The sequence below is a fragment of the Pseudomonas sp. WT-JTC genome (genome assembly GCF_056711565.1).
Genome location: NZ_CM160042.1, coordinates 5,856,854 through 5,913,053, shown reverse-complemented (window position 1 = coordinate 5,913,053; position 56,200 = coordinate 5,856,854). Strand labels below are relative to the sequence as shown.

The following is a 56,200-nucleotide window of genomic DNA, read 5'->3' as shown; positions in this document are numbered from 1 at the left end:
CGTCGTCGCGGAGGACGTCGCAAAGGTTCCAGAGTTTTTGGACGATATCGCTATTGGTCATGGGGCTCTCGTAGAAATTGAATGTGCTGGTGTAGGAGCGAATTCATTCGCGATGGGGGCGACGTAATGTGGCCGTTGATCGTGGCTAAATCTGCTCGTGCAAAGACGTGTGCTGGGAGTGCGGTAGTAACTGCCGCGGAAGTCGAGGATGCTCAACCCGTCTGCGGCCAAAGGTTGTCGTTCAGCGCTTCTATGACGTGATCGAGGTGGCCAGCGAGTAGCTTGTCCAGCCGCTTGGCGCCGCCATCTTGGGCAAAGTTTCGGTTGAGCACTTCATGGTCGAGTACCACTTCGTGAGTCAGTTGCTTGGCCAGGCGATCCAGCCATTTGCGCTGCACTGGCGTCCAGGAATGCAGGCCGTAGATCTTCTGCATGGCGTTGTTTACACGCTGCTCGAAGGGCAGGAGTGCTTCGCCGATGGCGGCCTGGCGAATGTAGCCAACGATGCTTGCGGCGATTTCCTGGTTGGTCTGATTACGCCAGGCGCTGCTCAGGTTCGCCTCGCTGTAGCCGTTCTTGTCCAGCAGTAGGCGGACCTCGCGAAGCTGTTCACGGGTGAGATCTTTGGGGCGATTGACTACCACGCCGAGCGCGACGGACTGGTTGAGTTGGTTGTGAATGAACTGGTGGAAGCTCTCCAGGTAATCCTGCGGTTTCTGGTTACTGCCATAGTTTTGCTCGCGCAACATCAGCTCGTCGCTGTGAGTGGCAATCACCGGATAGTTTTCCGAGCCCAGCAGGGCGCTGACCTCGGCCAGTTGGCCAAGCAGGTGGCTGTGCTGGCGTACGAAGTTGGCGGCCTGCTGCGGGCCGAGGTCTTGCAGGTGCCTGTGCAATTGCGCCGGTGCAACACCCCAGGCGTCCTCCAGTTCATTGAGTTTCTTCTGCAACGTTGGCTTGGTTTCGGCCTTGTGGCCGGCCTTGCGCAGGATACGCATCACGCGTTGGCTCAGTTGGTCGAGGACGTCATGGGCGTGACTACTGCCTTCTACGTTGCCGGGAGCGTCGAAACTGCCGCCATGGGTCAGCTCGCTGACCAACTGCTCCAGCGTTACGTTGGGGTTCTTCACCAGCGGCTTCATGGTGTCGACTTCTTCCAGGCTGGCGTAGAGGTCGACGGGGTCGTAGATGCGGAACACGGTCTTGCCGATGTCGTCACAGCGGCGGGTCGCGCGGCCTTTCATCTGCTCGTAGAGGATGCGCGAGCGCACGCGACGCATGAACACCAGGTTGCAGATCGCCGGCACGTCGATGCCGGTGGTGAGCAGGTCGACGGTGATGGCAATGTTGGGGGTGCGCTCGTTTTTGTAGCGGCGGATAAGTTGTTCGACCTTATCGCTCTGGCCGGTGATGATCTCCACGCTGGCCTGGTTATATTGATCTCCGTGCAGGTCCTTGAAGGCGTCGTCCAGCAGGTTTTTGATTCGTTCGGCATGGGCTTGATTGACGCAAAAGATCATGGTCTTCTCTTCGCCCTGTGGGTCCAGCTCCTGAGCCAGCTGCTCACAGATCACCTTGTCGAAACCGGGAGTGATGACCCGTCGGTTGAAGGACTCGATGTTGAAGTCTAGTTCGTCTTCCAGTTCGGCTACATCGACTTCCCCGGTCTGGGTGTTGATTACGCTGACACTATCGCCCTTGGCGAAATGAATGCCGTTCTGGCTCAGTAAGGTTTCATAGCGGATTGGCGGTTCGTGGTCGATCAGCCAGTCTTCAGCCACGGCCTCACGGTAGCTGTAGGTGAATACCGGTTTGCCGAAGATTTCGCTGGTGTGTTTGGCTGGAGTGGCGGTGAGACCGACCTTGCAGGCGTCGAAGTAATCGAGCACGCGGCGGTACTGCGAGAGGTACTGGCCATGATCCCGCACTGCCAGTTCACCTTCAGTCATTTCCTGGTCGAGGGTGTAACCGCGGTGGGCTTCGTCGACGATTATGCAGTCGAACTCATCGATGGGTGGAGATGTGTCGGACTGAAAGATGCGCCGCACCATGGCTTGTACTGTGGCTACTTGAATGCGGGTTTCCGCTTCGGCGGCCATATCGCCGAGCTCCTTGACGTCGTAGATCTGCGCTAGGGTGTGGTTCTGCTCCAGCGGTGCTTCATTGAAGGCGTCGATAGCCTGTTGGCCAAGAGCGCTACGGTCGACCAGAAACAGAATGCGCTTGAAGCGTTCGGCTTTGAGGAAACGGTACATCAGACCGATGATTGTGCGTGTCTTACCGGTGCCGGTGGCCATGGCGAGCAGACAGTCACGCTGGTTTTCAGCTAGCGCATGCTCCACTGCACGGATGGCATTTTCCTGATAGTCACGTAGCTTGAGATAGGCGAAACCTTCCTGTTGCAGCTGCGCCTCAGCTTCTTCGCGGCTGCGCTTGAGCAAGTCGAGCAGGCCGGCCGGAGTATGGAAGTCCTGCAGGGGTCGGCGCAGGTACGCCGGGCTGCGCAGATCGCGAAACCAGATGCCCGACTGTTCCGCCAATTGTTTGATATAGGGCCGGCCGTTGCAGGCGAAGGCGAAGGGTATGTGGAAGCTACCGCCTTGACCGTCGAGCCATGGTTGACTCAATCCGGAAAGCTGCCAGCCGTTGTGATGTTCGCCCGCGAGGACAAATTGGCGGGAGTAGCGTTCTGCTTGGGGTATGCGGTTGGCAATGTTGATGCGTTTGCGTTTTGCTTCGACCACGGCAATGGGTGTGAGCCCGGCGAACAGCACATAATCGGCATCCTCCCCTGGCTTACTGGTAGGCCATTCGGCGATGGCCTTGTTCTTTCCCTTCTCTGGACGTGCACCCTTGCTGTACTTGAGATCCAGCGAATCTGCTTCCCAACCGGCTTCAATCAGTTGCTGATCGATCAGGATGCGGGTGAGGTCCTCGTTGAGGTCAAAGCTGCTGCTAGCCTGCTGAGTCTTGTGCATAACCAGCTGCGTAGTCTGCGGTTTGGCTGCAAGCTCCTGCTGTAGTGCTTTGACGCGCTGCTCGAACTCATCGCGCAAGCTGGTTAGTTCGGCTTCGTGTGCCTCGGCGACCTGCTTGTGGCCGCGTGACTCTGCATCCATCTGCTCGGCAAGAACGGCATATTCCTCGGCCTCGCGCTTTTTCAGCTCGACGAGTTGCTGGTTCGATTCTAGTTGCTGATTGGATTCAGTGAGTTGGGCTTTGAGCAGTTCGATCTGGGTTTGTAGATCGCGCAGCGGAACACTAGGGTCGGTCGGTATAGCGAAGGGGCCTGGTTTGAAGGCGCTGCCTGATTTGCCCAGCGCTTTGTGGAACCACACGCTCAGCTCACGTGCCACCTTGAGGCCGTCCAGGGCGTCGCGGTGAAGTGTGTGGAAACCGTGGGTGGCCTTGTTGCCTTCGATGCGTAGGGTGTGGAACAGGCTGACGATGTTGCGATCGAGCTGGATTTCGCGGCCGAGCTTGTAGAGCAAGTCAGCCTGCGTAGTGTTGGAGTCGAATTCGATGCCGGCGCGGCTGGCCAGATCCTGTGCCAACGCTTCTCCCAGTTGCCGAAGCTTTATCAGCGTGGTGTTGGGGTCGCTGGAGAACACGTGCTCGGCCGTATTGGCGAGCTGAAACAATATAGGGTCGTGTTCTTGGAGGAAGGTGAAGTTACTGCTTGTGGTCATCGTCGATCCTTCGCAAAAGCCTTATGCCGCTGGCCATGAATGAAATTGCGCCAAGCTTTACGAAAGTTACCGTAATAATGGGCGCATGGCCATTTGCACAACCGTGCTTCGCTTCGGATGAGCAAAGACGTCTAGGCATTGTCACCAGGAGCAAATCGGAAATCTAGCTGGCGTTTTGATGGGGAATAGGGATGGAAGTGCGGCACAGTTGCTGTTTAAGGTCGAGGTGATTGACGGCTGGGCTTTTGAGAAAGGGGCTGCGCTCGCAACCCCTTGATTTTATTGGTGGGCCCAACATGATTCGAACCTGCGACCAAGGGACAATGAGTGTCCCTGTGAGACCAACTTAACGGCCTCGGCAGGCGGAGATTGGCTGCGGAATCTGAGGAGTCTGAGAGAACATACGGTTTACGTGGTTTTCACTCCTGTGGAGAGCTTGAGGAGTATCGCGGAAAGTGGCGATACCTGTGCGGCTTCCGCGTCTTCCCGCAGACGCCGCTTAGCAGCGAAGTCGCGTGATTGTTGCATTCCCGCACAATCCTCAGATCTCGCAAGGGGATTCATCTGGAAGTTTTTGTTGTCGGAGGTTAGTAAGTAGTTATGAGCGACCAAAATCTCCAGCAGTTTGTCACGCACTTTTGCAGGGCGCATGGGCGGTGGCCCTGATTTGCTGAGTTTGTCGCGGTGAAATTCGGTCCAATGGAATGCGCGGGATGGGGCAAGTAGCCAATTCACGAGATCGTTGGCATGCGTTAGCGTCGATTTAGGCTTTTCACCCGCGCCATACCGAAGCCATTCAGACAGTGAGTAGTCGACAAGCGTGCAGCCCCTGCGCATGCATTCGACATCAATTAGATCTGCGCCTTCTGCGCAGGCCAACACTGCACCTAAACGTCGGGCGATTTCGGCAGCACGCCCAGCAAAGGGGCGCATGTCACCGTACTTCCCTAGCGGGTGTTGCTCGCGCTCAACTTCGTTATAGAAGTCCAGCCAAGTCTGAGTTGCCCCTGCACTCAGTTCCAGCACCGGTGGGTGTACTTCACTGGTTTCGGGGTCAATGTACTCGGGACTGGCCATAATAGCCTTACAAGTGTTCCAGAAGCGCTGTAGACGCGGATCGTCGTAGCTGTTCCGCGCAAGCTGTTCAACGCTTAGGAAGCGGGTACCCGCAATGGTGTCGGGGTATGCAAATAGGAATCTCGGTAAAAAACCTTGGCCCTTCATCAGTGGATCATCTAGAGCATCTTTCACCGCCACTGGTTGAGCCATAAGATGGATGCTTAGGCGTCGATGTTCAGCAGTGCCAGAACCCTCCAAGTTCCCTGCGGATCTGTGGCGTGAAAAATAACCTTTGTCAAACGCTTTGCACAGCCCGCCTAGCGTTGAGACTCTGGTATCAGCCTTAAGTGAGGACCCACCAAAAAGTTGTCCTCCTTCATCGCTGTCCCAGGACGCTGCGGGCTTTCCTCGGATGAAGTCTCCAGCGATTGGTTCGAATGTCGCATCTGTATATTGACTGCGGGGGTCTGCTGGCAGCGGGTTAGCAATCAGAAACTCATCTCGTGCTTTGCCTTTGAGCAAATTGGCCGATTTGAGAGTTTCCCTGAGTGATTGCTTATATGTTTGATATGCGGTGAGTTCCGCTTTGTCGATAACGGCGAATGCTAAATCTCGACAGGCGCTTTTGCGATCACCAGACATCCCCAAGGTGAGCATGTTCAGTGAGCACGGCATGCCAGAAGGATTATGCAGATGGGGGGCATTTCTGCGTGTCTGGGCTATATGAGCTAAGGCACCAAGTACGCATTGCCCGGCTAAAGCAAGAGGGGCTTGAACGTGCTCTGCAATGGCTAGCGTAGCGTCGCGCAAAGTTTGTGGTAACGAGTCCACAGGGTAAGGCATTGCCTCCCTTGTATCTGACATTAGTGGTAGTGGAGCTATGGGGGAGAGCGACTCTTTGTCTGGCGCGGATGTCATGAGTTTAGTTCCCATTCAGCCGCTCGTTTACCCAGGCTTCAATTTCCAGGCTATCCCAGCCAACAGCTCGAACTCCAATAGGTTTGGATTGTGGGAATTTCCCCATTTTCATCTGTTCGTAAATGTAAGTGCGGCCTAGCCCGGTAAGGGACAGCACAGCGGGCAAACGCAGAATGCGGCGGGGTAGAGAGGAGGGATGCTTAGCGGCCATCGTCGAGTCCTAACAAGGCGCAGCGGAGTGCTGCGGACGATCCTTAATTTACGCATTTTTCTTTCTGGAACCATCGAATCGGGTGTCAAAACCACGTAGCAAGAAGCAAGGCTAGGAAGCTGCACTGCTGTACGTTGAACATTGGTTTAGGCAGGCTGACTTGTGCTTTCGGAGTCAGAGGTGAGCTAGTGGAGTCGTCACCAATTTTTCCTTTAGCAGCATGTTGCCGTTTTGGGTTGATAGAGTTGGGGGAATAAATGGGGGAACAAATAGATATCTAGATCGAAGAACCCCGTAGTTCTTGATTTTCGGGCATTAAAAAGCCGGCTTGTGGCCGGCTTCTCGGGGACTGGCTTGGATCATTTTTGGTAAACCGCGCCAGCCTTCAAAACGTACACCCGGATCTTGCGTCCGGCTGTGGGACCTGGTGAGAAAGTCATCTGCCAGGTCAGTGCATCCGAGCCGCAAGGCGGGTCGATGCGCAAATGTGGGGCGCAGCATACGCAGGTTTGATGGAAATTCCCAGCGGGAAGTGCGAGGCAGAGCCGCCGGGCCACTCGGGTGGGGCGGCAATGGGTGGTCTGGAGCGCTTAAAGAAACGGTACCGCCGGCCGCCGTTTGTTCAGGGTCGACCACCAGAATACCCAACCCAGCACCCTGATGTTCTGCTCTTCGATCTGTGCGGCCCTGAAGATTTCATCCGGGTATTCGGCGCGGTTGTGGCTGCGCAGTCGCAGGGAGTTGCCCGGCAATCGGTGCAGGTACTTGATGCGTAGCATGCCGTCATGTTCGATGGCGTAGATCTCGCCATCGATGATCTGGGTCAGGCCTCGGTCAATCGCCAGGGTCGAACCGTCTTCAATTTTCTCTCCCATGCTGTTACCGCTCATGAAGGCACAAATGGCGTCGGCGTGGTTGATTTCCAGGGAGTCAAGGTGGCTGCGGGGCAGGCGGATCGATTGCTTGGGGTCTTCTATGACGTGGGTTTTGTTGGAGCCCGGGGCGATAAAAGCTTCTGTATAGAAAGGCAGTTCGACGTCGGCAGGCTCGATGACCGTGTAGACACCGCGAATGGTCTGGGCATCGAAGGTGTTGCCGGATTCGTCGAGCAGGCGCAGGTGTTGGGCGTCTTTCAGGCCTTCGCCGGTTTTCAGCCAATCGCTGCTGACGGAGAGTTTTCTGGCGACTTCTTCCATGCAGTGGGCGGGCACGCCACGGGTGTACCAGTTATGTACATTTTGCGGAGCCGTATCCAGAAAGTCGGCAAATCCGGTGGTTGTGATGTTCGCTGCTTCGAGGAGCGCTTTAAAGCGTGGGCCGCTTGTGTTCTTTTTCATGAACACGAGTCTACTGGCGGCTGGTAGGGGTTTGAATAAACGCCTCGTTCAAATTTCGCGGGAAATTTACGACCGGATGTAAGATGCTCTTGGGGAATTTTAAACATGCAAAAACCAAGAGCTGCCACGGTTAAACGGGCCGTTTGGCGTGCTTATCAAGCACCCACAAAAAACCCCGGATCACCCGGGGTTTTTCTTGAAGCCTGGAGCTTGAAGCTCGCGGCTGCTTTTAGCCCTTATAGGCAGCAACCGACTTGGTGATCGCGTCGCGGGCGGCGTCTGCGCCAGCCCAGCCTTCGATCTTCACCCATTTGCCTTTTTCGAGATCTTTGTAGTTCGCGAAGAAGTGCTCGATCTGCTGGATCAGCAGCGCTGGCAGGTCGGTGTATTCCTTCACGTCCACGTACAGCTGGGACAGCTTGTCGTGTGGGACTGCGATCACTTTGGCATCGCCGCCACCGTCGTCGGTCATGTTCAGGATGCCGACCGGACGAGCGCGGATCACCGAACCTGGAGCAACCGGGTAAGGGGTTACAACCAGCACGTCGAGGGGATCACCGTCGTCAGCCAGGGTGTTCGGGATGTAACCGTAGTTGGCCGGGTAGAACATTGGGGTGGCCATGAAACGGTCAACGAACAGGCAATCGCTGTCTTTGTCGATTTCGTATTTGATCGGCGCGTGGTTGGCCGGAATCTCGATCGCGACGTAGATGTCGTTCGGCAGGTCTTTGCCAGCCGGAATCTTGCTGTAGCTCATTGGGCGTTGCCCCCGTTAGTTGACCAGAAATACTTGGCCGGATTGACCAAAAAGTGGCGGCGATTATAGGCATATTCCTGGGTCGACGCCATGTACCAGAAGTCGTATGGCGCTTACTGGTCTGCCTGATAGACAGGGTCATGCGCCTTTAGTTGCTTCAACCTCGCCAGCGGGTCCTGGCGATAGAACAACTTCAGCTGCTGGTACACCTGTGGATAACCCTCGTGCAGCAAATCCGGAGCGCTGAAGAAGTATTCGCTGGTGACGGCGAAGAACTCGGCAGGGTTTTCGGCGGCATACGGGTCGATGGCCGTTTCGGCGTCGGGATTGCGCTCCAGTTGCCGGTCGAGGTCGTCGTAGGCCTTTTGCATGACGTTGGCCCAGTCGCTGACCCGCATGTCGGGATGCAACGGCGGCAGGCCGTTGGCGACGCCGTTGAGCATGTCGAGTTTGTGCGCCAGTTCGTGGATCACCAGGTTGTAGCCTTCCCAGCCACCACTGGCCATCACACCCGGCCAGGCGAGGATGATCGGGCCTTGCTGCCAGGCTTCACCGCTGTGCTCACCGTCCCATTCGTGCTCGACGCCGCTGGCATCGCGATGGCGCTGAGGGCTGAGGAAGTCGTCGGGGTAGAGAATGATTTCGTGGAAGCCCTGATACCAGTTCAGGTCGCCGAGGTGCAGCAGCGGCAGTTGCGCCTGGGCAGCGAGCAGCAAGCGTTGCTCCTGATGCAATTCGACGCCGGGCAGGGCGGTCAGGTGCTTGTCTTCGAGGAACAGCACGCAAGCTTCGCGTAGCCATTGGTCTTCGGCGGCACTGATGCCATCGAGAAAACTCAGGTGCTGGCGCACCCGTTGCCACATGTCATCGGCAATCGGGTGCTTTGCCAGGGTGCGCCGGCGACGCCAGGCGCTCAGGGACCACATCGTGTCAGCGCGATTCGGCTTTGGAGCTCGAAGCCGCAAGGCGGTTACGTACCATGCCAATGATCATCGGCACCAGCGAGAGCAGGATGATGCCAACCACCAGCAGCGACAGGTTCTTCTTGATGAACGGCACATTGCCGAAGAAGTAACCGAGCGTCACCAGCCCGCCGACCCACAGGACAGTGCCGAAGACGCTGAAGGCGAAGAAACGCGGATAAGGCATTTTCCCCACACCGGCGACGAAGGGTGCAAAGGTGCGGATGATGGGCAGGAAGCGCGCCAGGGTCACGGTCTTGCCGCCATGCTTGTCATAGAAGTCGTGGGTTTGTTGCAGGTAGTCGCGGCGGAAGATCTTCGAATTCGGGTTGCTGAACAGTTTTTCACCCGCCGTTCGTCCGATGATGTAGTTGGTGCTGTCGCCCAGAATCGCCGCCAGCATCAACAGGCCACCAAGCAGTACCGGGTCCATGCCGCCACCGGCCGCCACGGCACCGGCGATGAACAGCAGCGAGTCGCCCGGCAGGAAGGGCATGACCACCAGGCCAGTCTCACAGAAGATCACCATGAACAGGATGGCGTAGATCCATGCCCCGTAGTTGGTTACGAGCATGTCGAGGTAGACGTCGAGATGCAGGACAATATCGATCGGGTTGAAATCCATGGAAAGCACCTGTGGTAATGGCCCGACTCAGCAGGCCTGTGCGGATGACTTCGCGTAAGACTACGGATAAGGGTAGTTTTTCTTACAAGCCGGGAAGTTCGGGATTATACGAGGCGAGAGGTGAAAATCGCGTCGATATTGTAGCGGGGAATGTCATGGCAAGACCGATGGCTTGATACCAGACGTTGTGGGAGCGAGCCTGCTCGCTCCCACAGGTGCAGGTGATTCAGAGTTCGTCGCTGATCGGCAGCACATAGTTCTTGAATTCGGTGTCTTCCTTGAATCCGATGGATTCGTAGGTTTTGCGCGCGACTTCGTTGTTGCTGCTGGTGGAAACACGCATGCGCACGGCATTGGTTTCCTTGGCCATTTTTTTGGCGGTGCGGATCAGGTTGTCGGCCACCAACTGGCGGCGGGCGTCCTCGGCGACATAAATATCGTTGAGGATCCACACACGTTTGAGCGAAAGCGAGGAGAAACTCGGATAAAGCTGACAAAAACCCATCAGTTTGTTGCTGTCGTCATCGGACAGCGCCAGGTAGATCACCGACTCCTTGCGACGCAGGCGTTTTTCGAGGAACGCCCGGGACGAGTCCGGATACGGCAGGGAGCCATAAAACTCACGATATTTGACGAACAACGGGGTCAGCAGGTCCAGGTGTTCGAGGGTCGCTTGAATAATCCGCATGGTAGGTCTCGTCTTCAAGTGGCTGTCTACGTCTATGACGGCGATGGGAAACCCTTGGCGGCCGCGCCACGATCCTGCCTGAAACTGGTACGAGTGTGCAATGCAGAAGCGGTTCAGGCATTCGGCGGGCCGAGCAGGAAATTACCCTTCATGTCGGCTCCCACGTCCGACTCCAGTGTCTGAACCTGTGCTTCATCCTTCAGATTGACCCCTGACAACTGCCGTCGGCAGGCTTCGCGCATCAAATACAGCAAACGGTGTGCCGCCATGCCGTAACTCAGGCCTTCGAGCCGCACGTTGGAGATGCAATTACGGTAGGCATCGGTAAGGCCGACCTTGGGATTGTAGGTGAAATATAAACCCAGGCTGTCCGGAGAGCTGAGGCCAGGACGTTCGCCGATGAGGATTACGGTCATTTTTGCTCCGAGCAATTCACCGATTTCGTCAGCGACCGCCACGCGCCCCTGTTCCACCAATATCACCGGCGCTACAGTCCAGCCTTCGGCTGCAATCTGTTCTTCGAGGCGCGCCAGAAAGGGCAGGGTATGGCGATGAACGGCCAGCGCCGACAAGCCGTCGGCGATCACTATCACCAAATCGACCCCGCCAGGATGTGCCGAAGCATACGTGCGCAGGCTCTTTGCCGACGTGTCACTCAGTTTTCGTCCCAGGTCCGGGCGTTGCAGGTAACTGTTGCGGTCGATCGCCGCGCTGTGCAGCAAGAGACTTTCGTGCCCGCGTTCGGCCAGTTGTGAGCTGAGTGCCGTGTGATCGAACGGCAAATGCACCGCATCCCGCGCCTGGGCGTGGGCGTATTGGAAGTCCAGTTGGGCGTGGGTGGGAATGCTGGTGCCGGTGCGACCCAGGGCAATTCGTGCCGGTGTCAGGCGTCGTAGTTCCAGCCATGGGTTGTGGGGATCGAAAGGTAGTTTGTCCATGTCATTACTCATCCCAGTTGCGCCAGGGCTTGGCGGAAGGCTGGTGGCAGGTTGCTGCCAAACAGAACCCGGCCGTCCGCCTGGGTGAAGATGCCCATTTTTGCCAGCCATTGCTCGAACTCCGGCGCAGGCTTGAGCCCCAGGGTCTGCCGGGCATAGAGCGCGTCGTGAAACGAGGTGGTCTGGTAGTTGAGCATGATGTCGTCGGAGCCGGGGATCCCCATGATGAAGTTGATCCCGGCGACACCCAGCAGGGTCAGCAGGGTGTCCATATCGTCCTGGTCAGCTTCGGCATGGTTGGTGTAGCAGATGTCGCAACCCATGGGCACACCAAGCAATTTGCCGCAAAAGTGGTCTTCCAGGCCGGCGCGGATGATCTGTTTGCCGTTGTACAGGTATTCCGGGCCGATGAAGCCGACGACCGTATTCACCAGAAACGGGTTGAAATGACGTGCGACGGCGTAGGCGCGGGTTTCGCAGGTTTGTTGATCGACGCCATGGTGGGCATTGGCCGACAGGGCGCTGCCCTGGCCGGTTTCGAAGTACATCAGGTTCTGGCCCAGGGTGCCGCGATTCAGACTCAAGCCGGCGTCATAGCCCTCCTTCAATATACTCAGGTTGATGCCGAAACTGGCGTTGGCCGCTTCGGTGCCGGCGATCGACTGGAACACCAGGTCCAACGGGACACCGCGATTGACCGCTTCGATCGACGTGGTGACATGGGTCAGTACGCAAGCCTGGGTCGGGATCTCGTAGCGCTGGATGATCGCGTCGAGCATCTCCAGCATCGCGCAAATCGAGGCGATGCTGTCGGTGGCGGGGTTGATGCCGATCATCGCGTCGCCATTGCCGTGCAGCAGACCGTCGAGAATGCTTGCGGCGATGCCGGCCGGTTCGTCGGTGGGGTGATTCGGTTGCAGGCGCGTGGACAGTCGACCGCGCAGGCCCAGGGTGCCGCGAAACCGCGTGACCACGCGGATTTTTTGCGCAACCAGCACCAGATCCTGCACACGCATGATCTTTGATACCGCAGCAACCATTTCCGGAGTCAGGCCGGGGGCGAGGGCTCGCAGGACCTGTTCGTCGGCGGCATCACTGAGCAGCCAGTCGCGAAAGCCGCCGACGGTGAGGTGACTGACGACGGCGAAGGCTTGTTTGTCGTGGGTATCGATGATCAGGCGGGTGACTTCATCGGATTCGTAGGGGATCAGTGCTTCCTGCAGGAAATGGCTCAGCGGGGTGTCGGCCAACGTCATCTGTGCCGCGACGCGCTCGCCGTCATTGAGGGCTGCGACGCCGGCCAGAAAATCTCCGGAGCGTGCCGGGCTGGCCTTGGCCATCACTTCCTTGAGGCTGTCGAAGCGGTAAGTCTGGGCGCCGACGGTATGGGCGAATGCGGCCATGGGGCGGAGTCCTCCAATAATTACTGCGATCTGCTTTTCCTGTGGGAGCGGGCTTGCTCACGAATGCGGTGTGCCATTCCAAATAAATGTCGACTGACACGATGCCTTCGCGAGCAAGCCCGCTCCAACATGGGAACTGCGTGCACTTCAATATGGCCGGCACCGGTCAGTGAGCCCGGTGCCGGTGCATTCAGACACCTTCGAGCATAGCGTCTGCCGGTGCCTCGGAGCGTTGCTTGGCGGTCAGCTGGAAGTACAGGTAACCGGCAGCCATGAAGCCGAGGAAAATCAGGCCGATCAAGGTGTTGAACCACGCCATCGCCACCAGGCACACCACCGCCAGGAACAGCGCGATACCCGGCACGATCGGATAACCCGGGGCGCGGAAGGTGCGTTCCAGGTTCGGTTCGGTTTTACGCAGCTTGAACAGGCTCAGCATACTGATGATGTACATCACGATGGCGCCGAATACCGACATGGTGATCATCGCCGCCGTCAGGGTCATGCCTTGCAGATTGACCAGGCCATCGCTGTAGATCGCCGCAATGCCGATCACGCCGCCGGCCAGGATCGCCCGGTGCGGTGTCTGGAAGCGCGAAAGCTTTGCCAGGCCGGCGGGCAGATAACCGGCACGGGCCAAGGCGAAAAACTGCCGCGAGTAGCCGAGGATGATCCCGTGGAAACTCGCCACCAGGCCGAACAGGCCGATCCACACCAGCATGTGCATCCAGGTCGAATTGTTGCCGACCACCGCTTTCATCGCCTGGGGGAGCGGATCGTTGATGTTCGACAGCTGGCGCCAGTCGCCGACACCGCCCGCCATCACCATCACGCCGATGGCCAGGAACACCAGCGTCAGAATGCCGCTGACGTAGGCCTTGGGGATTGTACGTTTCGGGTCCTTGGCTTCTTCGGCAGCCATGGCTGCACCTTCGATAGCGAGAAAGAACCAGATCGCGAAGGGAATGGCGGCGAAAATGCCAGGAATCGAGCCCATCGTGAACTCATTGGCACCCGACCAGCCATTGAGCACAAAGTTGCTGAAGCTGAAGCCCGGCGCGACCACGCCCATGAACACCAGCAGTTCAGCGACGGCCAGCACGGTGACCACCAGTTCGAAGGTGGCCGCGATGCTGACGCCGAGGATATTCAGGCCCATGAACACGAAATAGGCGCCAACGGCGGCGATCTTCGGGTCCAGTTCCGGGTATTGCACGTTGAGATAGGCGCCGATGGCCATGGCGATGGCCGGTGGTGCAAAGACGAATTCGATCAGGGTGGCGATGCCGGCGATCAACCCGCCTTTCTCGCCAAAGGCCCGGCGGCTATAGGCAAATGGCCCGCCAGCATGGGGAATCGCGGTCGTCAGCTCGGTGAAGCTGAAGATGAAGCAGGTGTACATCGTCGCCACCATCAACGCAGTGACGAGGAAACCCAGTGTGCCTGCGGTGCCCCAGCCGTAACTCCAGCCGAAGTATTCGCCGGAAATCACCAGGCCGACGGCAATGCCCCATAAGTGCAGGGTGCCGAGTGTGGGTTTGAGCTGTGTGGAAGAAGTAGTCATAAGTCCTCTCTATTTTTTATTGTTCGATCTTTTGGACTTTCGGGTACGACGGGTTGGGTGCAGATCCTGAATGACGGGTACGCAAGGCCCGTGCCAGAGCGGCCAGCCTTTGTGTTGTGTCATGAAGGACGTCTTCGCGGGCAAGTCGAATCGTCGCACCGCCGCTCCCACATTGGACTTGTGTCGGTTATCTAATGTGGGACTACACAAATCCCCTGTGGGAGCGGGCTTGCTCGCGATGACTATCGAAAGGGCGACACAGGAATACCTGCATCGCCCCCCGGTTTTTTAGAAGAAGCCCAACGGGTTGATGTCGTAGCTCACCAGCAGGTTTTTGGTCTGCTGATAGTGGTCGAGCATCATCTTGTGGGTTTCACGGCCGACGCCGGACTTCTTGTACCCGCCGAACGCGGCGTGGGCCGGGTACAGGTGGTAGCAGTTGGTCCACACACGACCGGCCTTGATGGCGCGGCCCATGCGGTAGGCGCGGTTGATGTCGCGGGTCCAGAGGCCGGCACCCAGGCCGAACTCGGTGTCGTTGGCGATGGCCAGGGCTTCGGCTTCGTCCTTGAAGGTGGTGATGCTCACCACCGGGCCGAAGATTTCTTCCTGGAACACGCGCATTTTGTTGGTGCCCTTGAGCAGCGTCGGCTGGATGTAGTACCCGCTTGCCAGGTTGCCCTCGAGTTTTTCCACCTTGCCGCCGGTCAGCAGCTCGGCACCTTCGCCCTTGGCGATTTCCAGGTACGAAAGAATCTTGTCGAATTGCTGTTCGGACGCCTGGGCGCCGACCATGGTGTCGGTATCCAGCGGGTCGCCACGTTTGATTTGCAGGACCTTCTTCATCACCACCTGCATGAACTCGTCGTAGATCGACTCTTGCACCAGTGCACGGGAAGGGCAGGTGCAGACTTCGCCCTGGTTGAAGAATGCCAGCACCAGGCCTTCGGCGGCTTTCTCGATGAAGGACGGTTCAGCCTTCATGATGTCTTCGAAGAAGATGTTCGGCGATTTGCCGCCCAGCTCCACGGTAGACGGAATAATGTTTTCGGCGGCGCATTTCATGATGTGCGAGCCGACCGGGGTCGAGCCGGTGAAGGCAATCTTGGCGATGCGCTTGCTGGTGGCCAGCGCTTCACCGGCTTCTTTGCCGAAGCCTTGCACGATATTCAGCACGCCCGGTGGCAGCAGGTCGCCGATCAGTTCGACCAGCACGGTAATGCCCAGCGGGGTTTGTTCGGCAGGCTTGAGCACCACGCAGTTGCCGGCAGCGAGCGCCGGGGCGAGCTTCCAGGCAGCCATCAGGATCGGGAAGTTCCACGGGATGATCTGCCCGACCACGCCCAGCGGTTCATGAATGTGATAGGCCACGGTGTTGCCGTCGATTTCGGCAGCGCTGCCTTCCTGGGCGCGCAGGCAGCCGGCGAAGTAGCGGAAGTGGTCGGCGGCCAGAGGGATGTCGGCGTTGAGGGTTTCGCGCACGGCTTTGCCGTTGTCCCAGGATTCGGTGATCGCCAGGGTTTCCAGATTCTGTTCGATGCGGTCGGCGATTTTCAGCAGCACCAGCGAGCGCGCCTGGGCTGAGGTGGCGCCCCATGCATCGGCAGCGGCGTGGGCAGCGTCCAGGGCCTTGTCGATGTCTTCGGCCGTGGAGCGCGGGAATTCGGCAATCGGTTGGCCATTCACTGGCGAGGTATTGGTGAAGTACTGACCTTTGACAGGCGCGACGAACTCGCCGCCGATGTAGTTACCGTATTTGGCTTTGAACGAAACGATAGCGCCTTCAGTACCGGGGTGAGCGTAACGCATGATGGTTTCTCCTTGGTTCTTGTGCTTATAAGGAAGACGCGCATGTGCGCTTGCTTTAAGCGTAGAGCAAGGGCCGGGCCAGTGCGTTGCATCTCAGGTAAATCAAGACCTTGCGCGATTTTTGTCGGACGTACGGAGCACGCCCGTGACGCTTTCGGTACAGCCGGCGTGACACTTTGTACCGCTTCTGGCACAGCCTGTGACCGGGTAGTCTTGCAGGCATTGCAATGCAGGCCCGGCTGGAGGATGCTCGGCATCACCTCATGCACGGGACGCCGAGCCCCGGGGAGAATAATAAGAAATGCACGACAACCATTTGAGTCGCCATGCCCAGCAAGTATTGACCGTGACCCAGGGCAAGGCCCACCTGCACGGCCCCGGCAGCGATCCGTCCATCGCCCGTTCCTGGCTGCGCTGCCTCGAGGACTATCATCTCGATCCGGCGCTGAGCATCGCACCGACGGTGCTGGAGCATGGCCGTGTCCTGGAAAGTCGCGAACGCTTGCAGCAGGTGCTGCACATTGCTGGCAATGAAATGACCAGCCTGCACCAGCAACTCTCCGGTGCCGGTCATGCGGTACTGCTGACCGACGCCCGCGGCGTGATCCTCAATTGCGTCACCGCGCCCGCCGAACGACAGATTTTCGAGCGCGCCGGGCTCTGGCTCGGTGCCGACTGGAGCGAAGCCTGCGAAGGCACCAACGGCATTGGCACTTGCCTGGTGGAGCGTCAGTCGCTGACCATCCATCAGGACGAACACTTTCGTGGCCGCCACACCGGCCTGACCTGCTCGGCGAGCCCGGTCTTCGATCCGCATGGCGAATTGCTGGCAGTGCTCGACGTGTCGTCGGCGCGGCGCGATGTGTCGCGGCAAAGTCAGTTCCACACCATGGCTCTGGTCAATCTGTCGGCGAAGATGATCGAAAGCTGTTACTTCCTGCGCTGCTTCGACAATCAATGGTTGCTGCGTTTTCACTTGCAGGCTGAGTCCGTCGGTTTGTTCAGCGAAGGCTTGCTGGCGTTCGACGGAGAAGGGCGCATTTGCGCGGTCAACCAGAGTGCGCTGAACCTGCTTGGACACATTCGCGGCGGCTTGCTGGGCAAACCGGTGGAGGCGTTTTTCGACTGCTCGCTCGATGAGTTGCTGGGGCGGGCGAGTATCAATGCCGCGGCCAGTTGGCCATTGCGTACCCGTGATGGTCGCAAGCTGTTCGCGGTATTGCGCGGTGAGGCGCGGCGGTCGCTGCCGACTCCGAGGGTAACTGCTCCCACGGTTGCACACGCACCGCGCCTGTCAGGCATTTGCCTGGATGATGCGGCGTTGCAGGCGGACTTCCGCAAGGCCTTGCGCGTCTACGAGCGTGACGTGCCACTGCTGATCAACGGCGAAACCGGGTCTGGCAAGGAGGCCTTTGCCAAAGCGGTGCACCACGCCAGCCAGCGGGCGGAAAAAGCCTTTGTCGCCCTCAATTGCGCGGCCATTCCCGAAAGCCTGATCGAAAGCGAGCTGTTCGGTTACCGCGGCGGCAGCTTCACCGGCGCCCGCAAGGAAGGCATGCGCGGCAAGTTGCAACAAGCCGACGGCGGGACGTTGTTCCTCGACGAAATCGGAGACATGCCGCTGGCTCTGCAAACACGCTTGCTGCGGGTGCTGGAAGACCGGCAAGTGGTGCCGATCGGTGGCGAGCCGGAAGCGGTTAACGTGCGGATCATCAGCGCCACCCACCGCAATTTGCTGGATCGCGTGCAGGACGGCAGCTTTCGCGAGGATTTGTATTACCGGCTCAACGGGCTGGAGGTGGCGCTGCCAGCATTGCGCGATCGCAGTGACAAGTCGCAGTTACTCGACTTTTTACTGTCCGAAGAGGCCGGCACGGAAACCGTGCTGATCGACGGGCCGGCGCGAGAGGCCTTGTTGGGGTTCGCCTGGCCGGGCAACGTGCGGCAGTTGCGCAATGTGCTGCGTACGTTGGCAGCGTTATGCGATGGCGGACGGATCGGTCTGGAGGATTTGCCGGCCATGATTCGCCAGGTCCGACCGGTGGTAATGCAGGCCGTTGAAGAGCCATCGGAGCATCCGCTGGAGGATGCCGAGCGTTTAGCGTTGTTGAACGCGCTGGAGCAGACGCGCTGGCATATGACGCATACAGCAGAACAACTGGGCGTCAGTCGAAATACCCTTTATCGCAAGCTTCGTAAACACGGAATTACCCGTTAATCCGAGTCGCGCCATTCGCGAGCAAGCCCGCTCCCACAGGGACCGCATCGTTCCTGTGGGAGCGGGCTTGCTCGCGAATGGCGTCGGTGAGGGCGAAACACAAGGTGCGAATTTCCCCTCCCTAAGCTAACCTGCGGCCATGTTTTACGAGGTCGACTATGCACATTCATATTCTTGGTATCTGCGGCACTTTCATGGGGTCAATGGCGGTTCTGGCCAAAGAGCTGGGCCATCACGTGACCGGCTCCGATGCCAACGTCTATCCGCCGATGAGTACTCAACTGCAAGCCCAGGGCATCGAGTTGACCCAAGGCTACGACCCGGCGCAACTCGATCCGGCCCCTGATCTGGTGGTGATCGGCAACGCCATGTCCCGGGGCAACCCGGCGGTGGAGTACGTGCTGAACAAAGGCCTGCCTTACGTCTCCGGCCCGCAATGGCTGGCGGATCACGTGCTGCAAGGTCGCTGGGTACTGGCCGTGGCCGGTACGCACGGCAAGACCACCACCAGCAGCATGCTGGCATGGGTACTGGAACACGCAGGCATGGCCCCCGGCTTCCTGATCGGCGGCGTGCCGCAAAACTTCTCGGTGTCGGCGCGCCTGGGTGACACACCGTTCTTCGTCATCGAAGCCGACGAGTACGACAGCGCGTTCTTCGACAAGCGCTCCAAGTTCGTACATTACCGCCCGCGCACGGCAATCCTGAACAACCTCGAATTCGATCACGCCGATATCTTCCCGGACCTGCCGGCCATTGAGCGGCAGTTCCATCACTTGGTGCGGACCATCCCGAGCGAAGGCCTGGTGATCCATCCGACCACCGAGCCGGCGTTGCAGCGCGTTATCGAAATGGGTTGCTGGACCCCGGTGCAAACCACAGGAGCCGGCGGTCAGTGGCAGGTCAAGCTGCTCAGTGAAGATGGCTCGAAGTTCGAAGTGATGTTCGAAGGCGTCGCCCAGGGTGTGGTCGAGTGGGACATGACTGGCCAGCACAACGTCGCCAACGCCCTGGCGACGCTGGCCGCCGCACGCCACGTCGGTGTCGTGCCATCCATGGGCATCGCCGCGTTGAGCGCCTTCAAAAGCGTGAAACGCCGGATGGAGAAAGTCGCGGAAGTCCGTGGCATCACCATTTATGACGACTTCGCTCACCACCCGACCGCCATCGCCACCACGCTGGATGGGCTGCGAAAGCGCATCGGCGATGCACCGTTGATCGCAATCATCGAGCCCCGTTCCAACTCCATGAAGCTCGGTGCGCACCGTGACGGATTGCCGGAAAGCGTGGTCGATGCCGATCAGGTGATCTGGTACGCACCCGCCAACCTTGGCTGGGATCTGGCGGGCACTGCGGCGCTGTGCACTGTGCCGTCGATTGTCAGCGATTCCCTTGAAGGCATCATCGAGCGCGTGAAGAGCCAGGCCCAACCCGGCACTCACGTGGTGATCATGAGCAACGGCGGCTTCGGCGGCCTGCACGGCAAACTGGCCGAGGCGCTGAAATGAACAACGGCCCGGACCGCATCACCCTGGCAATGACCGGCGCCTCAGGCGCCCAGTACGGTTTGCGCCTGCTCGACTGCCTGGTGCGGGACGATCGTGAAGTGCACTTCCTGATTTCCAAGGCCGCGCAGTTAGTGATGGCCACCGAAACTGACGTCACGCTGCCGTCCAAGCCGCAGATGATGCAGGCGTTCCTCACCGAATACACCGGTGCTGCCGCCGGGCAGATTCGGGTGTACGGCAAGGAAGACTGGATGTCGCCGGTGGCCTCGGGCTCCGGCGCGCCCGCGGCGATGGTGGTGGTGCCGTGTTCGACGGGTACTTTGTCGGCCATCGCCACGGGTGCCTGCAACAACCTGATCGAGCGTGCTGCGGACGTGACGCTGAAAGAGCGTCGGCAGCTGATTCTTGTGCCTCGCGAGGCGCCGTATTCGAGCATTCACCTGGAGCACATGCTCAAGTTGTCGAATATGGGCGTGACAATCCTGCCGGCATCACCGGGCTTCTATCACCAGCCGCAAACCATCGACGACCTGATCGATTTCGTCGTGGCACGGATCCTTAACCTGCTGAATATTCCTCAGGACATGTTGCCGCGTTGGGGCGAGCATCATCTGACCAGCGATGAATAAGCTACTGGTGGTGGTACTGGCGCTGCAACTGGCCGGGTGCGCCACGGCGCGCACGCTCGATGCGGCCAAGCCGGGGGCACCGGTGGTGTACTCGGGTACTCGCCTGGATTTGTACGCGATGAACGGCGGTTGTTGCGCCAAGGATCGTTTCGGTGCCGAAGCACCGGGCTATCCCGGTGTCGACCTGCCGGCGAGTGCTTTGCTCGACACGCTGCTGTTGCCGCTGTCGTTGTTGACGGTAATTGGCGTGAGTTTTCAGGCGACGGGTGGGTTGTAATAGAGCGCTTCGCGCTCTATCGCGAGCAAGCTCGCTTCCACAGGTTTTTCAGCGATTTCAAAATTTGTGTACGACACAAAATCCTGTGGGAGCGGGCTTGCCCGCGAAGAGGCCCGCTCAGGCATCATAAAATTACTTGCCCAACTTCCTCAGCTCATCCGACTCGACAATCCTGACCCCGTCCTGCTCTTCCAGCGCCAGGCGCCACATCGCACGAGCCAGTTGGCAGGCCTCGATACCATGGTATTTGCCAGGGATCAGCCGAGACAACGGGCCGGCGACTTTCTCGCCCAGTCGCGGTTCGGTGCGATCACCCAGCAACAGCGAAGGGCGGCAAATAGTCAGCTGCGGCCAGTCTTGCGCGCGCAATGCGTACTCCATCTCGCCTTTGACCCGGTTGTAGAAAATCGAGGATCTGCGATCGGCTCCCAGGGCACTGATCACGATCAGGTGCCGTGCGCCCATCTCCCGTGCGCGTTTGGCAAAGGCTACGACCATGTCCAGGTCCACTGCGCGGAACGCCTGTTCCGAGCCTGCCTGTTTGATGGTGGTGCCCAGGCAGCAGTAGGCGATGTCGACACGGCCGTTCAACTGCGGCAGAAACTCCGCCGGGTCGCCGACGGGGTTTTCAAGGTGCGGGTGTTTGGCCAGTGGCCGGCGTGAGGGGGCCAGAACCCGGGTAATCGTTGGCTCGTTAAGCAGGCGATCAAGCAGGTGTTCACCCGTTAAACCGGTGGCTCCGGCGAGCAGCACGTGCTGAGGCGTCAAGTACATAGTGTTTCTCCCTTGATACTGTTCAGCTTAGTTGCTGTTTGCATCCTTGCTTTCGTTAGACGCACTTTGCAGGGCTTTTCGTGCCTGTTGTTTGCGCAGTAATTGCCAATGCGAAAGGACGGTTTTCGGTGCCCAGATCTGTGGTTCGGATGCTTCGAAACCGTCTGCCAGTTCACGTTCGGCGACAGTGGCCTTGGCCAGTTTGAAGGCTTGGTCCAGGTCATCGGTCTGGTTCAGGGCCTGGGCGAAGAGTGCATCGCCGAAGTAGGTGAAGTTGGCTTCCTCCGAGCAGCCGAAGGACACCCGGTCGGCCCGTGAGGCCGTCATGATCAGGGTCCGTTCATCCTTGAGGGCGGGGATGAAACCGCCGGAGTAGCAGGACGAAATCACGATGATCTTGTCGCGGTTTTTCAACGGGGCGAGAACAGCGGCCAATTCGTCGGCTGGAAGATCGGCCAGCTCCATGCGCGGCTGGTCCAGCACCAGCTCGTGTTCGCTGGTGCCATGGCTGGTCAGGTAGATGAAAATCAGGTCTTCCGGACCGCTGCGTTCGGCCAGCGTCAGGGCTGCTCGGCGCAGGTTTTCCCGGGTAGCCATCGGGCGGTCGGCGAGGTGGTCGCGATGGTTCACCAGGCGGATCTGGCCAAAGGCGCCGAAACGGGTGGTGAGCATATTGGCGACGTAGTCGGATTCGCGCAGAAATACGCTTTGCTTGCCATCACCGCCCAAGGTCAACGAATACAGCTCCACCGCCGGGGTCGAGGGCGGAATGCTGGTCAGCGCCGAGTCGAGCAAGCGCCCCTGCGCCAGCAGGCCGAGCTCCAGAGTGTCGGGCAACAATTTGCCCTCGGCGTCGCGCACGCGCTGGCCATTGATCCAGGTGCCGCTGAGCACGGTGCCGTCGGTCAACACCAATGTGCCGCGCCCCTGGTAACTGTCGTTGTCGAACTGGCCGGTGTAAAAGCTGCCGTCCGACAGGTTCAGTCGGCCCTGGCCGGAAAAGCGCCAGTCGTTGAACTGGCCGATGTAGTGGCTGCCGTCAGCACCAATCAACTCGCCCTTGCCGTTCAGTGAACCTTCCTTGAACTGACCCAGCCAGACATCGCCGTCGGCGTTTTCGTAGCGGCCTTTGCCGTGCAGTTGATTGTTCTTGAAGCCGCCGACATAGATATCGCCATCGGCGCTGTTGAACGTCCCGTTGCCTTCCAGTTGGCCGTCGACGAAGTGCCCGGTGAACTGATTGCCGTTGCCGTCGCTACGCTGGCCTTCGCCATTGGGTTTGCCGTGGGCGAACTGGCCCTGATAGGCGCTGCCGTCCTCGAGTTCGAGGCGACCCAGGCCGGCGTACTGATCGGCCTTGAACTCTCCGCGATAGCTCATGCCGTTTTCTTTGAGTGTGCCTTCGCCGTTGCGCCGGCCAGCCTTGAAGCCGCCGCTGTAACTGTTGCCGTTGGTGGTCAATGCCCCTTGACCGTCGAACAGTCCCTGATTGAACTGTCCGCGATAGACTTCGCCATTGCTGCCATGCCATTCGCCCTGGCCTTGCCACTGGCCTTTGTCGAATTCGCCGGCGTACCAGCTGCCGTTCGGGTAGTCGATGCGCCCCTTGCCCTGCAGCAAGCCATTGACCAGGTCACCGCGATAGCGTCCGCCGTCCGGCAGGCGCGCGTCGGGGGACAAAGGCGATTCGCCGTCGCCGCAAGCGGTGAGCATCAGGGTCAAGGCAAGGAGTGCAAGTGGGCGCATAGCGGATTCCGGGCAATTAGGCGAAGGAGTATGCCGCAGCTATGTGTCCTTATATAGGGCGAGGTACCGCGAGAGGGCGCGAAACAGCATGAGCTGCTTCGCATCCGGGAAGGTCTATACGAAGCACAGGGACAGGGGTTCGGCGATATACGCCGGTTTGTCCGAACCTTCGATTTCCAGGGTGGCGGTGGCCTTGAGCAGCCATTGGCCGGGTTTTTTCTCGGTGACTTCGGTCAGGTCGACCTTGAGCCGCACTTTCGAATTGACCTTGACCGGCTGAATGAAGCGCACGCTGTCGAGGCCATAGTTGACTACCATCTTCAAGCCTTCAGGCATGACGAGGATGTCTTCCATCAGTTTCGGGATCAGCGACAACGACAGGAAACCGTGAGCGATGGTGCTGCCAAATGGCGTTTGCGCGGCCTTGACCGGATCGACGTGGATGAACTGATAGTCCCCCGTGGCTTCAGCGAACAGGTTGATGCGTTCCTGATCGATGGTGAGCCATTCGGAACGTCCGAGTTCCTTGCCGACATAATCTTTGAGCTCTGCAACTGGAACATAGGGCATTGAGACTCTCCTTGGGTTCATCGGTTTTATAGTTTTGGCTTGCGGGGATTTGACTTCCCGGCTTACTACTTTAGATCAACATGGCCAAACGCTCAGGTCAACTGACCATGCTTTTGGCGAATGCCGATCCATAGCGCGGGCATGCTTATAATGCCCGGCCAATGCGGGTGATGGATTTTGCGGGAGATCTTTGATGTTGTTACGGGGCCTGACATGGCTGGTGCTGTTCCAATTGCTCGGCACTGCGATCAATCATTTGATTTTGCCTGTGCTGCCGGGGCCGATTGTGGGGTTGCTGCTGTTGCTGGTTTACCTCATCTGTCGCGGGCAGGTCGGCGAGCCACTGAACCTGGCGGCCAGCAGCCTGTTGCGCTACCTGCCGCTGTTGCTGGTGCCGCCAGCCGTGGGCGTGATGGTCTATGCCGCTGACATCGCGGCGGATTTCTGGGCCATTGTCGGTGCGCTGGTGTTGTCGCTGCTGCTTTCGATGGCCTTCGCCGGGGTGCTGATGCAGCGCATGGTCAAGCGTCACGCAGTCTCCGAGGACAGCCAATGATCTTCGACTGGCACGGCGCCTGGACGTCGGTGATTCACCATCCGTTGTTCGGCATTGGTATTACCCTCGGCGCCTATCAGCTTGTACTGGGAGTGTTCGAGAAAACCCGATGGATCTTTTTGCAGCCGGTGCTGGTCTCCATGTTGCTGGTGATCGGCGTGCTGGTGGGCTGCGGCCTGACCTACGCTGAATATCGCAAGAGCACCGAGATTCTCAGCATCCTGCTCGGTCCGGCCACTGTCGCGCTGGCGGTGCCGCTTTATCTCAACCTGCGACGGATTCGGCAGTTGTTCTGGCCGATATTTACTACGCTGGTGATAGGCGGAGTGGTGGCCACGGGGATGGGCGTGTTGCTGGGTTGGTCGTTCGGTGCCGAGCACATGATCCTGATGACCATGGCGCCGAAATCGGTGACTTCGCCAATTGCCATGTTGGTGGCTGAGCAGATCGGTGGGGTCGCGGCGCTGGCAGCGGTGTTCGTCCTGATTACGGGTGTGATCGGGGCGATTTTCGGTCCGGCCCTGTTGACCCGGCTGGGCGTGCATAGCCCGGAAGCCAGGGGCATGGCACTGGGCATGACGGCCCACGCGGTCGGCACGGCAGTGGCGATGCAGGAAAGTGAAGAGTGCGGTGCCTTCGCGGCGCTGGCGATGAGTTTGATGGGCGTGGCCACGGCGGTGCTACTGCCGCTGGCGGTGTCGATGGTGGTGTAAGGAAATGTCTATGAGTCTGCCGCTTTTTCCGTTGAACACGGTGCTGTTTCCTGGCTGCATCCTCGACTTGCAGATCTTCGAGGCGCGCTATCTGGACATGATCGGCCGCTGCATGAAGCAGGGCGGCGGTTTCGGCGTGGTGTGCATTCTTGAAGGTGAAGAAGTCGGGATCGCGCCGGCCGGCTACGCGCTGGTGGGCTGCGAAGCGTTGATCACCGATTTCAAACAACAGGACAACGGCCTGCTGGGGATTCGGGTTCAGGGCGGGCGGCGTTTCCATGTATTGAAAGCGGAGGTCCAGCGCGATCAGTTGACCGTCGCCGAGGTCGAGTGGCTGGAGGACGAACCGGAACAGCCCCTGCAGGATGAGGACGCCGACCTGGTGGCATTGCTCAAGGCCCTGGCGGAGCACCCGATGGTCGAGGCCTTGAACATGGGCACTGAAGCGACCGGGCAGCAGTCACTGGCCAATCAGTTGGCGTACTTGCTGCCTTTTGCCGAGCTGGACAAGATCGACCTGCTACAACTTGATGATCCGCAGCAGCGACTGGATGCGATTCAGGCGCTGCTGGATGAATTGCAGGGTGAGTTGTTTGCCTGAGGAGCGTTTTTACTAATACGCATACCGTAACATCGTATGCGGCAAATGCCGCAACACGAAGAAGCCGAACAATGCCACCAGCGCCGGCAACACCAGCCACCAGACCTTGGGTGGCAAGGCGTTCAGCGGGGCCTTGCGCTGGATCAGCCACAGGCTGGCCGCACAGACACATGCCGCCAGCATCGCGCCAGCCATGACATCGGTCGGCCAGTGTGCCCCGAGGTACACCCGGGAAAGGGCAATCGCCATCGCCGGCAAGCTGGCCACCAGCAACCAGGTCAGGCGCATGCGCGGCGGTTGCCCGCGACCAGCCAGCACGGCGAGGGTCAGAAACAGCGCGAACGCGCCTGAGGCGTGGCCGCTGGGCATGCTGTAACTGGTCAGTGGATCACTCAATACTTCCGGGCGCACGCGGGCGAAAAACTGTTTGGTTGCGGTGTTGGCCAATGCCGTGCAGAGGAGGGTACTGCACGCGAAAACTGCCTGTCGCCATTGCCGGGTAATCAACAGCAGTGCTACCAACAATGCACTGAACAGCAGCATGTTGCGGAATTCGCCAATCAACGTGAAGACCACCGCCACCTCATCGAGCATTGGGCTGCGGTGCTCCTGCACCAGGGTCATCAGCCCTTGATCGAGAGCGCTCAGATACGGATAGCCGATGAACAGCCCTGCCAGAATCAGAAAACTCATGCTGGCAATTAACGCTGTAGCCCGGCGATGCTGGCGCAGGCTACTGGTGGCACTCAACCCCACCATGACCGCAATGCTGCCGGCAACGATCCCGGCCTGAGTCCAGAAGCCTTCGGGCAGCGGCAAGCGAATCGCCGCGCCGGTGGCCCAGCCTGGCAGCAGGTAAGCCACCGACCAGCCCGCGCCAGCCAGCAGACTGACGGCGAAGAAGCGTGGGAAGGGCATGTCGCACATGCCGGCGACCATGGGCAGCATTGGCCGCAACGGTCCGATAAAACGCCCGACCAGCAGGCTGGCGATGCCATAGCGCTGGAAGTAGGTCTCGGCCCCGGCGATCCATTCCGGGTGATGGCGCAATCCTGGCAGCCGCCGGATATTCTGGTGGAAATGGCGCCCCAGGAAGTACGAGACCACATCGCCAAGCACGCCGGCCAGGAAGCCCAGCAGCAGTGTTTCACTCAGCGAGAGCGCTCCGCTGCCGGCCAGTACCGCCACGGCGAACAGCAGCACGGTGCCGGGCACTATCAGCCCGGCAATCGCCAGGCATTCCACGAAGGCCACAATGAACACCGCCGCCGCCAGCCATTGCGGGTTGACCGTCAACCAACCGGTCAGGCTATCGAGCCATTGGCCCATAAAAACCACTCCATCTAATGTTCAATTGGTCCCTGGGGACAAACACAATTCTTCAAAAACACCCAAAAGCCCTGTGGGAGCGGGCTTGCCCGCGAAGAGGCCCTTTCAGTCGATATTGGTATCGCCTGATACTCCGCTTTCGCGAGCAAGCCCGCTCCCACATGGATCAATCCAATTTCAAGTCAGCACAAAATAGTCGTGACCTTCGATTTGCCCCCGTCGCAGTGGGTTGCGTGTGCAGTACGGCGCGTAAGCCGCATCGACGAAGCGGTACATCAGGTGCTCATCGCGCCCGTGGGGGATGCCCAGGCGCGTAGTCTGGATGATGTGGGCGGGCGTCTGGCCGACGTGCTCCACCAGTAGCACTTCATGGTCGAAGCGTTTGGCGTCCCACACCGGCACTTTCAGGCCCAGCGCCTTGCACAGCAGCGTTTGCCCGGCGCAGAGTTTTTGTGACGGGCGAGGGTGGCCCTGGGCATCGGGGTTGTTCAACAGCATCTGTGCCAGGCTGGCCGGCCCGCTCAATTGATCGACCCACGGGTAGGCGGATTTGATCAGTACCGCGTTTCCCGGGCCTTGGGCGCTGAAGTTCAGGGAGTCACCACCCCGGGCGTAATACATATAGATGTGGCCGCCATCCAGAAACAAAGCCTTACGCTTTTCTGTGTAACCGAGGGACGCGTGGCTGCCTTTTTCTGCGCAGTAATAGGCTTCGGTCTCGATAATTCGGGCGCTGAGCCACAGGTCGCCAACTCGATGGCGAATGACTTTGCCCAGTAACTCCCGGGCCAGAATCTGGGCGTCACGGTCGAAAAACGCGTCCGGAAGGCCTGCTGGCAGGCTCATGGCGGACGCTCGAACAGTCAGATTGGACATGATGACCAGTGTTTGTCAGGGCTGAATGAGTCGTGATGATAACAATTTGCAGCTTAATCCCGGCTGAACATCGGCAAATGCCCCTCCATTTCGACCATCCGCCCGTCACCGCTGTTAGTCCCGGGACGCGACAGCTATAATCTGCCGCTTTACTCTTTACCAAGACCTAATCAAAGACCACGCCAGACCATGACTGAGTCCGTTCTTGACTACATGACCCGCCTGGGTCGCGCTGCCCGCGAAGCTTCCCGCGTGATCGGCCGAGCCAGCACTGCGCAGAAAAACCGCGCCCTGCAGGCCGCCGCCAATGCGCTGGACGCTGCCCGCGCCGAGCTGACGGCGGCTAATGAGCTGGATTTGGCCGCCGGTCGCGCCAACGGTCTGGAGCCGGCCCTGCTTGAGCGCCTGGCACTGACCCCGGCGCGTATCGACGGTATGATCGTCGGCCTGCGTCAGGTGGCAGCCCTGCCGGACCCGGTCGGCGCGATCCGTGACATGAGTTTCCGCCCGTCCGGTATTCAGGTCGGCAAGATGCGCGTGCCACTGGGCGTGATCGGAATCATCTACGAGTCGCGGCCGAACGTGACCATCGATGCGGCCAGTCTGTGCCTGAAGTCTGGCAACGCGACCATCCTGCGTGGCGGTTCCGAGGCCATTCATTCCAATCGAGCCATCGCCGCCTGCATTCAGCGTGGTCTGGCCGAGGCCGATCTGCCGGCTGCGGTGGTGCAAGTGGTCGAAACCACCGATCGCGCTGCCGTCGGTGCGCTGATCACCATGCCTGAATACGTCGATGTCATCGTGCCGCGCGGTGGCCGTGGCCTGATCGAACGCGTCAGCCGTGATGCCCGCGTACCGGTGATCAAGCATCTGGACGGCATCTGCCACGTTTATGTGAGTGAACACGCCGATCTGGCCAAGGCCCAGCGCATTGCGTTCAACGCCAAGACTTACCGTTATGGCATCTGCGGTGCCATGGAAACGCTGCTGGTCGATCAAACCGTCGCCAGCGATTTCCTGCCGGCGATGGCGGCACAGTTCCGCGAAAAAGGCGTCGAGCTGCGCGGTTGCGAACGCACCCGAGCGATCATCGATGCCGTGGTCGCGACCGAAGAAGACTGGAGTACCGAATACCTGGCACCGATTCTGTCGATCCGTGTAGTCGACGGACTGTGCCAGGCCATCGAGCACATCAACCATTACGGTTCCCATCACACCGATTCGATTGTCAGCGAACACCAGGGTGACACCCGGCGTTTCGTGGCTGAAGTCGACTCCTCGTCGGTGATGATCAATACACCGACATGCTTCGCCGATGGCTTCGAATACGGATTGGGTGCCGAGATCGGCATTTCTACTGATAAGCTGCACGCCCGCGGCCCGGTGGGTCTCGAAGGATTGACCTGCGAGAAGTACATCGTGGTCGGCGACGGGCAGTTGCGCGGACAGGAGCCGGTCTGACTTGGGCGACTTCGACCTGTCAGCCCCGGTCACCGTCAGCGAGCCAGCCCCTCGCCGCATTGGCGTGCTGGGCGGAACGTTTGACCCGGTGCACATCGGCCATTTGCGCGGTGCGCTGGAAGTCGCCGAAACCCTGGCGCTCGATGAGTTGCGTCTGACACCCAGTGCCAGGCCGCCCCATCGGGATACGCCGCAGGTGTCGGCGAAAGACCGTCTGGCGATGGTCGAGTGCGCGGTGGCCGGTGTGGCGCCGTTGGTGGTGGACGCCCGCGAATTGCAGCGGAACAAACCGTCCTACACCATTGATACCCTGGAACTGATGCGCGCCGAACTGGCCGTATCCGACCAGGTTTTTCTGCTTTTGGGCTGGGACGCTTTTTGCGGCCTGCCCACTTGGCACCGCTGGGAAGAGTTGCTCCAGCATTGCCATATCCTGGTGTTGCAACGCCCGGATGCCGACAGCGAACCGCCGGATGCCTTGCGCAACCTGCTGGCAGCGCGCTCGGTGAGCGACCCGCTGGCCCTCAAAGGGCCGAGCGGACAGATTGCATTCGTCTGGCAGACACCGCTCGCGGTATCCGCCACCCAGATCCGTCAACTGCTGGCCAGCGGTAAGTCGGTACGTTTCCTGGTGCCCGACGCGGTCCTGGCCTACATCGATGCGCACGGACTCTACCGTGCGTCGAACTGAATAGGAGTGCCTCAAGGCACGTGGCAACAACGTGTATTGAAGCGCCCGAACATACGAGCAAAACGAGTTTTATATGACGAACAACGACGTAAACAAAGTTAAGCGCAAAGGCACGTTCAAGAGTGCCCCGCTGCCTGAAAAGGTCCTCGCTGCCGAGCCACCTAAAGGCGACGAGCTGGTCAAGATCGCCGTAGCCGCCCTGGAAGACGTCAAGGCCCAGGACGTGCTGGTAATTGATGTTCGCGACAAGCAGAGCATCACTGACTACATGATCATCGCCACCGGTACGTCCAACCGCCAGATCGGCGCGATGCTGGACAAGGTCCGCGAAGCCGTCAAAGCCTTGGGTATCAAGCCGTTGGGTGAAGAAGGCAAGGGCGACAGCGACTGGGTGCTGTTGGACATGGACGACGTGATCGTCCACATGATGACCTCCAACGCCCGTCAGTTCTACGACCTGGAGCGCCTGTGGAAAGGTGCCGAGCAGAGCCGTGCGGCCGATGGCAAGCACCACAGCCCTGAAGTTGGTCACGAGCACTTCAACAAGCTCAACAAAGACCAGGAATAAGGGACCGCTGTGCGACTGCGACTGATCGCCGTCGGTTCACGCATGCCCAAGTGGGTGGAAGAAGGCTGGCATGAATATGCCAAGCGCCTTCCGTCCGAGCTGGCGCTGGAACTGGTGGAAATACCGCTCAATACCCGTGGCAAGAACGCCGACGTGGCCCGTTTCATCCGCCAGGAAGGCGAAGCCATGCTGGCAAAGGTCGGGCCGAACGAGCGGATTGTCACACTCGAAGTCCATGGCAAGCCCTGGAGTACCGAGCAACTGGCGGTCGAGCTCGATCGCTGGCGGCTGGACTCGCGCACCGTCAACTTCATGGTCGGCGGCCCCGAAGGGCTGGCGCCGGAAGTCTGTGCCCGGGCCGACCAGCGCTGGTCGTTGTCGCCGCTGACCTTGCCGCACCCGCTGGTGCGGATCCTGATCGGCGAACAGTTGTACCGTGCCTGGACCGTGCTGTCCGGTCACCCTTACCACAAGTAATTCTGCCCTCATGTCCCAGCCGATCCGCATCAAGGACCACGAAAAAGACGCCCGTCTGGTGCGTGGCCGCGTCGTGTTCGGGGCCATTGCCGTGGTGGCGCTGATTGGCGTGCTGATCGCGCGTCTGTATTTCCTGCAGGTGATCCAGTACGAGTACCACTCGACCCTGTCGGAAAACAACCGCGTCCATGTGCAGCCGATTCCGCCGACCCGTGGCTTGATTTTCGACCGCAACGGCGTGGTGATTGCCGATAACCGGCCCAGCTTCAGCCTGAGCATGACCCGCGAGCGTTCCGGCGACTGGCAGCAGGTGCTCGACGTGATCGTCGAGGTGCTGGAGCTGACGCCCGAGGACCGGGTGATCTTCGAGAAGCGCATGCGTCAGGGGCGCCGGCCGTTCGAGCCGGTGCCGATCCTGTTTGAGCTGACTGAAGAGCAGATCGCCCGGATCGCCGTGAACCAGTTCCGCCTGCCGGGCGTGGAAGTGGTCGCACAGCTGGTTCGTCACTATCCCCAGGGCGCGCACTTTGCGCACTCGGTGGGCTACATGGGGCGGATCAACGAGAAAGAGCTCAAGTCCCTCGATCCGGTGAGTTACAGCGGCACCCATCAAATCGGCAAAACCGGCATCGAGCGTTTCTACGAGCCGGAACTGCACGGTCAGGTGGGTTACGAAGAAGTCGAGACCAACGCTCGGGGCCGTGTATTGCGGGTACTCAAGCGTACCGAGCCGATTTCCGGCAAGGACATTGTCCTGAGCCTGGACATCAAATTGCAGGAAGCCGCTGAAGCCGCGCTCGGTGGTCGTCGTGGTGCGGTGGTGGCCCTGGACCCGAAAACCGGCGAGGTCCTGGCGATGGTCAGCCAGCCGAGTTTCGACCCGAACCTGTTCGTCACCGGCATCAGCTCCAAGGCCTATTCCGAGCTGCGCGATTCCATCGACCGGCCGCTGTTCAACCGCGTGTTGCGTGGTCTGTACCCGCCAGGTTCGACCATCAAGCCGGCGGTGGCGATCGCCGGCCTGGACTCCGGCGTGGTGACGGCGTCGACCCGGGTGTTCGACCCCGGTTACTACATGCTGCCCAACTACGATCACAAATACCGTAACTGGAACCGTACCGGCGACGGCTTTGTCGACCTCGATACGGCGATCATGCGTTCCAACGACACCTACTTCTATGACCTGGCCCACAAGCTGGGAATCGATCGGTTGTCGGCGTACCTGAGCAAGTTCGGTATCGGCCAGAAAGTCTCGCTGGACATGTTCGAAGAATCGCCGGGGTTGATGCCGACCCGGGAGTGGAAGCGTGCGACGCGCCGTCAGGCGTGGTTCCCGGGGGAGACACTGATTCTCGGTATCGGTCAGGGCTACATGCAGTCGACGCCGTTGCAATTGGCCCAGGCCACCGCATTGGTGGCCAACAAGGGTGTCTGGAACCGTCCGCACCTGGCCAGGACCATCGAAGGCGAGAAGCCGGTGGATCCTAACCCGATGCCTGACATCATCCTGCGCGATCCGGCGGACTGGACCCGGGTGAACCACGGTATGCAACAGGTGATGCACGGTGCCCGCGGTACGGCGCGCAAGGCCTCGATCGGTGCGCAGTACCGGATTGCCGGCAAGAGTGGTACGGCCCAGGTGGTCGCGATCAAGCAGGGCGAGAAGTACGACCGCTCCAAGGTGCAGGAGCGCCATCGCGACCACGCCTTGTTCGTTGGTTTCGCACCGGCCGACGATCCGAAAATCGTGGTCTCGGTGATGGTCGAGAACGGTGAGTCGGGCTCCGGCGTGGCCGCGCCGGTTGTGCGTCAGGTCATGGACGCCTGGCTCCTGGACCAGGACGGTCGGTTGAAGCCCGAATACGCCAGCCCTATCAGTGCAGAGGCAACAGCCCGTGATGAATAATTTTGATCGCATGCTCTCCAGCGAGGATGTGATGCGTCGCCGTGCAACACTGTTGCAACGAATGCACATCGACGGCGTGTTGCTGATCCTGCTGCTGACGCTTGCCGCCGGCAGCCTGTTCGTCCTGTATTCGGCCAGTGGAAAAAGCTGGGATCTGCTGGCAAAACAGGCCACTTCGTTCGGTATCGGCCTGGTGTCGATGATCGTCATCGCCCAGTTCGAACCGCGTTTCATGGCGCGCTGGGTGCCGGTCGGCTATGTGATCGGTGTGTTGTTGCTGGTGGTAGTGGACGTCATGGGCCACAACGCGATGGGGGCCACGCGCTGGATCAACATCCCCGGTGTCATCCGCTTCCAGCCATCGGAGTTCATGAAGATTCTGATGCCGGCAACCATTGCCTGGTATCTGTCCAAGCGCACCTTGCCGCCACAGCTAAAGCACGTCGGTATCAGCCTGATGCTGATCGGCATTCCGTTCATTCTGATCGTGCGACAACCGGACCTCGGCACTTCGCTGCTGATTCTGGCCGGTGGCGCGTTCGTGCTGTTCATGGGGGGGCTGCGCTGGCGCTGGATCCTCAGCGTGCTGGCCGCCGCCGTTCCCGTGGCGATTGCCATGTGGTTCTTCATCATGCACGACTACCAGAAGCAGCGAATCCTGACGTTCCTCGACCCGGAGAGCGATCCGCTCGGTACGGGCTGGAACATCATCCAGTCCAAGGCGGCCATCGGCTCTGGAGGCGTATTCGGCAAGGGGTGGTTGCTGGGCACCCAGTCGCACCTGGATTTCCTCCCGGAAAGCCATACCGACTTCATCATTGCGGTCATGGGTGAAGAGTTCGGTCTGGTGGGTATTTGCGCACTGTTGCTGATCTACCTGTTGCTGATCGGCCGCGGTCTGGTGATTACCGCCCAGGCGCAGACATTGTTCGGCAAGTTGCTCGCGGGCAGCCTGACCATGACGTTTTTTGTTTATGTTTTCGTCAACATCGGTATGGTCAGTGGCCTGTTGCCGGTGGTGGGGGTGCCGTTGCCGTTCATTAGCTACGGAGGAACTTCGCTGGTGACGCTGCTGTCAGCGTTTGGGGTTTTGATGTCGATCCATACCCATCGCAAGTGGATCGCGCAGGTTTGAATAAGGTGAAACTTTCAATGCAAGTAATGCGTGGCTGGGCGACTCGACATGCGCCATGGGTCGGCCTGGTAAGCATCCTTGGCACCGTGCAGGAAGCGTTGGCCGGCGACTACGAAGGCTCACCCCAGGTGGCCGAATTCGTCGGTGAAATGACCCGCGACTACGGTTTCGCCGGTGAACAGTTGATGGGCGTGTTCCGCGAAGCCGAGCGCAAGCAGTCGATTCTGGACGCCATCTCGAAACCCGCCGAACGGGTCAAGCAGTGGAGCGAATATCGCCCGATGTTCATCACCGATGCGCGCATAGCCCGGGGTGTGGACTTCTGGCGTCAGCACGAAGCGGTGCTGGCCCGTGCCGAGCAGGAATACGGCGTACCGGCCCAGGTCATTGTCTCGATCATCGGCGTTGAAACCTTTTTCGGTCGTAATGCCGGAAATTTCCGGGTGATCGATGCCTTGTCGACCCTGGGTTTCGACTATCCTCCCCGTGCCGAGTTTTTCCGCAAGGAATTGCGTGAGTTCTTGCTGCTGGCCCGTGAAGAGCAGGTCGATCCGTTGACGCTCAAAGGCTCCTACGCCGGCGCAATGGGATTGCCACAATTCATGCCGAGCAGTTTCCGCGCCTATGCGGTGGATTTCGACGGTGATGGCCATATCAACATCTGGACCAACCCGGACGATGCCATTGGCAGTGTCGCCAGTTACTTCAAGCGTCATGGCTGGGTCGCCGGCGAACCGGTAGTCAGCCGCGCCGATGTCCGTGGCGATCAGGTCGACGAAGGTTTGACCGCAGGAATCGAACCGACGAAAACCGTCGGGGAGTTGCGAGCCCTGGGGTGGTCAAGTCATGATGCGCTGCGCGATGATATGCCGGTTACCGCTTTCCGCCTGGAAGGCGACAATGGCTCCGAGTACTGGATGGGCCTGAAGAATTTTTACGCGATCACGCGTTATAACCGCAGCGTGATGTACGCCATGGCCGTACATCAACTGTCTGAACAGCTGGTCCAAGCACGGGGCGTCAAGTAATGCGGGCATTGCCTATCAATAAACCCCTGAAGCTGATGGCATTCGCTGCGTTGGCAATGCTGGTCGCCAGTTGTTCGACCAGCCGTGCGCCGGCCCAGAAGTCCTCCAGCGCCGTGCGCTCGACGCCGGGGCTGGACATCAACCGCGCCCACAAGGATGGCGCGCCGTGGTGGGATGTCGATGTTTCGCGCATTCCGGACGCCACGCCGACCCTGCACACCGGCCCATACAAGGCCAGCCCGTACTCGGTATTGGGTAAAACCTATTTCCCGCTGCAAGAATCCAAGACCTACGTGGCTTCGGGCACGGCGTCCTGGTATGGCACCAAGTTCCACGGCCAGAACACCGCCAACGGCGAGGTGTATGACCTGTACGGCATGAGTGCCGCGCACAAGACATTGCCACTGCCAAGTTATGTCCGGGTGACCAACCTGGACAACAACAAGAGCGTGATCCTGCGAGTCAACGACCGTGGGCCGTTCTACTCGGACCGAATCATCGATTTGTCCTACGCCGCCGCCAAGAAGCTCGGTTATGCCGAAATCGGCACCGCGCGGGTCAAGGTCGAGGGCATTGATCCACAGGCGTATTGGGCGGCCAAAGGCCGTCCGGCGCCTTTGATGCTCAACGAGCCGCAAGTCGCGCAGAATAGCGCCCCGGTGATCACGGCTTCGGCCGGCACCGTCGAGCAATGGACTCCGCCGCCGCAGCAACACGCCGCCGCGGTGGTACCGGTGCAGCTTGATGCAAAAAAAAACGCTTCTGTACCAGCCTCTGGCCAGTATCTGCAGGTGGGCGCGTTCGCCAACCCGGACGCTGCAGAACTCCTGAGATCCAAGCTCAGCGGGATGGTGAGCGCTCCGGTGTTCATCAGCTCGATCGTGCGCAATCAGCAGACCCTGCATCGGGTTCGTATGGGCCCGATCGGATCGCCGGGTGAGATCCAGCAGGTGCAGAACAGTGTGCGCCTGGCCAATCTCGGTTCGCCGAGCGTGGTCACAGAGTAATACGTAGTACTTGATTGTCGGTTCGCTTGCGATTTGGGGGGCGGACCATGTTGTTGGCTCTTCTAAGAACAAAAGCCCGGCACAGGGTTAAAGAGTGAGCAGCTGAACACGCGACAGCCTTTAAGAAGCTGTCTGAATAGTTTTGCCCTCGGGCAAGTTTCCATTAGCGATTTCGAGAGACGGATGAACATCACCACCTTTGCCAAACGCCTGTGCCTTTTAGTCCCGCTGCTCCTCTCACCTGCCGCGTTCGCGGTCGAGATGATGCCGTCGCCACCGCAATTGGCCGCCAAGGCCTATGTGCTCATGGACGCCAGCAGCGGCAACGTGCTGGTCGAGAACAATGGTGACCAGCGTCTGCCACCGGCCAGCCTGACCAAGCTGATGACCGCGTACATCGCGACCCTGGAAATCCGTCGTGGCCAGATCGGTGAAAACGATCCGGTGACCGTCAGCGAAAACGCCTGGCGTACCGGCGGTTCGCGGATGTTCATCAAGGTCGGCTCGCAGGTCACCGTCAGCGACCTGCTGCACGGCATCATCATCCAGTCGGGCAACGACGCCAGCGTCGCGCTCTCCGAGCACATCGCCGGCAGCGAAGACGCCTTCGCCGACCTGATGAACAAGACCGTCGCCGATCTGGGCATGACCAACACCCACTTCATGAACCCGACCGGCCTGCCGAATCCTGAGCACTATTCGTCGGCTCACGACATGGCTGTTCTGGCCCGCGCGATCATCCACGAAGACCCGGCTCACTACGCGATCTACTCGCAGAAAGAGTTCTTCTGGAACGGCATCAAGCAACCGAACCGCAACCTGCTGCTGTGGCGCGACAAGACCGTCGACGGCCTGAAAACCGGCCACACCGACGAAGCCGGCTACTGCATGGTGTCTTCGGCCGTACGTGATGGCATGCGCCTGATCGCCGTGGTGTTCGGCACCAGCAGCGAAGTGGCCCGTGCCGCCGAAACCCAGAAGCTGCTGACCTACGGTTTCCGTTTCTTCGAAACCCAGACCTTCTATCAGAAGGGCGCCGAACTGGCCCAGGCACCTGTCTGGAAAGGCTCCACCAATCAAGTCAAGGCCGGCCTGGCTGAAGACCTGACCATGACCCTGCCGAAAGGCCAGCTGAAAAAGCTCGCTGCCAGCATGACCATGAACCCGCAACTGGTTGCGCCAATCGCCAAGGGCGACGTGATCGGTAAAGTCGAAGTCAAACTGGACGACAAGGTGGTGCACAGCGCTGACCTGATCGCTCTGGATGGCGTCGAAGAGGGTGGTATCTTCCGTCGCATGTGGGATAGCATCCGTCTATTCTTCTACGGCTTGTTCAACTGATAGTGTGCACCTGCATGGCCCCGCGCTGATCCGGCACGGGGCCATGCCCGTCGCCACGGCTTACGCTTACGAGGCCGTTACGCCATGACCGATACCGAAGTAAAGGCGCCTAAGATCGAATTCCCCAACGTTGATTACCCGGTTAAGGTGATCAGCGATACCGGTGTGGGCAACAAGGACAAGATCATCGAGATCGTCAAGAAACACGCGACGATCAACCATGACCGTGTAGATGAGCGCCAAAGCACCAACGGCAAATACACCACCATTCAGTTGCACATCGTCGCGACCGACCAGGACCAGCTGTACAACATCAACAGCGAACTGCGGGCCACCGGTTTCGTGCACATGGTGTTGTGATGTCCGGCACGCTGGGCTTTCGCGAGCTCGGCCAGATGGCTTACGAGCCGGTCTGGCATGCCATGCAACGCTTCACCAACGAACGCGGCACCGATGTTGCCGACGAGATCTGGCTGGTGGAACATCCTGCGGTGTTCACCCAGGGGCAGGCCGGCAAGGCCGAGCACCTGTTGCTTCCCGGTGATATTCCGGTGGTGCAGGTCGACCGTGGTGGTCAGGTGACCTACCACGGCCCTGGCCAGCTGGTGGCTTATCTGCTGCTGGATGTGCGCAGGCTGGGTTTTGGCGTGCGCGATCTGGTCAGCCGGATGGAGCAATGCCTGATCGAGCTGTTGGCCAGTTACGGCGTGACCGCCGTGGCCAAGCCCGATGCACCGGGTGTCTACGTCGACGGGGCGAAAATCGCTTCCCTGGGGTTGCGGATTCGCCACGGCTGTTCCTTTCATGGCCTGGCCTTGAACGTAGACATGAACCTGGAACCGTTTCGACGGATTAATCCCTGCGGCTACGCCGGGCTGGCGATGACCCAGCTGAGCGATCACGCAGGATCGATTGAATTTGCCGAGGTAAGTGCCCGGCTGCGCGCGCAGCTCGTCAAACACCTCGACTATGCTGAGCAGACGACCCTGACGGGCGGAATCGACTGATATGACTACTGATGCAGTGCAAACCATGATCCCGACGCTCGATGTCTCCGAGCGCCCGGCCCCGCGTCCCAAGGTTGAAGCCGGCGTCAAGCTGCGCGGCGCCGAAAAGGTTGCACGCATCCCGGTGAAGATCATTCCGACCACCGAATTGCCGAAGAAGCCGGACTGGATTCGCGTCCGCATCCCGGTTTCGCCGGAAGTCGACCGCATCAAGGCCCTGCTGCGCAAACACAAGTTGCACAGTGTGTGCGAAGAAGCTTCCTGCCCGAACCTGGGCGAGTGCTTCTCCGGCGGCACCGCGACCTTCATGATCATGGGTGACATCTGCACCCGTCGTTGCCCGTTCTGCGACGTCGGCCACGGCCGTCCGAAGCCACTCGACGTCAACGAACCGGAAAGCCTGGCTATCGCCATCGCCGACTTGCGCCTGAAATACGTGGTGATCACTTCGGTGGACCGCGACGACTTGCGTGACGGTGGTGCCCAGCACTTTGCCGACTGCATCCGTGAAATCCGCAAGCTGTCGCCGAACGTGCAGCTGGAGACCCTGGTCCCGGACTACCGTGGCCGCATGGATATCGCCCTGGAAATCACCGCCGCCGAGCCGCCGGATGTGTTCAACCACAACCTGGAAACCGTGCCGCGCCTGTACAAGGCCGCACGTCCGGGTTCGGACTACCAGTGGTCGCTGACCCTGCTGCAACGCTTCAAGCAGATGATGCCGCACATCCCGACCAAATCCGGTTTGATGCTGGGTCTGGGTGAAACGGACGAAGAAGTCATCGAAGTCATGAAGCGCATGCGCGAGCACGACATCGACATGCTGACCCTGGGCCAGTACCTGCAACCTTCGCGCAGCCACTTGCCAGTGCAGCGCTTCGTGCACCCGGACACCTTTGCCTGGTTCGCCGAGGAAGGCTACAAGATGGGCTTCAAGAACGTTGCCTCAGGTCCGCTGGTACGTTCCTCGTACCATGCCGATGAACAAGCGAAGCTGGTCAAGGCCGAGCTGATGTCGTCCTGATCTGCGTTATGAAATGAAAAACGCCCGCACGGTATTCAGCCTTGCGGGTGTTTTTTTGCCTGTCCTACGGCACTGGCCACTTTTTCCTGCAACCTGCGGGGCAACAGTTCCTCTTCTGTTTGTCCCCATTCCTGACTACTGTGTGCTGAAGTTTTTACGCAGGGAGATTCACGGATGACCGCTCGACCGACCCACACCCTTTGCCCTCACGTTCCTGTCCCGGCACTGCCGCCGGAAGGCATGATCGGTGTTATTGCACCTGCCGGTCCCGCGCCGCTGGACACAAGTAAAGCCGTGCAATGGATGCGCGCCCGCGGCTATTCGCTGAAGATATTTCCCGGCGTCTACGAGAAGGATGGCTATCTTGCCGGCAGTGACGAGGTGCGGCTCAATGACCTGCACGCGGCGTTCGCCGACCACGAGGTCGATGCCATCATTTGCCTGCGCGGTGGTTACGGCACGCCGAGGTTGCTTGATCGAATCGATTTCGAACTGCTGCGCGACAACGCCAAGCCGTTCATCGGCTACAGCGACATTACCGCAATGCATCTGGCTATCAGCCGTTATGCAGGCTTCGTGACCTTCCATGGCCCGCTGCTCAACGCTGATCTGCTGGGCGACAAGCAAAAGCCTACCGAGCCGTCGTTTTTCAATATGCTGCGCGGGCAGGTGAAGGCAGGCAGTGTGTTGGCGCATCCCGTTGCCTATCCATTGACGACGATCGAGCCAGGTATTGCCCACGGCCGTTTACTGGGGGGCAATCTGTCGATGATCGCCGCGACCATGGGCACGCCTTACGAGATCGATGCCGAGGGTGTCATCCTGTTTATCGAGGACATCAACGAGCCGCTGTATCGCATCGATCGATTGCTGACCCAATTGCGACTGTCCGCTACTTTGGGCAAGTTGTGTGGGGTACTGGTGGGGGATGTGGCGGGTGTGGAGGTACCTGCGCTGGAGCGGTTGCTCAAGCAGACGTTCGAGCCGTTGCGGATACCGGTGTTGTCCGGATGGCGTAGCGGGCATTGCGATCCGAACCTGACATTGCCCATGGGCGCGCTGGTCAGGCTGGATGCAGGGAACAAGGAGTTGGTGTTGGAGCAGGATGTGGTGGTCAGGCTGTAGGTCTTCATCGCCTGACAGTCCGCCTTCGCGAGCAAGCCCGCTCCCACATTGTTTTTGTGTCGTTCACAGATCAAATGTGGGAGCGGGCTTGCTCCGGGCGGCGTTCCGACGAAGCTTTTAGCGGCTGCGCAACCCTTCCAGCAACTTGTGCGTCGGATACCCATCCGCCGGCCAGCCAAACGACTGCTGCGCGCTGCGAATCGCCTTGCGGGTATTGGCACCGATAATTCCGTCCGCATTACCCGCGTCGTAATTCTGGGCACTCAGCAAGTTTTGCAGTTCGATCCGCTCGGTACGGCTCAGCGGCAAATCATCTTTTGGCCACGTGCCGCTGATCAGGCCCGCGCCGTTGAAGCGTTCGGACAACAAGCTCACCCCCAAGGCGTAGGACGACGAGTTGTTGTACTTGAGGATCGCCCGGAAGTTATCGAGCATCAGGAATGCCGGGCCACGGTAACCGGCAGGCAGTAACAGGGCCGCGGACAATTGCTCGGAACCGGCCGGGACCTGGCCGCCATTGGGCAGCGTAATCCCCAGTTGCCGCCATTCCGCGACGCTTTTGCGAATAGTGCCATCGGCCAGCACGTAGTTGAACCCGCCTGGCAACTGCACCTCGAAGCCCCACGGCTGGCCTTTCTGCCAGCCTGAGCTTTGCAGATAATGTGCAGTCGAGGCCAGGGCATCGGCCGAGCTCCCCCAGATATCGCGGCGCCCATCGCCGTCGAAGTCCACGGCATGGGTGTTGTAGGTAGTCGGGATGAACTGGGTCTGGCCCATGGCGCCGGCCCAGGAGCCGAGCATTTTCTCCGGTTCGATATCACCTTGTTGCAGGATCTGCAGGGCGGCAATCAATTGCGCGTGGGCGAAGCCCGGGCGTCGGCCTTCGTAGGCCAGGGTCGCCAGCGAATTGATCACCGACTTGCTGCCCTGGAACTGGCCGAAGTTGCTTTCCATGCCCCACACGGCGACAAGTGCCTCACGGTCGACGCCGTAACGCTGTTCGATACTCTGCAAGATACCGTCGTATTGGCTGACCAGCGCCTGACCTTTGCGAACCCGCAACGGTGACAGGGCGCCGTCGAGGTATTCCCACACCGGTTTTGCGAACTCCGGTTGGCTGCGATCGGCACGAATCACACTGGGGTCGAAGCTGACATTGGCAAAAGCGCGGTCGAACAGATCGGCGCGGATACCGGCGGCCAGGGCATCCTTGCGGAAACCTGCTTGCCATTCGGCAAAGGTCTGGGTTGGCTGGATGTCGAGGTTATCGCCGCTCGGAACCACGGGCGCAATGACTGCGGGAGCGGTGGCGACAGGGAGCGTCTGAAGCGGCTGTGCGTCGGCGGCGGTTGGTTTTTCCGCGCAGGCGACTAGCAAAACAAGGCTGGAGGCAGCAATCAATTGGCGCAGATGCCAACGACGGGAAATACAAAAGGGCATGCACAGGTCCAGGGAAAACGTATCAGGTGCAGACCTTAACATGTTGAGCGGATGCTTGCCTTTCAGGCTGCCAGAAAGTAAGAAGCCTCCCAGCTGTCAGACTGGAAGGCTTCGCGGCGGTAACTGCCTTTGCCCTTGCCGGGGCGTTCCTGGCGGCTGCGGAACAATGGCTGGGCGATGATGGATTTGGCCTTGTTGGGGCCATGCTTCGATGGCTTTTTGCTCATGATGATTGCTCGCAAGTGAGTGGATTTTGCGGGGCAAATCATCTGCTCAAGCGAGGTTTCTGTCTAGTCCCTGCATTGTCTGGGACTTTTCACTCCGCCGGCAACGACAAGCGCTGCCCGGCCATCAACAACGTCAACCGACTCAGGCTCATCCACGGCGAACCCGCAGCCTGGCCCTTGATCTGCGCGTCGATGCGTTGCGCTTCCAGCAGCAGTTGCGCCCAGCGCTGTGCCGAGTAGCGCTGCAGCGCTTTGCTCATCAACGGTTTACGTTTGTCCCAGACCGGCGGCTTGGCCTGGCTGAAAGCCTTGTCCAGCGGCGTACCCTGGCTGTATTGCAGCGAAATATTGGCCAGCAGGCGCAACTCCCGGGCCAAGGCCCAGAGAATCACCGGCGGCTCGACGCCTTCACCGCGCAACCCTTCGAGCATGCGTAGCGCGTGGGCTGCTTCACCATTGAGAACCGCATCGGTCAGGCCAAAGACGTCGAAACGCGCACTATCGGCCACCGCAGCCTGCACGGTTTCAACGGTGATCTGACCCCCTTCGGCCATCAGCTTGAGCTTTTCGATTTCCTGGGCGGCGGCCAGCAAGTTGCCCTCGACCCTTGCTGCGATCAACTCAACGGCGTCCTGGCTGGCGGAAAGCCCGGCCTGGGACAAACGTTGGCGGATCCAGCTTGGCAACTGGGCGACATCGACCGGCCAGATCTGCACGAACTGGGTCTGCTGTCCTTCGACCAGCGCTTTGCCCCACTTGGTTTTCTGCGCGCTGCCATCGAGTTTCGGCAAGCTGATCAGCAGCACGGTGTCGTCGGCCGGGCGCGAGCAGTACTCGATCAGCGCGGCGGCACCTTTGTCGCCGGGTTTGCCGGAAGGCAGGCGCAGTTCCAGCAGGCGCTTTTCGGCGAACAGCGACATGCTGGCACCGGCTTGCAGCAGCGTGCCCCAGTCGAAACTGGCGTCGGCGGCAAACACCTGGCGTTCATCGAATCCCTGCTGGCGGGCGGCAGCGCGAACAGCGTCGGCCGCCTCCTGGCACAACAGCGGGTCATCGCCGCTGATGATGTAGACCGGCGCAAGGGTGCCTTGCAGGTGTTTGGCGAGTTGGGCGGGGGCGAGTTTCATAGGAGGGGGCGAACGGGGCGCCTGGGCGCCCCGTAAGTCTTACTGCTGCGGCAGTTCGATTGGCGACTGGCGCGGAGTTTCCGCTTCAGCCTTCTTGGCCGCTTCCAGTGCAGCAGCTTCAGCCTTGGCCCTGGCTTCGGCAGTCTGCTGCAACTGATTCAGCTGGCCCGGGGTCAATTGTTGCAAGCGCAGCATCATGCGTTGGACCATCTCCCGGCGACCTTCTGCCCGGGCGGTTGCGGCCTCCTGATCGGAGCCCACCAGGTTGTTGCCGTCGTGCATGTAGATTTTCTGCACTTCAAGCTTGTCGCTCAACAGTGGCAGATCGCCGCGACCACGGATGTCGTAGTTCAGCACGCTGGTCATCTGGTACTCGCCTGCACGACCGGCACCTGCGTAGCTGAGGATGCGCTGGCTTTCCTGTTCATTGGTCAGCACCAGTTTGTACGGTGCACCGTTATAGACCTTGACGCCGCTGCCCTCCAGTACCTGACGCAACTGAGTCACGGTTTCGCCATAGGCGTTACGGGCGCTCAGGTCGAGTTCCTTGATCGCCAGTTCGTCGGTGCCGGTTCCGCGCAGCTGGAAACCGCAGGCACTCAGCAGAACCGCGAGGCCCATCACCAGCAGATTGCGTTTGATCATCTTGTTGCTCCCCTTGAAACCATGTGGGCCGATCAAGCGGCCCGAAAGGTTTTACTCGGCGCCAGGCTCACCCGGCGCCTGATCCAATTAGCTGGCGACGATATTGACCAGTTTCCCGGGCACTACGATCACTTTACGAATGGTCAGACCGTCGACGAAGCGCAGGACGTTCTCGTTGGCACGGGCGGCTGCTTCGACTTCTTCACGGCTGGCACTGGCCGGCATTTCGATGTGACCACGCAGTTTGCCGTTGACCTGAATCACCAGTTGCAGGCTTTCTTGCACCAGTGCGCTTTCGTCCAGCACTGGCCAGCTGGCGTCGATCACCGGGTCGGCGTGACCCAGGCGATGCCACAGCTCGTGGCTGATGTGCGGGGTGATAGGGGCCAGCAACAGAGTCACGGTTTCCAGACCTTCCTGGACCAGTGCGCGATCCTGTTCGCTGCCTTGCGCGGCTTTTTCCAGCACGTTCATCAGCGTCATCACCTGGGCGATGGCGGTGTTGAACTTGTGGTTCTGGCCGACGTCGTGGCTGGCCTGCTTGATAGCCTGGTGGATCGAGCGGCGAATGGCTTTCTGCTCGTCGTTCAGGCCGGCAACGTCCAGTTTGCCCGGCAGGCCTTGGGTCACGTGGGCCTGAGCCAGACGCCAGACGCGCTTGAGGAAGCGGTGCGAACCTTCTACACCGGAGTCGGACCATTCGGCGCTCATGTCAGGTGGCGAGGCGAACATCATGAACAGGCGGCAGGTGTCTGCGCCGAACTGGTCGATCATCGACTGTGGGTCAACGCCGTTGTTCTTCGACTTGGCCATCTTCTCGGTGCCGCCGATTTCCACCGGCAGGCCGTCTGCGATCAGCTTGGCGCTGATGACCTTGGCCTTGCTGTCGCGCTCGAGTTCAACGTCCGCCGGGTTGAACCAGGTGTAAGCACCATTGGCTTCGCGACGATAGTAAGTCTCGGCGATCACCATGCCCTGGGTCAGCAGGTTCTTGAACGGCTCGTTGGAGCTCACCAGGCCTTCGTCACGCATCAACTTGTGGAAGAAGCGCGCGTAGAGCAGGTGCAGGATCGCGTGTTCGATACCGCCGATGTATTGATCCACCGGCAGCCAGTGATCAGCCGCGGATTTTTCGACCAGGCCACCTTGATAGTGCGGCGAGGCATAACGGGCGTAGTACCACGAGGACTCGACGAAGGTGTCCATGGTATCGGTTTCACGCTTGGCCGGTGCGCCGCATTTAGGGCAGGTGCACTCGTAGAACTCGGGCATGCGCGCCAGTGGCGAGCCGGCACCGTCGGGTACGACGTCTTCCGGCAGCACGACAGGCAGTTGATCTTCCGGCACCGGCACGTCACCGCAAGTGCCGCAGTGGATGATCGGGATCGGGCAGCCCCAGTAACGCTGACGGCTGATGCCCCAGTCGCGCAGGCGGAACTGGGTACGCGAGGCGCCCAGTTCTTTCTTGATCAGCGCGACTTCGATGGCGTCGAAGGCGCCCGCGAAATCGAGGCCATCGAACTCGCCGGAGTTGATCAGCGTGCCGTACTCGCCGTAGGCGTCTTGCCATGGTGTCGGGTTGCTATCGCCGGAGCTGGTGCGCACTACCGATTTGACCGGCAGGTTGTACTTGTGGGCGAATTCGAAATCGCGCTCGTCATGGGCTGGAACCGCCATTACCGCGCCGTCGCCGTAGTGCATCAGCACATAGTTGGCGACCCATACCGGCAGTTTTTCGCCGGTCAGCGGGTGCTCGACGAACAGGCCGGTCGGCAGGCCTTTTTTCTCCTGGGTGGCGACGTCGGCTTCGGCCACGCTGCCGCCCTTGCATTCAGCGATGAACGCCTGCAGTTCAGGATTGTTGCGGGCGGCCAGGGTGGCCAGGTGGTGCTCGGCGGCCACGGCGACGTAAGTCGCTCCCATTAAAGTGTCCGGACGGGTGGTGAAGACTTTCAGCGTGCCGGTTTCGCCGATGGAATCGACGTTGTACGGGAACTGCACTTCCATGCCGCGGGACTTGCCGATCCAGTTGCGCTGCATGGTCTTGACCTGTTCAGGCCAGCCAGTCAGTTCGTCGAGGCTCTCCAGCAGTTCATCCGCGTAGGCGGTGATCTTGAAGTAGTACATCGGGATTTCGCGCTTTTCGATCAGCGCGCCGGAGCGCCAGCCGCGACCGTCGATCACTTGCTCGTTGGCCAGGACGGTCTGGTCGACCGGGTCCCAGTTCACGGTGCCGCTTTTCTTGTAGATCACACCTTTTTCGAACAGGCGGGTGAACAGCCATTGTTCCCAGCGGTAGTAGTCCGGCTTGCAGGTGGTCACTTCGCGCGACCAGTCCACCGCCAGGCCCAGGCTGCGTAGCTGGGATTTCATGTAGGCGATGTTTTCGTAGGTCCACTTGGCCGGCGCTACGTTGTTCTTCATCGCGGCGTTTTCCGCCGGCATGCCGAAAGCGTCCCAACCCATGGGTTGCAGAACGTTCTTGCCTTGCATGCGCTGGTAGCGGGAGATCACGTCGCCGATGGTGTAGTTGCGCACGTGCCCCATGTGTAGCTTGCCGCTGGGGTAAGGGAACATCGACAGGCAGTAGTAAGTCTCCTTGCCTGGCTGTTCACTGACTTCAAAGGACTTTTGCTCGTCCCAGAACGACTGGGCGGCGGCTTCGATTTCACGGGGCTGATATTGTTCGTGCATGGCTACTTTTGAACTGAATAGGGGTGGCCTAATCCTCTTCAATGCAACGCTGGACGGTGATCGCGCCACATTGGCGTTTTCGATGCCCAGCCGAGCTGGAAGTGGAGTTACAGGAAGCGCCGTAGCATACATGACCGCGCTCTGCCGAGGGAAACCCTGATTGCTGCCGCACGTCCTGCAAAAACCGCTGTGAGGGCCGTTGGTCGCGGCGTTCAGCCGGTTTGTTCATGGAAGCTAAGCTCTAACTGGGGAGTAGGTCTTATCTTCCAATGAGGTGAGGGATGGTTGAGTCACAGCAAAAAGCTACAAAACCGGAGCTGTACGAAAGGCTGATCGATCGTTTGGCCTTGGCCCTGGAGGCGGCAAGGACCGCTAGCCGGTTGCGCGACGAACGCCCTCTGGAACTGGAACTGCGCGGCCTGAGCCCCGCAGAGTTTGCACTGGTCAAAGCGTACCTGGATCGCAGTGAGCGTGAGACACACGGATGCTTGTCTGAGGCGGTAAAACAACTCGATGCACCACATTCGGCCAAGATCATCTGGCTCAAGGACAAGGTTCGCGGCAGAGACGCGGTAAAGGTCCGGTCTTTGCAGTTCAAATAGGGTACAGAGCCATGCTCCAGGCATTTTTGAAGCATAGTCCTTCTGTATTGATTGTCGCATTGCGTCAACCCACTTAGGCTTCGGGCATCTCCGGGAGATGCTCGATGCCATTTCGTTATTTCGTAAAACAACTTCTTTTGCCCCCCGGCATTCTATTGCTGCTGCTTTTGCTTGCCTGGTGGTTGCGCCGCTCAAGGCCGAGGCTTGCCAGTGTGTGCTTTGCGCTGGGTCTGGGGGGGTTCTGGTTGATGAGCCTGCCGGTGGTGGTGCAGTGGAGTGCCGGCCTGCTCGAGCGGGAGCCACCGCTGGCCCGCGACGAATGGGCAGGCCTGGGGCAACGCGCGGATGCGATCGTGATTCTCGGTTCGGGGCGCGAGCGCGGTGACGTTGCCTGGGGCGCGGACCAGCCCACGGGTGTCGGCCTGGAACGCCAGCGCTTTGCCGCGCGGCTGGCCAAGGCTTCCGGCCTGCCGGTACTGACCAGCGGCGGCCTGCACTACGGCACGCCGCCCAGCGAGGCGCAGATGATGGCTGACTCCTTGCGTGACGATTTTGGCGTGACCGTGCGCTGGCAGGAGGGGCGCAGCCGCACGACATGGGAGAATGCGCAGTTCAGCGCCGAGGTGTTGCTGCCTCAGGGCATCAAGCGTGTGGTGGTCGTGACTCAGGCCTGGCATATGCCGCGGGCGGCCTGGAGTTTCCGCAAGGCCGGGTTTGAGGTGGTGCCGGCGCCGGTAGGGTTTCTGGGCGGCGACAACGCGCGGCCACTGGGTGGCTGGATGCCGGAGTTCAAGGCGATCTGGCAGAACGGGCAATTGATGAACGAGGCGGTGGGGCAGATCGGTTATTCGTTGTTCTATTGAGGTGATGTCGGCGCTGGTTGGTGCGGTGTCTGTGATGACGCCTTCGCGAGCAAGCCCGCTCCCACAGGAGCTACACAGTCCAATGTGGGAGCGGGCTTGCTCGCGAAGCTTTTAAACGGTCTTGGCCATCCGGCTGGCGATCAGTGCCCAGCCAAACAACAACACACAGACAATGATCAGTGGCCACGAACGCCATTCCAGGTAAGGCGTCAGGTTGTGCATCGGCACCACTTCACCGTACAGGATGCCGCGTTCGAACTGCGGGATCTGATCGGTAATCTGACCGAACGGGTTGATCAGGCCGGACACGCCGTTGTTGGTGGCGCGGATCATCCAGCGCCCGGCTTCCAGGGCACGCATCTGTGCCATCTGCAGGTGTTGCAGCGGACCGATGGAGGTGCCGAACCAGGTGTCGTTGCTGATGGTCAGCAGCAGGTCGCTGCGGGCGGCAAGGCTGGCGGCGAACTCCGGGTAAACCACTTCATAGCAGATGTACGGCGCGATCTGATAACCCTTGGCTTGCAGCAAAGGCTGGTCGGCCGGACCGCGAGCGAAGTCCGACATCGGCAGGTCGAAGAAGGCGATCAGTCCGCGCAGCATGTCCTGCAAGGGGACATATTCACCAAACGGCACCAGTTTTTGCTTCAGGTAAGTGCCGTCGCCTTCACCGGTAACGGTGATGGCATTGAAGAAACGCTTTTCGTGGCGTACCTCCATGCGGACCGGGACACCGGTAATCAACGCCGATTTACGTTCGGCGGCGAAGCTGCCCATCATGTTCAGGTAGCCCTCGGCGGACTCCTTGAGCACCGGGACCGCCGTTTCCGGCCAGATGAGTAGGTCGACACGTTTGGAGCTGAAGCTCATGTCGCGGTACAGCGCCAGTTGCGCGTTGAGCTGCGCCGGATCCCACTTCATGCTTTGTTCGATGTTGCCCTGAATGGCGGCGACGCTCAGTGGCGGGCCCGAAGGGCTAGTCCAGGCGTGGTGCTTGAGCGCCATGCCGGCCAGCCACGGACCGACCAGCAGCAACACGCCGGCAGCGATGAAGCCTTTGTGCCCCGTACGAACCAGGCGCATGCCGTTGTAGATCAACGCAGCTGTCAGGGCCAGGGTAAAGGAAATCAGCCACATCCCGCCGATGGGGGCGAGCCCGGCCAGCGGGCCATCAAGCTGGCTGTAACCGGAGTACAGCCACGGGAAACCCGTCAGGAACCAGCCACGGAAGGCTTCCTGGCCGACCCACAGCGCCGCGAAGGCCAGGGCGTCGGCCAGCGGCGCCTCATTGCGGCGCAGCCAGCGCGCCCAAATCCAGGCGGGCAGGGCAAAGAACCAGGCAATCGCCGCCGTGAAGAGCAGCATCAGGAACCCGGCCAGCAATACCGAAGCGCCACCGAAGTGGTGGATGCTGTAGTAGATCCAGCTGGTGCCAGCACCGAACAGGCCGAAACCGAAGCACCAGCCACGACCCAATGCCTGACGTGGGCTCAGTTCGCGCAGGCCGGCATAGAACAGCCCGACGGCGAGCAGTGCCAGTGGCCAGATATCGAACGGCGCCAGGGCCAGTGTGGTGATTGCACCGGCCGCCACGGCCAGCAGGTTACCGGGCCAGCCGGGGCGGGTTGTCCAGCGCATTTCAATCCTTAGCGAGCAATGGGCGTCAGGCGAAGCAAGTGAATCCGACGGCTGTCGGCGTTCAGGATGCGGAAGCGGTACGGGCCGATTTCAGTGATTTCGTTACGTTTTGGCAAATGTCCGAACGCGCTCATCACCAGGCCGCCAACGGTGTCGAATTCATCGTCGGAGAACTCGCTGTCGAAAAACTCGTTGAAGTTCTCGATCGGTGTCAGGGCCTTGATCAGGAAATCACCGCTGGGCAGCGGCTTGATGTAGCTGTCTTCTTCGACATCGTGTTCGTCTTCGATGTCGCCGACGATCTGTTCCAGCACGTCCTCGATGGTCACCAGGCCTGCCACGCCGCCGTACTCGTCGATGACGATGGCCATGTGGTTGTGGTTGGCGCGAAACTCTCGCAGCAGCACGTTAAGGCGCTTGGATTCGGGCACGAAGGTGGCCGGGCGCAGCAGGTCCTTGATGTTGAAGCTGTCGCCGTTCTCCTTGAGGATCAACGGCAGCAAATCCTTGGCCAGCAACACGCCCATCACGTCATCGTGGCTTTCGCCGATGACCGGGTAGCGGGAGTGGGCCGATTCAACCACGGCAGGCAGGAACTCGCGGGGTGTCTGGTTCGCCTTGATGCTGACCATTTGCGAGCGCGGGACCATGATGTCCCGGACCTGCAAGTCAGCCACCTGGATGGCGCCTTCGACAATGGCCAGCGCTTCGCTGTCCAGCAGTTTGTTCTGGTGTGCATCGCGCAGCAGCTCCAGCAGCTCCTGGCGGTTTTTCGGCTCGTGGGCAAAAGCCTGGGTGAGCTTACCCAGCCATGACTTCTGCCCGTTGCTCGATCGATCTTCGCTCATAGCGATTACTCTGAATCCTTTGTTGTTTCGGTAGGGGATAAATCGGTTTCGTCGTCCGCGTACGGATCGGGAATGCCCAGCTCTGCAAGCAACGTTCGTTCCAGTGCTTCCATCTCTTCGGCTTCGTCGTCATCAATATGGTCGTAACCAAGCAGATGCAGGCAGCCGTGAATCACCAGATGCGCCCAATGGGCCTTGAGCTCCTTGCCCTGTTCAGCGGCCTCGCGCTCGACCACGGCCACGCAGATCACCAGGTCGCCCAGCAGCGGGATGTCGAGGAACTCATCCGGCACATCGGCCGGGAATGACAAGACGTTAGTTGCGTAATCCTTTTGCCGCCAGGTGTGGTTCAACTCGCGACCTTCGGCTTCGTCGACCAGGCGAATGGTCATCTCCGAGTCGGCGGTGCGCTGGCGCAAAGCCAGTTCGCACCACTGGCGAAACTCGGCTTCGCTGGGGGCGGGGGCTTCGGTGGCGATTTGCAGGTCAAGCTCAAGCATCGCGGCGGCTATCCTTGGCGGCAGCATCATCGGCCGCTTTGGTTTCGAAGCGCTCGTAGGCTTCGACAATCCGTTGCACCAGCGGATGGCGCACGACGTCCTTGGGCTGGAAATGGGTGAAGCTGATTCCCGGCACGTCCTTGAGCACTTCAATCACATGGTGCAGGCCGGACTTGGTGCCGCGTGGCAGGTCGACCTGGGTGATGTCCCCGGTGATGACGGCCGTGGAGCCAAAGCCGATCCGGGTCAGGAACATCTTCATTTGCTCGACCGTGGTGTTCTGGCTTTCGTCGAGAATGATGAAGCTGTTGTTCAGCGTACGGCCGCGCATGTAGGCCAGCGGCGCGACTTCGATCACCTGGCGCTCGATCAGCTTGGCGACGTATTCGAAACCGAGCATTTCGTAGAGTGCGTCGTAGAGCGGGCGCAGATACGGGTCGATTTTTTGCGACAGGTCGCCGGGCAGGAAACCGAGTTTTTCACCCGCTTCGACCGCCGGGCGAACCAGCAGGATGCGGCGGATCTGCTCGCGCTCCAGTGCATCCACCGCGCAGGCAACGGCCAGATAGGTCTTGCCGGTACCGGCCGGGCCGATGCCGAAGTTGATGTCGTTGCCGAGGATCTCCTTCACATAGCGCAGCTGATTCAAGCCGCGAGGGCGAATCATGCCTTTCTTGGTGCGCAGGGCGACGGACGGTTCCGCAGGGGAGTGGTTGTCGAGCTGTTCGACGGCGGATTCCTGCAGGAACAGGTGCACCATATCCGGCGACAGCTCGGTACCCTTGGTTTCCCGGTACAGGCGGCGCAGGAGGTTTTCCGCGGAGGTGGTGTGTTTGGGTTCGCCGATCAGTTCGAACTGGTTTCCGCGATTGCGGATCTCGATGGTCAGGCGCTGCTCGATCAAGCGCAAATGCTCGTCGAATTGCCCGCACAGATTGGCGAAGCGGCGAGCTTCAAAAGGCTCGAGGATGAAACGATGTGGTTCTATGGGTGCGTTCAAGGTCGTATTTAGCCGCCCTGGGGCAATTGAGATGAAATCAAGGATAACGCCAGTGGGCTGGGTGCGAAAGCTCTTAAATTTTGCAATCTGATCCCCGCGCCTGGTGCGGTCTTTGTGGGAGCGGGCTTGCTCGCGAAAGCGGTGTGTCTGTTACCTATTTATTGACTGACACTCCCTATTCGCGAGCAAGCCCGCTCCCACATTGATCTGTGGCGATTATTGGATCAGCGAACCCCGCAGCGAGTGCGGCTGCGCGGCATCGATGTGCACATCCGCGAACTGGCCGATCAGGGTCGGATTGTCGCAGCGGAAGTTGACGATACGGTTATTCTCGGTCCGGCCTTGCAACTCGCCCGGGTCTTTTTTCGAGTAATCGGTCACCAGGATCCGCTGGATCGAACCGACCATTTGTCGGCTGATCTCGAAACCTTGCTGGTTCAGGCGATGTTGCAGGGCATTCAGACGCTCTTTTTTCAACTCCTCCGGTGTGTCATCGGCCAGGTCGGCAGCCGGCGTACCCGGGCGCTGGCTGTAGACGAACGAATAGGAAAAGTCGAAACCGACGTCGGCAATCAGCTTCATGGTTTGCTCGAAGTCTTTCTCGGTCTCGCCCGGGAAGCCGACGATGAAGTCCGAGCTGATGCAGATTCCCGGCACGGCGGCGCGCAGCTTGCGCAGTTTGGATTTGTATTCCAGCGCGGTGTGGTTGCGCTTCATCGCGGCGAGGATGCGGTCCGAGCCCGACTGCACCGGCAGGTGCAGGTGCTTGACCAGCTCCGGCACGTCGGCGTGGGCCTGGATCAGGCTGTCGGAGAACTCCAGCGGATGCGACGTGGTGTAACGGATGCGGTCGATGCCATCGACTGCGGCGACCACGCGGATCAGCTCGGCCAGATCCGCCAGGCGCCCGTCATGGGTGAGGCCGCGATAGCCGTTGACGTTCTGCCCCAGCAGCGTCACTTCCCGCACGCCGTTTTCGGCCAGGTGAATGATCTCGGCAATCACGTCGTCGAACGGCCGGCTGACCTCTTCGCCACGGGTGTAGGGCACCACGCAGAACGTGCAGTACTTGCTGCAACCTTCCATCACCGACACGTAAGCGCTCGGGCCGTCGATGCGCGGCTCGGGCAAATGGTCGAATTTTTCGATTTCCGGGAACGAGACGTCGACTTGCGGCAGCTTGCTGATGCGCGCGGCGTCGATCATTTCCGGCAGGCGGTGCAGGGTCTGCGGGCCAAAGACCACATCGACGTACGGCGCGCGATCGCGGATGGCCGCGCCTTCCTGGCTGGCCACGCAGCCGCCGACGGCGATCACCATGTCCGGGTTGGCCAGTTTCAGTTCGCGCCAACGACCGAGCTGGGAATAGACCCGGTCCTGTGCACGTTCGCGGATCGAGCAGGTGTTGAGCAGGATCACGTCGGCGTCTTCAGCGCGGGCGGTGACTTCCAGGGCCTGATGTTCGCCCAGCAGATCGACCATGCGCGAGCTGTCGTACTCGTTCATCTGGCAACCGTGGGTTTCGATGTAAAGCTTCTTGGCCATGGAAAGAGTCATCACCTGATTCAAAGAACCGCGCATTATAGGGAACATGGCCCGTGGTTCCTACCGTTGCGCGTCCGACGGCTGTGCTATAGTTTGCGCCCTCATTTTTACCCCGATGTGTTACCCGCCCACCATGACCAAACGTGAAGCTCCAATCTACAAGGTGATTTTCCTCAACCAGGGCCAGGTGTTCGAAATGTACGCCAAGCAGATCTATCAAAGTGATCTGTGGGGCTTTCTGGAAGTGGAAGAGTTCGTCTTTGGCGAGCGCACGCAAGTGGTCGTCGATCCGAGCGAAGAAAAGCTCAAGGCTCAGTTCGAAGGCGTGGTGCGCAGTTTTGTGCCGATGCATTCGATCGTGCGTATCGACGAAGTCGAGCGTCTGGGCACACCGAAAATCAGCGAAGCCCGTGGCGCGGTCGGCAATGTCATGCCGTTCCCGATGCCGATGCCTGAGAAGTAAGGCTCAAGACCGAGTCGCCCCCTTCGCGAGCAAGCCCGCTCCTGCATTTGATTTGCGTCGTGCACAAATCAAATGCAGGAGCGGGCTTGCTCGCGAAGGGGTCAGAAAGGTCGACGCAGAAATCAGGGCAGCGGCGAGAAAGGCGTACGCCCATCGGCGCTCTGCAATTCCATCAGGTATTTACGGAAGATTTGCCCAAGCACCTGAGTGGCGACTTCCAGCTCTTCGCGGGGCATCTTTTCGGTGACTTCGTCGGCGGTGTCCAGTGCATCCTCGGCACCGTTGACCGCGGCCATCTTCAGCAGGATGTACGCCTGAACGTTATTGGCCGGCACGCCTTCGCCATGAAAGAACATGGTGCCGAGCTTGAATTGCGCCTGGGCGTGGCCTTGCAGTGAGGCTTTTTCGAAATAGCTCAGGGCTTTATTGAGGTCGCGCGGCGCGTTTCTGCCTTCATAGTAGAACTCACCCAACTCGTATTGCGCTTGCGCATCCCCTTCATCCGACGCCTTCTGGCAGGCGGCGAGCGCCTGCTCCAGGTCTTGCGGCTGGGTATTGAGGGTGCAGCGACCCATCGCTGGGATTAACAACGAGTTGCCGCCTGCTTGTGCTTGCGCGAGCAGGGGCTGAAGAAGCAACAGGCAGCCCAGAGCAAGGGTGCGGCCGGTGCGGTTCATGGGAATCGACTTACCTCTGAAGGGCGCGCGGACCCATCGAGGGGATCCAATAAGCGCGCATTATGAAATAAGCAGGGCCAACCTTACAAAGTCTTTACTCGTTTTTCTGCTGCACGGGAAATATATCGCCCACTTTGCGGGGGATTATCGGCAGGTGAGTAGGAAAAAGCGCGGGCGTGTAGGTGAAAGCTGACGCTGGCGATGGCCAACGTCAGCGTTATAGCGTTATTTCAAGGCAGCGAAGGCACGCTCGGCGGCGTCCAGGGTGAGTTTCAGTTCGGCTTCGCCGTGAGCGATCGAAGTGAAACCGGCTTCGAAGGCACTCGGTGCCAGGTACACGCCACCTTCCAGCATCAGGTGGAAAAAGCGGCCGAACAGGGCCGCGTCGCTGGCCATCACGTCATCGAAGGTAACGATGTCGTCGGCACCGCTGAAGTACAGGCCGAACATGCCGCCGGCCTGAGTGGTCACGAACGGAATGCCGGCCGCATCGGCGCGCTGTTGCAGGCCGTCGAGCAGGCGAGTGGTGTAGTCGGTCAGCTCGGCGTGGAAGCCCGGGCGGCTGATCAGGCGCAGGGTGGTCAGGCCGGCGGCCATCGCCAGCGGGTTGCCGGACAGCGTACCGGCCTGGTACACCGGGCCCAGCGGGGCGATGCGCGACATGATTTCGCGCTTGCCGCCGAAGCAGCCGACCGGCATGCCGCCGCCGATGATCTTGCCGAAGGTGGTCAGGTCCGGGGTCACGCCGTAGTACGCCTGGGCACCGCCCAGGGCGACACGGAAACCGGTCATCACTTCGTCGAAAATCAGCACTACGCCGTGCTTGTCGCACAGGGTCCGCAGGCCTTCGAGGAAGCCCGGAGCAGGCGGTACGCAGTTCATGTTGCCGGCCACTGGCTCGACGATGATGCAGGCCACGTCCTGGCCAACTTCGGCCAACATGCTCTCAACGGCATCGATGTCGTTGAACGGCAGGGTCAGGGTGTGCTTGGCGAACGCTGCCGGTACACCGGCCGAACTTGGTACGCCTTGGGTCAGTGCGCCGGAGCCGGCCTTGACCAGCAGGCTGTCGGAGTGACCGTGGTAGCAGCCTTCGAACTTGATGATGCTGTCGCGGCCGGTGAAACCACGGGCCAGGCGGATGGCGCTCATGGTCGCCTCGGTGCCGGAACTGACCATGCGCACCATTTCCATCGACGGCACGAGCGAGCAGACCAGATCAGCCATCTGAGTTTCCATCTCGGTCGGGGCACCGTAGGACAGTCCGTGCTCAAGCTGTTTGCGCACGGCGTCCAGCACGTCCGGGTGGCTGTGGCCGAGGATCATCGGGCCCCAGGAGCCGACGTAATCCACATAGCGCTTGTCGTCTTCGTCAGTGACGTAGGCACCTTCGGCGTGCTTGAAGAA

At 60.0% G+C, this 56,200-nt stretch carries 53 protein-coding genes (2 of these 53 cut by a window edge); 23 read left to right on the top strand and 30 right to left on the bottom strand.

Annotated elements, in window-relative coordinates; genetic code table 11:
- The 13 genes from AC06G5_RS26880 to exaC form a co-directional block, all read right to left on the bottom strand.
- A protein-coding gene (locus AC06G5_RS26880) for a class I SAM-dependent DNA methyltransferase (protein ID WP_480458579.1) crosses the window boundary here: on the bottom strand, window positions 1–61 show its 5' portion. Its footprint begins 1,487 nt before the window's first position; only the first 61 of its 1,548 coding nucleotides appear in the window; it begins with the start codon at window positions 59–61; its stop codon lies beyond the left edge, outside the window.
- Between the two features lie 151 nt (window positions 62–212).
- Window positions 213–3,689: a type I restriction-modification system endonuclease gene (gene hsdR, locus AC06G5_RS26875; RefSeq protein WP_480458578.1), complete on the bottom strand. Its 3,477-nt coding sequence runs from the start codon at window positions 3,687–3,689 to the stop codon at window positions 213–215.
- Between the two features lie 408 nt (window positions 3,690–4,097).
- Window positions 4,098–5,681 carry a DUF3987 domain-containing protein gene (locus AC06G5_RS26870; RefSeq protein ID WP_480458577.1) on the bottom strand — a complete coding sequence of 528 codons (1,584 nt, stop codon included), beginning with the start codon at window positions 5,679–5,681 and terminating at the stop codon, window positions 4,098–4,100.
- Window positions 5,671–5,877, bottom strand: a complete 207-nt coding sequence (locus tag AC06G5_RS26865; protein ID WP_480458576.1) for an AlpA family phage regulatory protein — start codon at window positions 5,875–5,877, stop codon at window positions 5,671–5,673. Before AC06G5_RS26865 ends, AC06G5_RS26870 begins: the two co-directional genes overlap by 11 nt.
- Before the next feature lie 590 nt (window positions 5,878–6,467).
- Window positions 6,468–7,214 carry a LexA family transcriptional regulator gene (locus AC06G5_RS26860; protein WP_413423587.1) on the bottom strand — a complete coding sequence of 249 codons (747 nt, stop codon included), beginning with the start codon at window positions 7,212–7,214 and terminating at the stop codon, window positions 6,468–6,470.
- Between the two features lie 229 nt (window positions 7,215–7,443).
- Complete coding sequence (gene ppa / locus AC06G5_RS26855) at window positions 7,444–7,971, bottom strand: inorganic diphosphatase (RefSeq protein ID WP_007894323.1); 528 nt, start codon at window positions 7,969–7,971, stop codon at window positions 7,444–7,446.
- A 113-nt stretch (window positions 7,972–8,084) separates the two neighbouring features.
- Window positions 8,085–8,897 carry a M90 family metallopeptidase gene (locus AC06G5_RS26850; protein ID WP_480458575.1) on the bottom strand — a complete coding sequence of 271 codons (813 nt, stop codon included), beginning with the start codon at window positions 8,895–8,897 and terminating at the stop codon, window positions 8,085–8,087.
- Window positions 8,898–8,901: 4 nt separating this feature from the next.
- On the bottom strand, window positions 8,902–9,558 hold the full coding sequence (locus AC06G5_RS26845; protein WP_413423591.1) for a DedA family protein: 657 nt from the start codon (window positions 9,556–9,558) through the stop codon (window positions 8,902–8,904).
- A 226-nt stretch (window positions 9,559–9,784) separates the two neighbouring features.
- Window positions 9,785–10,246, bottom strand: coding sequence for a GNAT family N-acetyltransferase (locus AC06G5_RS26840; RefSeq protein WP_413423593.1), 462 nt, complete (start codon window positions 10,244–10,246; stop codon window positions 9,785–9,787).
- A 113-nt stretch (window positions 10,247–10,359) separates the two neighbouring features.
- On the bottom strand, window positions 10,360–11,184 hold the full coding sequence (gene eutC, locus AC06G5_RS26835; protein WP_413423595.1) for an ethanolamine ammonia-lyase subunit EutC: 825 nt from the start codon (window positions 11,182–11,184) through the stop codon (window positions 10,360–10,362).
- Between the two features lie 8 nt (window positions 11,185–11,192).
- Window positions 11,193–12,587, bottom strand: coding sequence for an ethanolamine ammonia-lyase subunit EutB (locus AC06G5_RS26830; RefSeq protein WP_413423597.1), 1,395 nt, complete (start codon window positions 12,585–12,587; stop codon window positions 11,193–11,195).
- Between the two features lie 190 nt (window positions 12,588–12,777).
- Window positions 12,778–14,151, bottom strand: coding sequence for an ethanolamine permease (eat, locus tag AC06G5_RS26825; protein WP_413703961.1), 1,374 nt, complete (start codon window positions 14,149–14,151; stop codon window positions 12,778–12,780).
- A 288-nt stretch (window positions 14,152–14,439) separates the two neighbouring features.
- Window positions 14,440–15,960: an acetaldehyde dehydrogenase ExaC gene (exaC, locus tag AC06G5_RS26820; protein WP_007994183.1), complete on the bottom strand. Its 1,521-nt coding sequence runs from the start codon at window positions 15,958–15,960 to the stop codon at window positions 14,440–14,442.
- Window positions 15,961–16,261: 301 nt separating this feature from the next.
- On the opposite strand from exaC, the gene AC06G5_RS26815 reads away from it, so the two are divergent.
- The 4 genes from AC06G5_RS26815 to AC06G5_RS26800 all read left to right on the top strand — a co-directional run bounded on the left by AC06G5_RS26815 (window position 16,262) and on the right by AC06G5_RS26800 (window position 20,592).
- Entirely contained in the window at window positions 16,262–18,178 is a 1,917-nt protein-coding gene (locus tag AC06G5_RS26815; protein ID WP_413423601.1) for a sigma-54-dependent Fis family transcriptional regulator, read from the top strand.
- Window positions 18,179–18,336: 158 nt separating this feature from the next.
- Window positions 18,337–19,686, top strand: a complete 1,350-nt coding sequence (gene mpl, locus AC06G5_RS26810) for a UDP-N-acetylmuramate:L-alanyl-gamma-D-glutamyl-meso-diaminopimelate ligase (protein ID WP_413423603.1) — start codon at window positions 18,337–18,339, stop codon at window positions 19,684–19,686.
- Window positions 19,683–20,315 carry a flavin prenyltransferase UbiX gene (gene ubiX, locus AC06G5_RS26805; RefSeq protein WP_008022902.1) on the top strand — a complete coding sequence of 211 codons (633 nt, stop codon included), beginning with the start codon at window positions 19,683–19,685 and terminating at the stop codon, window positions 20,313–20,315. The genes mpl and ubiX overlap by 4 nt, the downstream gene beginning before the upstream one ends.
- Window positions 20,308–20,592, top strand: a complete 285-nt coding sequence (locus AC06G5_RS26800; RefSeq protein WP_413423605.1) for a YceK/YidQ family lipoprotein — start codon at window positions 20,308–20,310, stop codon at window positions 20,590–20,592. The genes ubiX and AC06G5_RS26800 overlap by 8 nt, the downstream gene beginning before the upstream one ends.
- A gap of 132 nt (window positions 20,593–20,724) precedes the next feature.
- Here the strand turns inward: AC06G5_RS26800 and AC06G5_RS26795 are convergent, their stop codons facing one another.
- From AC06G5_RS26795 to AC06G5_RS26785, 3 genes are all read right to left on the bottom strand, one after another.
- A complete protein-coding gene (locus AC06G5_RS26795; RefSeq protein ID WP_413423607.1) occupies window positions 20,725–21,366 on the bottom strand; it encodes an oxidoreductase in 642 nt (213 codons plus the stop codon).
- Between the two features lie 27 nt (window positions 21,367–21,393).
- Window positions 21,394–23,112 (bottom strand): C13 family peptidase, encoded by a 1,719-nt coding sequence (locus tag AC06G5_RS26790; RefSeq protein ID WP_413423609.1) that lies wholly within the window; start codon window positions 23,110–23,112, stop codon window positions 21,394–21,396.
- Between the two features lie 114 nt (window positions 23,113–23,226).
- Window positions 23,227–23,682 (bottom strand): MaoC family dehydratase, encoded by a 456-nt coding sequence (locus AC06G5_RS26785; protein WP_057400579.1) that lies wholly within the window; start codon window positions 23,680–23,682, stop codon window positions 23,227–23,229.
- 193 nt (window positions 23,683–23,875) lie between these two features.
- Here AC06G5_RS26785 and AC06G5_RS26780 point away from each other — a divergent pair, with 193 nt between their 5' ends.
- Genes AC06G5_RS26780 through AC06G5_RS26770 form a run of 3 tightly spaced genes read left to right on the top strand, consistent with a single transcriptional unit; the run spans window position 23,876 to window position 25,552 of the window.
- Window positions 23,876–24,238, top strand: coding sequence for a CidA/LrgA family protein (locus AC06G5_RS26780; protein ID WP_413423611.1), 363 nt, complete (start codon window positions 23,876–23,878; stop codon window positions 24,236–24,238).
- Window positions 24,235–24,951, top strand: coding sequence for an LrgB family protein (locus AC06G5_RS26775; protein ID WP_413423613.1), 717 nt, complete (start codon window positions 24,235–24,237; stop codon window positions 24,949–24,951). The genes AC06G5_RS26780 and AC06G5_RS26775 overlap by 4 nt, the downstream gene beginning before the upstream one ends.
- A gap of 10 nt (window positions 24,952–24,961) precedes the next feature.
- Window positions 24,962–25,552 carry an LON peptidase substrate-binding domain-containing protein gene (locus tag AC06G5_RS26770; RefSeq protein WP_008022910.1) on the top strand — a complete coding sequence of 197 codons (591 nt, stop codon included), beginning with the start codon at window positions 24,962–24,964 and terminating at the stop codon, window positions 25,550–25,552.
- Between the two features lie 12 nt (window positions 25,553–25,564).
- On the opposite strand, the gene AC06G5_RS26765 is transcribed toward AC06G5_RS26770, so the two are convergent.
- Complete coding sequence (locus AC06G5_RS26765) at window positions 25,565–26,881, bottom strand: bifunctional DedA family/phosphatase PAP2 family protein (RefSeq protein ID WP_413423615.1); 1,317 nt, start codon at window positions 26,879–26,881, stop codon at window positions 25,565–25,567.
- Between the two features lie 177 nt (window positions 26,882–27,058).
- Entirely contained in the window at window positions 27,059–27,757 is a 699-nt protein-coding gene (locus AC06G5_RS26760; protein WP_413703963.1) for a DNA-3-methyladenine glycosylase, read from the bottom strand.
- Window positions 27,758–27,946: 189 nt separating this feature from the next.
- On the opposite strand from AC06G5_RS26760, the gene AC06G5_RS26755 reads away from it, so the two are divergent.
- The 13 genes from AC06G5_RS26755 (at window position 27,947) to AC06G5_RS26695 (ending at window position 40,527) form a co-directional block, all read left to right on the top strand.
- Entirely contained in the window at window positions 27,947–29,218 is a 1,272-nt protein-coding gene (locus AC06G5_RS26755; RefSeq protein WP_413423619.1) for a glutamate-5-semialdehyde dehydrogenase, read from the top strand.
- Between the two features lies 1 nt (window position 29,219).
- Window positions 29,220–29,909, top strand: coding sequence for a nicotinate-nucleotide adenylyltransferase (nadD, locus tag AC06G5_RS26750; RefSeq protein WP_413423621.1), 690 nt, complete (start codon window positions 29,220–29,222; stop codon window positions 29,907–29,909).
- A gap of 73 nt (window positions 29,910–29,982) precedes the next feature.
- Window positions 29,983–30,477, top strand: a complete 495-nt coding sequence (gene rsfS, locus AC06G5_RS26745) for a ribosome silencing factor (protein WP_008022922.1) — start codon at window positions 29,983–29,985, stop codon at window positions 30,475–30,477.
- A 9-nt stretch (window positions 30,478–30,486) separates the two neighbouring features.
- Complete coding sequence (gene rlmH / locus AC06G5_RS26740) at window positions 30,487–30,954, top strand: 23S rRNA (pseudouridine(1915)-N(3))-methyltransferase RlmH (RefSeq protein ID WP_003185785.1); 468 nt, start codon at window positions 30,487–30,489, stop codon at window positions 30,952–30,954.
- Window positions 30,955–30,964: 10 nt separating this feature from the next.
- Entirely contained in the window at window positions 30,965–32,860 is a 1,896-nt protein-coding gene (mrdA, locus tag AC06G5_RS26735; protein ID WP_413423623.1) for a penicillin-binding protein 2, read from the top strand.
- 31 nt (window positions 32,861–32,891) lie between these two features.
- Window positions 32,892–33,995, top strand: a complete 1,104-nt coding sequence (gene rodA, locus AC06G5_RS26730; protein ID WP_052037671.1) for a rod shape-determining protein RodA — start codon at window positions 32,892–32,894, stop codon at window positions 33,993–33,995.
- A gap of 17 nt (window positions 33,996–34,012) precedes the next feature.
- A complete protein-coding gene (gene mltB / locus AC06G5_RS26725) occupies window positions 34,013–35,023 on the top strand; it encodes a lytic murein transglycosylase B (RefSeq protein WP_480458574.1) in 1,011 nt (336 codons plus the stop codon).
- Window positions 35,023–36,030 (top strand): septal ring lytic transglycosylase RlpA family protein, encoded by a 1,008-nt coding sequence (locus AC06G5_RS26720; RefSeq protein ID WP_413423627.1) that lies wholly within the window; start codon window positions 35,023–35,025, stop codon window positions 36,028–36,030. Before mltB ends, AC06G5_RS26720 begins: the two co-directional genes overlap by 1 nt.
- Window positions 36,031–36,213: 183 nt before the next feature.
- On the top strand, window positions 36,214–37,371 hold the full coding sequence (locus tag AC06G5_RS26715; RefSeq protein WP_413423629.1) for a D-alanyl-D-alanine carboxypeptidase family protein: 1,158 nt from the start codon (window positions 36,214–36,216) through the stop codon (window positions 37,369–37,371).
- An 84-nt stretch (window positions 37,372–37,455) separates the two neighbouring features.
- Entirely contained in the window at window positions 37,456–37,731 is a 276-nt protein-coding gene (locus tag AC06G5_RS26710; RefSeq protein ID WP_003215438.1) for a DUF493 domain-containing protein, read from the top strand.
- The gene (gene lipB, locus AC06G5_RS26705) at window positions 37,731–38,378 is read left to right on the top strand and encodes a lipoyl(octanoyl) transferase LipB (RefSeq protein WP_008022935.1); all 648 of its coding nucleotides are present in this window, start codon (window positions 37,731–37,733) and stop codon (window positions 38,376–38,378) included. The genes AC06G5_RS26710 and lipB overlap by 1 nt, the downstream gene beginning before the upstream one ends.
- A gap of 25 nt (window positions 38,379–38,403) precedes the next feature.
- Window positions 38,404–39,402, top strand: coding sequence for a lipoyl synthase (gene lipA, locus AC06G5_RS26700; protein WP_162130451.1), 999 nt, complete (start codon window positions 38,404–38,406; stop codon window positions 39,400–39,402).
- 174 nt (window positions 39,403–39,576) lie between these two features.
- The gene (locus AC06G5_RS26695; protein WP_413703966.1) at window positions 39,577–40,527 is read left to right on the top strand and encodes a S66 peptidase family protein; all 951 of its coding nucleotides are present in this window, start codon (window positions 39,577–39,579) and stop codon (window positions 40,525–40,527) included.
- Between the two features lie 117 nt (window positions 40,528–40,644).
- Here AC06G5_RS26695 and AC06G5_RS26690 read toward each other — a convergent pair whose 3' ends face one another.
- From AC06G5_RS26690 to leuS, 5 genes are all read right to left on the bottom strand, one after another.
- Window positions 40,645–41,967 (bottom strand): lytic murein transglycosylase, encoded by a 1,323-nt coding sequence (locus AC06G5_RS26690; RefSeq protein ID WP_480458573.1) that lies wholly within the window; start codon window positions 41,965–41,967, stop codon window positions 40,645–40,647.
- Window positions 41,968–42,029: 62 nt separating this feature from the next.
- A complete protein-coding gene (gene arfA, locus AC06G5_RS26685; protein WP_008022942.1) occupies window positions 42,030–42,194 on the bottom strand; it encodes an alternative ribosome rescue factor ArfA in 165 nt (54 codons plus the stop codon).
- Window positions 42,195–42,283: 89 nt separating this feature from the next.
- Window positions 42,284–43,321: a DNA polymerase III subunit delta gene (gene holA, locus AC06G5_RS26680; protein WP_413703967.1), complete on the bottom strand. Its 1,038-nt coding sequence runs from the start codon at window positions 43,319–43,321 to the stop codon at window positions 42,284–42,286.
- A 39-nt stretch (window positions 43,322–43,360) separates the two neighbouring features.
- Window positions 43,361–43,966 carry an LPS-assembly lipoprotein LptE gene (locus tag AC06G5_RS26675; RefSeq protein ID WP_413703968.1) on the bottom strand — a complete coding sequence of 202 codons (606 nt, stop codon included), beginning with the start codon at window positions 43,964–43,966 and terminating at the stop codon, window positions 43,361–43,363.
- A gap of 87 nt (window positions 43,967–44,053) precedes the next feature.
- Entirely contained in the window at window positions 44,054–46,660 is a 2,607-nt protein-coding gene (leuS, locus tag AC06G5_RS26670) for a leucine--tRNA ligase (RefSeq protein WP_413423639.1), read from the bottom strand.
- 281 nt (window positions 46,661–46,941) lie between these two features.
- Here leuS and AC06G5_RS26665 point away from each other — a divergent pair, with 281 nt between their 5' ends.
- Window positions 46,942–47,262 (top strand): hypothetical protein, encoded by a 321-nt coding sequence (locus AC06G5_RS26665; protein ID WP_480458572.1) that lies wholly within the window; start codon window positions 46,942–46,944, stop codon window positions 47,260–47,262.
- Between the two features lie 104 nt (window positions 47,263–47,366).
- Window positions 47,367–48,125, top strand: a complete 759-nt coding sequence (locus tag AC06G5_RS26660; RefSeq protein ID WP_413423641.1) for a YdcF family protein — start codon at window positions 47,367–47,369, stop codon at window positions 48,123–48,125.
- 111 nt (window positions 48,126–48,236) lie between these two features.
- On the opposite strand, the gene lnt is transcribed toward AC06G5_RS26660, so the two are convergent.
- The 5 genes from lnt to miaB form a co-directional block, all read right to left on the bottom strand.
- A complete protein-coding gene (gene lnt / locus AC06G5_RS26655) occupies window positions 48,237–49,760 on the bottom strand; it encodes an apolipoprotein N-acyltransferase (protein WP_413703970.1) in 1,524 nt (507 codons plus the stop codon).
- A gap of 8 nt (window positions 49,761–49,768) precedes the next feature.
- Window positions 49,769–50,608 carry an HlyC/CorC family transporter gene (locus tag AC06G5_RS26650; protein WP_413423645.1) on the bottom strand — a complete coding sequence of 280 codons (840 nt, stop codon included), beginning with the start codon at window positions 50,606–50,608 and terminating at the stop codon, window positions 49,769–49,771.
- Between the two features lie 5 nt (window positions 50,609–50,613).
- Window positions 50,614–51,108 (bottom strand): rRNA maturation RNase YbeY, encoded by a 495-nt coding sequence (gene ybeY / locus AC06G5_RS26645; protein ID WP_413423647.1) that lies wholly within the window; start codon window positions 51,106–51,108, stop codon window positions 50,614–50,616.
- A complete protein-coding gene (locus AC06G5_RS26640; protein WP_008022966.1) occupies window positions 51,101–52,108 on the bottom strand; it encodes a PhoH family protein in 1,008 nt (335 codons plus the stop codon). The genes ybeY and AC06G5_RS26640 overlap by 8 nt, the downstream gene beginning before the upstream one ends.
- A 216-nt stretch (window positions 52,109–52,324) precedes the next feature.
- Window positions 52,325–53,653, bottom strand: a complete 1,329-nt coding sequence (gene miaB, locus AC06G5_RS26635; protein WP_015096961.1) for a tRNA (N6-isopentenyl adenosine(37)-C2)-methylthiotransferase MiaB — start codon at window positions 53,651–53,653, stop codon at window positions 52,325–52,327.
- Between the two features lie 133 nt (window positions 53,654–53,786).
- Here miaB and AC06G5_RS26630 point away from each other — a divergent pair, with 133 nt between their 5' ends.
- Window positions 53,787–54,116: a DUF1820 family protein gene (locus AC06G5_RS26630; RefSeq protein WP_003185742.1), complete on the top strand. Its 330-nt coding sequence runs from the start codon at window positions 53,787–53,789 to the stop codon at window positions 54,114–54,116.
- 122 nt (window positions 54,117–54,238) lie between these two features.
- Here the strand turns inward: AC06G5_RS26630 and AC06G5_RS26625 are convergent, their stop codons facing one another.
- Window positions 54,239–54,793, bottom strand: coding sequence for a tetratricopeptide repeat protein (locus tag AC06G5_RS26625; RefSeq protein WP_111288078.1), 555 nt, complete (start codon window positions 54,791–54,793; stop codon window positions 54,239–54,241).
- Between the two features lie 225 nt (window positions 54,794–55,018).
- Window positions 55,019–56,200, bottom strand: partial view of a glutamate-1-semialdehyde 2,1-aminomutase gene (hemL, locus tag AC06G5_RS26620; RefSeq protein ID WP_111288076.1) — the 3' portion only. 102 nt of this gene lie beyond the right edge of the window; 1,182 of the gene's 1,284 nt are visible here — the last part of the coding sequence; its start codon lies off the right edge, out of view — the gene reads right to left on this strand; its stop codon occupies window positions 55,019–55,021.

Bases quoted from the DNA above. Each gene is read 5' to 3' on its own strand.
- AC06G5_RS26720 (WP_413423627.1), top strand. From the start codon at position 35,023: ATGCGGGCATTGCCTATCAATAAACCCCTGAAGCTGATGGCATTCGCT.
- ppa (WP_007894323.1), bottom strand. From the start codon at position 7,971: ATGAGCTACAGCAAGATTCCGGCTGGCAAAGACCTGCCGAACGACATC.
- lnt (WP_413703970.1), bottom strand. From the start codon at position 49,760: ATGCGCTGGACAACCCGCCCCGGCTGGCCCGGTAACCTGCTGGCCGTG.
- AC06G5_RS26800 (WP_413423605.1), top strand. From the start codon at position 20,308: ATGAATAAGCTACTGGTGGTGGTACTGGCGCTGCAACTGGCCGGGTGC.
- leuS (WP_413423639.1), bottom strand. From the start codon at position 46,660: ATGCACGAACAATATCAGCCCCGTGAAATCGAAGCCGCCGCCCAGTCG.
- mrdA (WP_413423623.1), top strand. From the start codon at position 30,965: ATGTCCCAGCCGATCCGCATCAAGGACCACGAAAAAGACGCCCGTCTG.
- AC06G5_RS26715 (WP_413423629.1), top strand. From the start codon at position 36,214: ATGAACATCACCACCTTTGCCAAACGCCTGTGCCTTTTAGTCCCGCTG.
- AC06G5_RS26690 (WP_480458573.1), bottom strand. From the start codon at position 41,967: ATGCCCTTTTGTATTTCCCGTCGTTGGCATCTGCGCCAATTGATTGCT.
- mltB (WP_480458574.1), top strand. From the start codon at position 34,013: ATGCAAGTAATGCGTGGCTGGGCGACTCGACATGCGCCATGGGTCGGC.
- exaC (WP_007994183.1), bottom strand. From the start codon at position 15,960: ATGCGTTACGCTCACCCCGGTACTGAAGGCGCTATCGTTTCGTTCAAA.
- AC06G5_RS26785 (WP_057400579.1), bottom strand. From the start codon at position 23,682: ATGCCCTATGTTCCAGTTGCAGAGCTCAAAGATTATGTCGGCAAGGAA.
- AC06G5_RS26695 (WP_413703966.1), top strand. From the start codon at position 39,577: ATGACCGCTCGACCGACCCACACCCTTTGCCCTCACGTTCCTGTCCCG.
- AC06G5_RS26765 (WP_413423615.1), bottom strand. From the start codon at position 26,881: ATGGGCCAATGGCTCGATAGCCTGACCGGTTGGTTGACGGTCAACCCG.
- hsdR (WP_480458578.1), bottom strand. From the start codon at position 3,689: ATGACCACAAGCAGTAACTTCACCTTCCTCCAAGAACACGACCCTATA.
- AC06G5_RS26710 (WP_003215438.1), top strand. From the start codon at position 37,456: ATGACCGATACCGAAGTAAAGGCGCCTAAGATCGAATTCCCCAACGTT.
- mpl (WP_413423603.1), top strand. From the start codon at position 18,337: ATGCACATTCATATTCTTGGTATCTGCGGCACTTTCATGGGGTCAATG.
- miaB (WP_015096961.1), bottom strand. From the start codon at position 53,653: ATGGCCAAGAAGCTTTACATCGAAACCCACGGTTGCCAGATGAACGAG.
- AC06G5_RS26790 (WP_413423609.1), bottom strand. From the start codon at position 23,112: ATGCGCCCACTTGCACTCCTTGCCTTGACCCTGATGCTCACCGCTTGC.
- AC06G5_RS26865 (WP_480458576.1), bottom strand. From the start codon at position 5,877: ATGGCCGCTAAGCATCCCTCCTCTCTACCCCGCCGCATTCTGCGTTTG.
- eutC (WP_413423595.1), bottom strand. From the start codon at position 11,184: ATGGACAAACTACCTTTCGATCCCCACAACCCATGGCTGGAACTACGA.
- AC06G5_RS26845 (WP_413423591.1), bottom strand. From the start codon at position 9,558: ATGGATTTCAACCCGATCGATATTGTCCTGCATCTCGACGTCTACCTC.
- eat (WP_413703961.1), bottom strand. From the start codon at position 14,151: ATGACTACTTCTTCCACACAGCTCAAACCCACACTCGGCACCCTGCAC.
- AC06G5_RS26795 (WP_413423607.1), bottom strand. From the start codon at position 21,366: ATGTACTTGACGCCTCAGCACGTGCTGCTCGCCGGAGCCACCGGTTTA.
- AC06G5_RS26840 (WP_413423593.1), bottom strand. From the start codon at position 10,246: ATGCGGATTATTCAAGCGACCCTCGAACACCTGGACCTGCTGACCCCG.
- AC06G5_RS26660 (WP_413423641.1), top strand. From the start codon at position 47,367: ATGCCATTTCGTTATTTCGTAAAACAACTTCTTTTGCCCCCCGGCATT.
- lipB (WP_008022935.1), top strand. From the start codon at position 37,731: ATGTCCGGCACGCTGGGCTTTCGCGAGCTCGGCCAGATGGCTTACGAG.
- AC06G5_RS26675 (WP_413703968.1), bottom strand. From the start codon at position 43,966: ATGATCAAACGCAATCTGCTGGTGATGGGCCTCGCGGTTCTGCTGAGT.
- AC06G5_RS26830 (WP_413423597.1), bottom strand. From the start codon at position 12,587: ATGGCCGCATTCGCCCATACCGTCGGCGCCCAGACTTACCGCTTCGAC.
- AC06G5_RS26630 (WP_003185742.1), top strand. From the start codon at position 53,787: ATGACCAAACGTGAAGCTCCAATCTACAAGGTGATTTTCCTCAACCAG.
- ybeY (WP_413423647.1), bottom strand. From the start codon at position 51,108: ATGCTTGAGCTTGACCTGCAAATCGCCACCGAAGCCCCCGCCCCCAGC.
- AC06G5_RS26860 (WP_413423587.1), bottom strand. From the start codon at position 7,214: ATGAAAAAGAACACAAGCGGCCCACGCTTTAAAGCGCTCCTCGAAGCA.
- AC06G5_RS26850 (WP_480458575.1), bottom strand. From the start codon at position 8,897: ATGTGGTCCCTGAGCGCCTGGCGTCGCCGGCGCACCCTGGCAAAGCAC.
- AC06G5_RS26755 (WP_413423619.1), top strand. From the start codon at position 27,947: ATGACTGAGTCCGTTCTTGACTACATGACCCGCCTGGGTCGCGCTGCC.
- AC06G5_RS26760 (WP_413703963.1), bottom strand. From the start codon at position 27,757: ATGTCCAATCTGACTGTTCGAGCGTCCGCCATGAGCCTGCCAGCAGGC.
- AC06G5_RS26665 (WP_480458572.1), top strand. From the start codon at position 46,942: ATGGTTGAGTCACAGCAAAAAGCTACAAAACCGGAGCTGTACGAAAGG.
- ubiX (WP_008022902.1), top strand. From the start codon at position 19,683: ATGAACAACGGCCCGGACCGCATCACCCTGGCAATGACCGGCGCCTCA.
- AC06G5_RS26870 (WP_480458577.1), bottom strand. From the start codon at position 5,681: ATGGGAACTAAACTCATGACATCCGCGCCAGACAAAGAGTCGCTCTCC.
- rodA (WP_052037671.1), top strand. From the start codon at position 32,892: ATGCGTCGCCGTGCAACACTGTTGCAACGAATGCACATCGACGGCGTG.
- lipA (WP_162130451.1), top strand. From the start codon at position 38,404: ATGATCCCGACGCTCGATGTCTCCGAGCGCCCGGCCCCGCGTCCCAAG.
- AC06G5_RS26780 (WP_413423611.1), top strand. From the start codon at position 23,876: ATGTTGTTACGGGGCCTGACATGGCTGGTGCTGTTCCAATTGCTCGGC.
- arfA (WP_008022942.1), bottom strand. From the start codon at position 42,194: ATGAGCAAAAAGCCATCGAAGCATGGCCCCAACAAGGCCAAATCCATC.
- AC06G5_RS26815 (WP_413423601.1), top strand. From the start codon at position 16,262: ATGCACGACAACCATTTGAGTCGCCATGCCCAGCAAGTATTGACCGTG.
- AC06G5_RS26650 (WP_413423645.1), bottom strand. From the start codon at position 50,608: ATGAGCGAAGATCGATCGAGCAACGGGCAGAAGTCATGGCTGGGTAAG.
- holA (WP_413703967.1), bottom strand. From the start codon at position 43,321: ATGAAACTCGCCCCCGCCCAACTCGCCAAACACCTGCAAGGCACCCTT.
- AC06G5_RS26770 (WP_008022910.1), top strand. From the start codon at position 24,962: ATGAGTCTGCCGCTTTTTCCGTTGAACACGGTGCTGTTTCCTGGCTGC.
- rsfS (WP_008022922.1), top strand. From the start codon at position 29,983: ATGACGAACAACGACGTAAACAAAGTTAAGCGCAAAGGCACGTTCAAG.
- AC06G5_RS26625 (WP_111288078.1), bottom strand. From the start codon at position 54,793: ATGAACCGCACCGGCCGCACCCTTGCTCTGGGCTGCCTGTTGCTTCTT.
- AC06G5_RS26775 (WP_413423613.1), top strand. From the start codon at position 24,235: ATGATCTTCGACTGGCACGGCGCCTGGACGTCGGTGATTCACCATCCG.